The sequence below is a fragment of the Pseudomonas sp. Van50 genome, assembly GCF_055390755.1.
The window spans coordinates 4,301,821-4,359,050 of sequence record NZ_AP024343.1; the positions used below are offsets into that span (position 1 = coordinate 4,301,821).

The 57,230-nt window shown below is 60.5% G+C and carries 51 protein-coding genes and 2 pseudogenes (2 of these 53 only partly in view); 26 read left to right on the forward strand and 27 right to left on the reverse strand.

Translation table 11 applies throughout. The features are described from left to right. From ACZ5M5_RS18015 to ACZ5M5_RS18035, 5 genes and pseudogenes are all read left to right on the forward strand, one after another. A pseudogene (locus tag ACZ5M5_RS18015) lies at positions 1-409 on the forward strand (zinc-binding alcohol dehydrogenase family protein) (it extends 600 nt beyond the left edge of the window). A 17-nt stretch (positions 410-426) separates the two neighbouring features. After that, on the forward strand, positions 427-1,953 hold the full coding sequence (locus ACZ5M5_RS18020) for a UxaA family hydrolase (protein ID WP_464737728.1): 1,527 nt from the start codon (positions 427-429) through the stop codon (positions 1,951-1,953). Between the two features lie 166 nt (positions 1,954-2,119). Further along, a complete protein-coding gene (locus tag ACZ5M5_RS18025) occupies positions 2,120-2,833 on the forward strand; it encodes a FadR/GntR family transcriptional regulator (RefSeq protein WP_464737729.1) in 714 nt (237 codons plus the stop codon). A 273-nt stretch (positions 2,834-3,106) separates the two neighbouring features. After that, positions 3,107-3,427 (forward strand): isochorismate lyase, encoded by a 321-nt coding sequence (locus tag ACZ5M5_RS18030; protein WP_060741920.1) that lies wholly within the window; start codon positions 3,107-3,109, stop codon positions 3,425-3,427. Positions 3,428-3,762: 335 nt separating this feature from the next. Continuing rightward, a complete protein-coding gene (locus ACZ5M5_RS18035) occupies positions 3,763-4,293 on the forward strand; it encodes an AidA/PixA family protein (RefSeq protein ID WP_060741919.1) in 531 nt (176 codons plus the stop codon). An 89-nt stretch (positions 4,294-4,382) separates the two neighbouring features. On the opposite strand, the gene ACZ5M5_RS18040 is transcribed toward ACZ5M5_RS18035, so the two are convergent. From ACZ5M5_RS18040 to ACZ5M5_RS18060, 5 genes are all read right to left on the reverse strand, one after another. Then, positions 4,383-4,604, reverse strand: a complete 222-nt coding sequence (locus tag ACZ5M5_RS18040) for a formate dehydrogenase subunit delta (protein ID WP_060741918.1) — start codon at positions 4,602-4,604, stop codon at positions 4,383-4,385. Continuing rightward, complete coding sequence (fdhF, locus tag ACZ5M5_RS18045) at positions 4,601-7,477, reverse strand: formate dehydrogenase subunit alpha (RefSeq protein WP_060741917.1); 2,877 nt, start codon at positions 7,475-7,477, stop codon at positions 4,601-4,603. The genes ACZ5M5_RS18040 and fdhF overlap by 4 nt, the downstream gene beginning before the upstream one ends. Then, on the reverse strand, positions 7,474-9,033 hold the full coding sequence (locus ACZ5M5_RS18050; RefSeq protein WP_060741916.1) for a formate dehydrogenase beta subunit: 1,560 nt from the start codon (positions 9,031-9,033) through the stop codon (positions 7,474-7,476). Before ACZ5M5_RS18050 ends, fdhF begins: the two co-directional genes overlap by 4 nt. After that, on the reverse strand, positions 9,027-9,509 hold the full coding sequence (locus ACZ5M5_RS18055; RefSeq protein WP_060741915.1) for a formate dehydrogenase subunit gamma: 483 nt from the start codon (positions 9,507-9,509) through the stop codon (positions 9,027-9,029). Before ACZ5M5_RS18055 ends, ACZ5M5_RS18050 begins: the two co-directional genes overlap by 7 nt. Positions 9,510-9,817: 308 nt before the next feature. After that, positions 9,818-10,711: a LysR family transcriptional regulator gene (locus ACZ5M5_RS18060; protein WP_060741914.1), complete on the reverse strand. Its 894-nt coding sequence runs from the start codon at positions 10,709-10,711 to the stop codon at positions 9,818-9,820. Positions 10,712-10,836: 125 nt separating this feature from the next. Between ACZ5M5_RS18060 and ACZ5M5_RS18065 the strand changes: the two genes are divergently transcribed. From ACZ5M5_RS18065 to ACZ5M5_RS18100, 8 genes are all read left to right on the forward strand, one after another. Next, positions 10,837-11,283, forward strand: a complete 447-nt coding sequence (locus ACZ5M5_RS18065) for a cyclophilin-like fold protein (protein WP_103308531.1) — start codon at positions 10,837-10,839, stop codon at positions 11,281-11,283. A 25-nt stretch (positions 11,284-11,308) separates the two neighbouring features. Then, on the forward strand, positions 11,309-12,337 hold the full coding sequence (locus tag ACZ5M5_RS18070) for an alpha/beta hydrolase (RefSeq protein ID WP_060741912.1): 1,029 nt from the start codon (positions 11,309-11,311) through the stop codon (positions 12,335-12,337). Between the two features lie 399 nt (positions 12,338-12,736). Beyond that, positions 12,737-13,372 (forward strand): YopT-type cysteine protease domain-containing protein, encoded by a 636-nt coding sequence (locus ACZ5M5_RS18075; RefSeq protein ID WP_060741911.1) that lies wholly within the window; start codon positions 12,737-12,739, stop codon positions 13,370-13,372. A 130-nt stretch (positions 13,373-13,502) separates the two neighbouring features. Then, the gene (locus tag ACZ5M5_RS18080) at positions 13,503-14,465 is read left to right on the forward strand and encodes a hypothetical protein (protein ID WP_464737730.1); all 963 of its coding nucleotides are present in this window, start codon (positions 13,503-13,505) and stop codon (positions 14,463-14,465) included. Positions 14,466-14,500: 35 nt separating this feature from the next. Further along, on the forward strand, positions 14,501-14,662 hold the full coding sequence (locus ACZ5M5_RS18085) for a DUF2986 domain-containing protein (RefSeq protein WP_081015415.1): 162 nt from the start codon (positions 14,501-14,503) through the stop codon (positions 14,660-14,662). Positions 14,663-14,897: 235 nt separating this feature from the next. Further along, complete coding sequence (gene arsH, locus ACZ5M5_RS18090) at positions 14,898-15,632, forward strand: arsenical resistance protein ArsH (RefSeq protein WP_103308529.1); 735 nt, start codon at positions 14,898-14,900, stop codon at positions 15,630-15,632. A gap of 136 nt (positions 15,633-15,768) precedes the next feature. Continuing rightward, entirely contained in the window at positions 15,769-16,062 is a 294-nt protein-coding gene (locus ACZ5M5_RS18095) for a hypothetical protein (RefSeq protein ID WP_060741908.1), read from the forward strand. Positions 16,063-16,253: 191 nt separating this feature from the next. Continuing rightward, complete coding sequence (locus tag ACZ5M5_RS18100; RefSeq protein WP_464737731.1) at positions 16,254-18,020, forward strand: S8/S53 family peptidase; 1,767 nt, start codon at positions 16,254-16,256, stop codon at positions 18,018-18,020. Positions 18,021-18,110: 90 nt separating this feature from the next. On the opposite strand, the gene ACZ5M5_RS18105 is transcribed toward ACZ5M5_RS18100, so the two are convergent. After that, the gene (locus tag ACZ5M5_RS18105) at positions 18,111-19,505 is read right to left on the reverse strand and encodes an aminotransferase-like domain-containing protein (protein WP_060741906.1); all 1,395 of its coding nucleotides are present in this window, start codon (positions 19,503-19,505) and stop codon (positions 18,111-18,113) included. Between the two features lie 133 nt (positions 19,506-19,638). On the opposite strand from ACZ5M5_RS18105, the gene ACZ5M5_RS18110 reads away from it, so the two are divergent. The 5 genes from ACZ5M5_RS18110 to ACZ5M5_RS18130 all read left to right on the forward strand — a co-directional run bounded on the left by ACZ5M5_RS18110 (position 19,639) and on the right by ACZ5M5_RS18130 (position 24,822). Further along, a complete protein-coding gene (locus ACZ5M5_RS18110) occupies positions 19,639-20,925 on the forward strand; it encodes a hydroxymethylglutaryl-CoA reductase, degradative (protein WP_464737732.1) in 1,287 nt (428 codons plus the stop codon). After that, the gene (locus tag ACZ5M5_RS18115; protein WP_060741904.1) at positions 20,925-21,845 is read left to right on the forward strand and encodes a hydroxymethylglutaryl-CoA lyase; all 921 of its coding nucleotides are present in this window, start codon (positions 20,925-20,927) and stop codon (positions 21,843-21,845) included. Before ACZ5M5_RS18110 ends, ACZ5M5_RS18115 begins: the two co-directional genes overlap by 1 nt. A gap of 61 nt (positions 21,846-21,906) precedes the next feature. After that, positions 21,907-22,383, forward strand: a complete 477-nt coding sequence (locus ACZ5M5_RS18120; protein WP_060741903.1) for a hypothetical protein — start codon at positions 21,907-21,909, stop codon at positions 22,381-22,383. After that, complete coding sequence (locus ACZ5M5_RS18125) at positions 22,380-23,768, forward strand: tripartite tricarboxylate transporter permease (protein ID WP_203225763.1); 1,389 nt, start codon at positions 22,380-22,382, stop codon at positions 23,766-23,768. The genes ACZ5M5_RS18120 and ACZ5M5_RS18125 overlap by 4 nt, the downstream gene beginning before the upstream one ends. A gap of 34 nt (positions 23,769-23,802) precedes the next feature. Continuing rightward, positions 23,803-24,822 (forward strand): SMP-30/gluconolactonase/LRE family protein, encoded by a 1,020-nt coding sequence (locus ACZ5M5_RS18130; RefSeq protein ID WP_060741902.1) that lies wholly within the window; start codon positions 23,803-23,805, stop codon positions 24,820-24,822. A gap of 136 nt (positions 24,823-24,958) precedes the next feature. Here ACZ5M5_RS18130 and tssI read toward each other — a convergent pair whose 3' ends face one another. Beyond that, positions 24,959-26,287: a type VI secretion system tip protein TssI/VgrG gene (gene tssI / locus ACZ5M5_RS18135; protein ID WP_464737733.1), complete on the reverse strand. Its 1,329-nt coding sequence runs from the start codon at positions 26,285-26,287 to the stop codon at positions 24,959-24,961. Positions 26,288-26,429: 142 nt separating this feature from the next. Further along, a complete protein-coding gene (locus tag ACZ5M5_RS18140; RefSeq protein ID WP_060741900.1) occupies positions 26,430-27,533 on the reverse strand; it encodes a polyamine ABC transporter substrate-binding protein in 1,104 nt (367 codons plus the stop codon). A gap of 138 nt (positions 27,534-27,671) precedes the next feature. Between ACZ5M5_RS18140 and ACZ5M5_RS18145 the strand changes: the two genes are divergently transcribed. Beyond that, on the forward strand, positions 27,672-28,484 hold the full coding sequence (locus tag ACZ5M5_RS18145; protein ID WP_060741899.1) for a response regulator transcription factor: 813 nt from the start codon (positions 27,672-27,674) through the stop codon (positions 28,482-28,484). A 9-nt stretch (positions 28,485-28,493) separates the two neighbouring features. On the opposite strand, the gene argC is transcribed toward ACZ5M5_RS18145, so the two are convergent. Further along, positions 28,494-29,423 (reverse strand): N-acetyl-gamma-glutamyl-phosphate reductase, encoded by a 930-nt coding sequence (gene argC, locus ACZ5M5_RS18150; protein ID WP_464737734.1) that lies wholly within the window; start codon positions 29,421-29,423, stop codon positions 28,494-28,496. Between the two features lie 112 nt (positions 29,424-29,535). Here argC and ACZ5M5_RS18155 point away from each other — a divergent pair, with 112 nt between their 5' ends. From ACZ5M5_RS18155 to ACZ5M5_RS18165, 3 genes and pseudogenes are all read left to right on the forward strand, one after another. Next, positions 29,536-30,420 (forward strand): LysR family transcriptional regulator, encoded by an 885-nt coding sequence (locus ACZ5M5_RS18155; protein WP_060741897.1) that lies wholly within the window; start codon positions 29,536-29,538, stop codon positions 30,418-30,420. 140 nt (positions 30,421-30,560) lie between these two features. Next, a pseudogene (locus ACZ5M5_RS18160) lies at positions 30,561-32,419 on the forward strand (ABC transporter ATP-binding protein). Positions 32,420-32,521: 102 nt separating this feature from the next. After that, positions 32,522-33,415: a LysR family transcriptional regulator gene (locus ACZ5M5_RS18165; RefSeq protein ID WP_060741895.1), complete on the forward strand. Its 894-nt coding sequence runs from the start codon at positions 32,522-32,524 to the stop codon at positions 33,413-33,415. Here the strand turns inward: ACZ5M5_RS18165 and ACZ5M5_RS18170 are convergent. The 11 genes from ACZ5M5_RS18170 to ACZ5M5_RS18220 all read right to left on the reverse strand — a co-directional run bounded on the left by ACZ5M5_RS18170 (position 33,403) and on the right by ACZ5M5_RS18220 (position 46,215). After that, positions 33,403-34,608 (reverse strand): (R)-mandelonitrile lyase, encoded by a 1,206-nt coding sequence (locus ACZ5M5_RS18170; RefSeq protein ID WP_464737735.1) that lies wholly within the window; start codon positions 34,606-34,608, stop codon positions 33,403-33,405. The two genes, ACZ5M5_RS18165 and ACZ5M5_RS18170, sit on opposite strands and share 13 nt — an antisense overlap. Before the next feature lie 121 nt (positions 34,609-34,729). Then, positions 34,730-35,248 (reverse strand): hypothetical protein, encoded by a 519-nt coding sequence (locus ACZ5M5_RS18175; protein ID WP_060741891.1) that lies wholly within the window; start codon positions 35,246-35,248, stop codon positions 34,730-34,732. Between the two features lie 831 nt (positions 35,249-36,079). After that, entirely contained in the window at positions 36,080-38,845 is a 2,766-nt protein-coding gene (metC, locus tag ACZ5M5_RS18180) for a cystathionine beta-lyase (protein WP_464737736.1), read from the reverse strand. Positions 38,846-38,891: 46 nt separating this feature from the next. After that, positions 38,892-39,491: a cysteine dioxygenase family protein gene (locus ACZ5M5_RS18185; protein ID WP_103308518.1), complete on the reverse strand. Its 600-nt coding sequence runs from the start codon at positions 39,489-39,491 to the stop codon at positions 38,892-38,894. Positions 39,492-39,504: 13 nt separating this feature from the next. After that, a complete protein-coding gene (locus ACZ5M5_RS18190) occupies positions 39,505-40,341 on the reverse strand; it encodes an amino acid ABC transporter ATP-binding protein (protein WP_060741888.1) in 837 nt (278 codons plus the stop codon). Further along, positions 40,328-41,116 carry an amino acid ABC transporter permease gene (locus ACZ5M5_RS18195; protein ID WP_464737737.1) on the reverse strand — a complete coding sequence of 263 codons (789 nt, stop codon included), beginning with the start codon at positions 41,114-41,116 and terminating at the stop codon, positions 40,328-40,330. The genes ACZ5M5_RS18190 and ACZ5M5_RS18195 overlap by 14 nt, the downstream gene beginning before the upstream one ends. Next, positions 41,106-41,840: an amino acid ABC transporter permease gene (locus ACZ5M5_RS18200; RefSeq protein WP_464737738.1), complete on the reverse strand. Its 735-nt coding sequence runs from the start codon at positions 41,838-41,840 to the stop codon at positions 41,106-41,108. Before ACZ5M5_RS18200 ends, ACZ5M5_RS18195 begins: the two co-directional genes overlap by 11 nt. Beyond that, positions 41,837-43,048 (reverse strand): aminotransferase class I/II-fold pyridoxal phosphate-dependent enzyme, encoded by a 1,212-nt coding sequence (locus tag ACZ5M5_RS18205; RefSeq protein WP_060741885.1) that lies wholly within the window; start codon positions 43,046-43,048, stop codon positions 41,837-41,839. The genes ACZ5M5_RS18200 and ACZ5M5_RS18205 overlap by 4 nt, the downstream gene beginning before the upstream one ends. Next, positions 43,045-44,469, reverse strand: coding sequence for an FAD-binding oxidoreductase (locus tag ACZ5M5_RS18210; protein WP_464737739.1), 1,425 nt, complete (start codon positions 44,467-44,469; stop codon positions 43,045-43,047). The genes ACZ5M5_RS18205 and ACZ5M5_RS18210 overlap by 4 nt, the downstream gene beginning before the upstream one ends. Beyond that, positions 44,466-45,317: a transporter substrate-binding domain-containing protein gene (locus tag ACZ5M5_RS18215; protein ID WP_192262434.1), complete on the reverse strand. Its 852-nt coding sequence runs from the start codon at positions 45,315-45,317 to the stop codon at positions 44,466-44,468. The genes ACZ5M5_RS18210 and ACZ5M5_RS18215 overlap by 4 nt, the downstream gene beginning before the upstream one ends. A 55-nt stretch (positions 45,318-45,372) precedes the next feature. Continuing rightward, on the reverse strand, positions 45,373-46,215 hold the full coding sequence (locus tag ACZ5M5_RS18220; RefSeq protein WP_207283093.1) for a transporter substrate-binding domain-containing protein: 843 nt from the start codon (positions 46,213-46,215) through the stop codon (positions 45,373-45,375). Between the two features lie 242 nt (positions 46,216-46,457). Between ACZ5M5_RS18220 and ACZ5M5_RS18225 the strand changes: the two genes are divergently transcribed. Beyond that, positions 46,458-47,315 (forward strand): LysR substrate-binding domain-containing protein, encoded by an 858-nt coding sequence (locus ACZ5M5_RS18225; protein ID WP_060741881.1) that lies wholly within the window; start codon positions 46,458-46,460, stop codon positions 47,313-47,315. Positions 47,316-47,351: 36 nt separating this feature from the next. Here the strand turns inward: ACZ5M5_RS18225 and ACZ5M5_RS18230 are convergent, their stop codons facing one another. From ACZ5M5_RS18230 to ACZ5M5_RS18255, 6 genes are all read right to left on the reverse strand, one after another. After that, positions 47,352-47,795, reverse strand: coding sequence for an HIT family protein (locus tag ACZ5M5_RS18230; protein ID WP_103308511.1), 444 nt, complete (start codon positions 47,793-47,795; stop codon positions 47,352-47,354). Between the two features lie 256 nt (positions 47,796-48,051). Then, positions 48,052-48,453 carry a response regulator gene (locus ACZ5M5_RS18235; protein ID WP_464737740.1) on the reverse strand — a complete coding sequence of 134 codons (402 nt, stop codon included), beginning with the start codon at positions 48,451-48,453 and terminating at the stop codon, positions 48,052-48,054. Further along, complete coding sequence (locus ACZ5M5_RS18240; RefSeq protein WP_464737741.1) at positions 48,450-50,633, reverse strand: PAS domain-containing sensor histidine kinase; 2,184 nt, start codon at positions 50,631-50,633, stop codon at positions 48,450-48,452. Before ACZ5M5_RS18240 ends, ACZ5M5_RS18235 begins: the two co-directional genes overlap by 4 nt. A gap of 109 nt (positions 50,634-50,742) precedes the next feature. After that, positions 50,743-51,573 (reverse strand): amidohydrolase family protein, encoded by an 831-nt coding sequence (locus ACZ5M5_RS18245; protein ID WP_103308039.1) that lies wholly within the window; start codon positions 51,571-51,573, stop codon positions 50,743-50,745. Between the two features lie 28 nt (positions 51,574-51,601). Then, positions 51,602-52,891 carry an MFS transporter gene (locus tag ACZ5M5_RS18250; RefSeq protein ID WP_092165215.1) on the reverse strand — a complete coding sequence of 430 codons (1,290 nt, stop codon included), beginning with the start codon at positions 52,889-52,891 and terminating at the stop codon, positions 51,602-51,604. Between the two features lie 122 nt (positions 52,892-53,013). After that, complete coding sequence (locus ACZ5M5_RS18255; protein ID WP_060741875.1) at positions 53,014-53,745, reverse strand: GntR family transcriptional regulator; 732 nt, start codon at positions 53,743-53,745, stop codon at positions 53,014-53,016. Between the two features lie 308 nt (positions 53,746-54,053). Between ACZ5M5_RS18255 and ACZ5M5_RS18260 the strand changes: the two genes are divergently transcribed. Then, positions 54,054-55,397: an OprD family porin gene (locus ACZ5M5_RS18260; RefSeq protein ID WP_464737742.1), complete on the forward strand. Its 1,344-nt coding sequence runs from the start codon at positions 54,054-54,056 to the stop codon at positions 55,395-55,397. Positions 55,398-55,475: 78 nt separating this feature from the next. On the opposite strand, the gene ACZ5M5_RS18265 is transcribed toward ACZ5M5_RS18260, so the two are convergent. Continuing rightward, a complete protein-coding gene (locus ACZ5M5_RS18265) occupies positions 55,476-55,667 on the reverse strand; it encodes an Lpp/OprI family alanine-zipper lipoprotein (RefSeq protein ID WP_237140832.1) in 192 nt (63 codons plus the stop codon). A 192-nt stretch (positions 55,668-55,859) separates the two neighbouring features. Between ACZ5M5_RS18265 and fnr the strand changes: the two genes are divergently transcribed. Then, entirely contained in the window at positions 55,860-56,612 is a 753-nt protein-coding gene (gene fnr / locus ACZ5M5_RS18270) for a fumarate/nitrate reduction transcriptional regulator Fnr (RefSeq protein ID WP_464737743.1), read from the forward strand. 130 nt (positions 56,613-56,742) lie between these two features. Continuing rightward, positions 56,743-57,230, forward strand: partial view of an arginine-ornithine antiporter gene (arcD, locus tag ACZ5M5_RS18275; RefSeq protein ID WP_060741872.1) — the 5' portion only. It continues 1,006 nt past the right edge of the window; only the first 488 of its 1,494 coding nucleotides appear in the window; it begins with the start codon at positions 56,743-56,745; its stop codon lies beyond the right edge, outside the window.

The following is a 57,230-nucleotide window of genomic DNA, read 5'->3' on the forward strand; positions in this document are numbered from 1 at the left end:
CCTGAATATCCACGCCGCCGTGCAGATCGGCGAAGGCGACAAGCAAGCCCTGGCCGAGCTGACCGAGGGTGATTTTTTCGACGTGGTCTTCGACGCCACCGGCAATGCCCGGGCCATGGAGCGCGGGTTCGAGTTCATCGCCCATGGCGGCACCTATGTGATGATCTCGGTGGTTCGGGACTCCATCACCTTCTCCGACCCTGAGTTCCATAAGCGAGAAGCCACGCTGATGGGCAGCCGCAACGCCACCCAGGAAGACTTCCGGTACGTCGAGCAATGCTTGCGCGACGGCTTGATTCCGGATGCGGCCCTGAACACCCACCGACTGACGCTGGGCGACGTGCCCCACTCGTTCGCCACCTTGCTCGACCCCACGCAAGGTGTCGTCAAGGCGATCATCGAGTGCTAGGAATCGGAGGACGCCCCATGAACCCGCCTTCTTCTTTGCTTGTTCTGACACCCGGCGATGATGTCGCGGTGGCCCGAGGCGATATCGCCGAAGGTCAGTCGGTGAATGCCGACGGCATCCGCCTGGTCGCCCGGCAGGCGATTCCGTCCGGCCACAAGATCGCCCTGCGCCCGGTGTCGGCCGACCAGCGGGTGCTCAAGTACGGCCAAACCATCGGCCAGGCCACCCAGGCCATCGAGCCCGGCGATCACGTCCACGTACACAACCTGGACATGCCCGCCAACACGGCCGAACACAACGTACGGAACGTCTATGTCCCCACGTCGTTGAGCGAGAACCCCGCGACCTTCGAAGGTTACGTCCGCGAGGATGGACGCGTCGGCACACGCAATTACATCGGGGTCATTTCCAGCGTCAACTGCTCGGCAACCGTCTGCAAGCAGATCGCCAACGTCTTTTCCGCCGAGCGCTTGAAAGACTTCCCCAACGTCGATGGCGTCGTTGCAATCACCCATGGCAGCGGCTGTGGCATGGGTGCCCAGGGCGAAGGGATCGACATTCTCAAGCGAACCCTGAGGGGCTATGCCGATCACGCCAATTTCGCTGGTGTGCTGTTGATTGGGCTGGGTTGCGAGGTCAATCAACTCACCCCGTTGATGAATGAACTGGCGGATCGCTCCGCGGCGCTCAAGGCCAGCCTGGTCATCCAGGACGAAGGCGGCACTCGCGAAGCCGTGCGACGAGGCATCGCCCACATCGAAGCGATGCTGCCCCTCGTCGACCAATGCCAGCGCACAACCGTTACCGCCAGCCACTTGTGCGTCGGTTTGCAATGCGGCGGCTCGGATGGCTACTCCGGTATCACGGCCAATCCGGCACTCGGCGCGGCCGTAGACCTGCTGGTGCAACAGGGCGGCACGGCGATCCTTTCGGAAACCCCGGAAATCTATGGGGCCGAACACTTGCTGACGGCCCGCGCCGCGTCTGCCGACATCGCGGCAAAATTGATGGCGCGCATCCATTGGTGGGAAGCCTACGTCCGCCACAATGACGGTGACATGAACAACAACCCTTCGCCGGGCAACAAGACCGGGGGCATCACCACCATCCTGGAAAAATCCCTCGGTGCCGTGGCGAAAGCCGGTGCGACCGGGCTGATGGGCGTATACCAATATGCGGAAACGGTCGATGCCCGGGGCCTGGTGTTCATGGACACCCCCGGTTACGACCCGGTGTCGGCGACCGGCCAGGTGGCGGGTGGCGCCAACCTGATCTGCTTCACCACGGGCCGTGGCTCGACCTACGGGTGCAAGCCCACGCCCTCGTTGAAAATTGCCACCAACACCCGGCTGTTCCAACGCATGGAGCTGGACATGGACTTCAACGCGGGCGGCATTGTCGATGGCGTGGAATCGGTGGCCCAGGCCGGTGAGCGGTTGTTCCGACTGATGCTGGCGACCGCGTCCGGGCACCGCACCTGCAGCGAGGAAAACGGCTTGGGCGATAACGAGTTCCTGCCTTGGCAGATCGGTGCGGTGATGTGAATGGCGAAGTCATTGCCCCCCTCTCCCTGTGAGAGCGAGCTTGCTCGCCAAAGCGGTGGGTCAGTTTGCATCAATGCTGAATGTACCGCCGCCTTCGCGAGCAAGCTCGCTCCCACCATCAAGCGCCTATGGTAGCCTTTGCGGACTCTCCGATGGACGTCCACCCATGGTCTCACCGATCAACGCCGCCGAACGCAAGCCCTACCAGAAAATCGCCGATCAACTGCGCAACTACATCGCCCAGGGGGATTTCAAGGCAGGTTCCAGGCTTCCCCCCGAGCGCGACTTGACCCAACTGTTGGGGGTTTCCAGGCCGTCGCTTCGCGAGGCGCTGATCGCCTTGGAAATAGACGGCGACATCGAGATCAAGATGGGCTCCGGCGTGTATGTGCGAGCCCGGTCCAAGGACGGAAAAAACCCGAGCATGACCTTGGGTGAGAGCCCTTCGGAACTGATGCAGGCGCGTGCGTTGATCGAAGGCGAGTCGGTGATCCTGGCGTGCCTGCATGGCAAGAAAAGCGACTACCGCTATCTGCAGGACTGCATCGATGCCATGCGCGCGAGCATCGCCAACGGCCTGCCTCCACTGGAGGATGACCGTAAGTTCCATCAGCGCCTGGCCAAGATGAGCGGCAACTCCGCCCTGGTGCGGATCATCACCGCCCTTTTCGATGAACGACACAACCCGATTTCGGCTCACCTGAGCAAACACTCGGAGAATGCCCTGACATGGGAAGCCGCGGTCGCCGAACATGAAGCGATCCTGCGCGCCGTAGCCCACAAGGATGTACTGGGTGCCCAAACCTCGATGCGCCAACACCTGAGCCGTTCGGAGAACCGCTGGCTGCGAGCGCTGGAACCGGAAGACACCGGCGACTAGGCCTGCGGTTTTGAAATTTTGGTTGCCTGATCAAGTGCCATCGCGAGCAAGCTCGCTCCCACAGTTTGATCGGTGGTGCGCCTCGATTTCGCGGCCGATCCAAGCCTCCTGTGGGAGCGAGCTTGCTCGCGATGGCGGCAGCACAGCCACCATCGCTGTCACAAGCAAACGCCCCCGCTTGCCAAACCTGATGGCCTGGATTGGCATTTTTAACCTACATCAGCACATCGGCCCTGGCTGGGCCGAGCCTGCTCAAACAATGGAGCGATCTACATGGAAGTCTGCAATCGGCTGCAACCCTCGGAGTGCGTCAGCATGGAGGACATTCGTGGTGAAATCGATGCCCTCGATCAGGCGGTCATCAAATTGCTGGGCAAGCGTTTTCAATACGTACTCGCGGCCTCGAAGTTCAAGACCTCGGCCACGTCGGTGCGTGCGCCGGAGCGTTTCAAGGCGATGCTGGCGACACGACGGGAATGGGCCGAGGCCGAGGGCCTGAGCCCGGATGCCATCGAAAAAATGTACAGCGACCTGGTGAACCACTTCATCGCCGAAGAAATGAAGCACTGGGCGGCCGATCAAGCCCGGAGCTGATTTTTCCTGCTTCGCTGGCAAGGGCGTCCATCCCCTTGCCAGCGTCCTGTCCTCCGGCGAGATCGGGAGCAATCGCCGACAAAATTCGTACGCCTTTGGCCACTGACGCTACCCGCAAACCACCCAGAATCCAGTGGGTGATCGTCCACGCCAAAAGTAAATCAAAGCCTTGGTTGTGTTGCGCTTCGCTCTGCTTGGCCAGCGTCAAGCATTCGAAATTTGACACTACAACGCTATCACCTATCGTTCCTCTCGAGACCGCACCCAGGGACCGGGTGGCCCGGACGCCTTTGCAGGCGCGGTCGTCAATGTCATTCCCCTCAAGGAGCAACAAAATGTCTGGAACGACCCAAACCATTGATGTGCTGGTCAACGTTGACGCCGATTACCTGCTCGCCCACCCCAACGACGTAGGCGGCGCGATTGCCATGCTGGTGACCCGCAGTGCCATCGACAGCCATGCCAACGTCACCAGCGGCGAAGGCGAAGGCGGTAACGAATTGTGGTTCGACGTAAAACCCGGTGACATCATTCGCTGGCGCGCCACCACGCTGTCGCGCAACTTCGACCGCATCGCATTGATCAAGGACGTCGAGATCGGCGACCCCCACCAGGGCGGTGATTACAAGGGCACCATTTCGAAGCCGACACCGTTCAACATCCCCGGCATCCCCGTGCCTTATCTGGACAACGGCGCCCCCGGCGGTATCGCCAAAACCGATGTGACCTATACCTTCTGGCAGTCCACTGCGCTGAGCCCGGGCAAGCTCTGGTACCAAATCTATTTCGTTCTGCTGGACCGTAACCTGAACCAGATTGGCCCGACCAACACGTGGGACCCCTACATCACCGTCAATAACCAATAACTGAAAGGTACACAGCCCCGACCGACGCCCTCGTCAACGACGAAAGGCACCGGCCGGGGCTGTGTCCAGGCGCTACAGAACGTCCCTTCCTAGGCCGCTTTTTCAAACTCCATCAATGCCGCCAACACCAACGGGTGCAGGACGGCGTCGGGATGCTTCGTTTGCCAGGCCATCAAGTCGCGACACATGGTTGGCGTCCAGAAGCTCTTGATGTGCTGGTACACACCACGCACCGCCACCGCACGGTCCGGCTCACTGGCGAAATACTGACCGATCTGGTTGGCCATCTTGATCAAGCTGTCAGAGCTCATCGACGCACCTCGGCTTTTTCGGCATGGCGACGTTCCCTCAGCAGGCGGCCTTGTTCATCACTGAAGGCCTGGTAACGCTTCTGCCATTCCGAAGGCTGGCTGACCCGTACGATCTCCACCGCTGTCACCTTGTATTCCGGACAGTTGGTGGCCCAGTCCGAGTTGTCGGTGGTGATCACATTGGCGCCCGACTCCGGGAAGTGGAACGTGGTGTAGACCACGCCCGGCGCTACCCGCTCGGTCACCCTCGCGCGCAGTACCGTCTGCCCGGCACGGCTGCCGATACCGACCCAGTCTTCGTCGACGATCCCGCGGTTCTCGGCATCGGTCGGATGGATTTCCAGACGGTCCTCCTCGTGCCAGGCGACGTTTTCGGTGCGCCGGGTCTGGGCGCCGACGTTGTACTGGCTGAGGATGCGGCCGGTGGTCAGCAGCAGCGGGTAGCGGTTGTTGACCTTCTCTTCGGTGGGCACGTAGCCGGTGAGCATGAAACGGCCCTTGCCGCGCACGAACTGCTCGATGTGCATGGTCGGCGTGCCGTCCGGCGCGGCATCGTTGCAAGGCCATTGCAGGCTGCCGTGGCGCTCCAGTTCGGCGTAGCTGACGCGGGTGAAGGTCGGCGTCAGGCGGGCGATTTCATCCATGATTTCCGAAGGGTGGTTGTAGTGCATCTTGTAGCCCAGGGCATCGGCCAGAGCGATGGTGGCTTCCCAATCGGCCTTGCCGGCCAATGGGTCCATCACCTTGCGAACGCGGGAGATACGGCGTTCGGCGTTGGTAAAGGTGCCGTCCTTCTCCAGGAACGAGCTGCCCGGCAGGAACACGTGGGCGAACTTGGCCGTCTCGTTGAGGAAGATGTCCTGGACGATCACGCATTCCAGCGCGGACAGCGCGGCCGTCACATGCTGGGTATTGGGGTCGCTCTGGGCGATGTCCTCACCTTGGCAATAAAGCGCCTTGAAGGTGCCGTCCAGGGCCGCTTCGAACATGTTCGGGATACGCAGGCCCGGGTCGGGTTGCAGGGTGACGTTCCAGGCTTGCTCGAACTCGGCGCGGACCGCTTCGTTGGAGATGTGCCGATAGCCTGGCAACTCGTGGGGGAACGAGCCCATGTCGCAGGAACCCTGGACATTGTTCTGTCCACGCAGCGGGTTCACCCCGACACCTTCGCGACCGATATTGCCGGTCGCCATGGCCAGGTTGGCGATGCCCATGACCGAGGTGCTGCCTTGGCTGTGCTCGGTGACGCCGAGACCGTAGTAGATGGCCGCGTTACCGCCAGTGGCGTAGAGCCGTGCCGCGGCGCGGATCTGCTCGGCAGGTACGCCGCAAACCGGGCCCAGAACCTCAGGCGAGTTTTCCGGCAGGCTGACGAAGTCGCGCCAGCGGGCGAAGTCCGTCGCCTCGCAGCGGGCTTCGACAAAGGGCTGGTCAATCAAGCCCTCGGTGGCAATGACATGGGCCAGCGCATTGAGCATCGCCACGTTGGTGCCGGGACGCAGTTGCAAATGCAGCTCGGCGCGGGCGTGGGGCGAATCCACCAGATCGATGCGCCGTGGGTCGATGACAATCAGTCGCGCGCCCTGGCGCAGGCGGCGCTTGAGCTGGGAGCCGAACACCGGGTGCGCATCGGTGGGGTTGGCGCCCATCACCAGGATCACGTCGGCCTTCATCACCGAGTCGAAATTCTGGGTCCCGGCGGATTCGCCCAGGGTCTGCTTGAGGCCGTAACCGGTAGGCGAATGGCAGACACGGGCACAGGTGTCGACGTTGTTGTTGCCGAACGCGGTGCGCACCAGTTTCTGCACCAGGTAGGTTTCTTCGTTGGTGCAGCGGCTGGACGTGATGCCGCCGATGGAGTCGCGCCCGTACTTGAGCTGGATCCGGCGCAGTTCGCTGGCGGCGTAGGTGACCGCCTCGTCCCAGCTGACTTCCTGCCACGGGTCGTTGATGTGCTTGCGGATCATCGGCTTGGTGATGCGATCCGGGTGCGTGGCGTAGCCCCAGGCGAAACGGCCCTTGACGCAGGAATGGCCATGGTTGGCCTGGCCGTTCTTGTCCGGGACCATGCGCACCAGTTGTTCGCCTTTCATCTCGGCGCGGAACGAGCAACCCACGCCGCAGTAGGCGCATGTGGTGATGACGCTGCGCTCCGGCTGGCCGATTTCCACAACACTCTTGTCGATCAGGGTCGCCGTCGGGCACGCCTGTACGCAGGCGCCGCAGGACACGCATTCGGAATCGAGGAAGTTGTCCCCCCCGGCCGCTTCCACCCGGGAATCGAAGCCGCGACCGCTGATGGTCAGGGCGAAGGTGCCCTGGATTTCCTCACAGGCACGCACGCAACGGCTGCAGACGATGCACTTGCTCGGGTCGTAGTCGAAATACGGGTTGGAAACGTCCTTGGCCTCGTCCAGGTGGTTGGCACCTTCGTAGCCATAGCGCACTTCGCGCAGGCCCACCTGCCCCGCCACGGTCTGCAATTCGCAGTTGCCATTGGCCGAGCAGGTCAGGCAGTCCAGCGGGTGGTCGGAAATGTACAGCTCCATCACATTGCGTCGCAGCGTCGCGAGCTTGGAGGTTTGCGTGCGCACCACCATGCCCTCGGTCACCGGCGTGGTGCAGGACGCGGGATAGCCGCGCATGCCGTCGATTTCCACCAGGCACATGCGGCAGGAGCCGAAGGCTTCAAGGCTGTCGGTGGCGCAGAGCTTGGGAATGGTGGTGCCGAGCAAGGCCGCGGCACGCATGACCGAGGTGCCGGAGGCGACGCTGATTTCGCGCCCGTCGATGGTCAGGCTGACCTGCACGGCGCTTTCACGCGCCGGGGTGCCCAGGTCGATGTCGGTGCTGGGATCGAAGATGGTAATCATTGGTCGGCCTCCGTGGTCGCCAGACCGAAGTCGGCGGGGAAATGCTTGAGGGCGCTGGCGACAGGGTAGGACGTCATCCCACCGAGGGCACAGAGCGAACCGTATTGCAGGGTGTCGCACAGGTCCTGCAGCAACAGGGCCTGTTCCTGACGGGCACCGGCTTCAGTGCTGGCGATCAAGCGATCCACCACTTCCACCCCACGGGTGGAGCCGATCCGGCATGGCGTGCACTTGCCGCAGGATTCCTCGGCGCAGAACTGCAAGGCGAACCGGGCCATCTGGGCCATGTCCAGGCTGTCGTCAGCGACCACCACACCACCGTGGCCGAGCATCGCGCCCATGGCGGCGAACGCTTCGTAGTCCAGCGGCGTATCGAACTGCGAAGGCGGCACCCAGGCACCCAACGGCCCGCCCACTTGCGCGGCCTTCAGCGGGCGACCGCTGGCGGTACCGCCGCCGTAACCTTCCACCAATTCTCGCAGGCTCAGGCCGAAGGCGCGTTCCACCAGGCCACCGTGACGGACATTGCCGGCCAGTTGGAACGGCATCGTGCCCAGGGAGCGGCCCATGCCGAAGTCGCGATAGAACTGTGCGCCCTTCTCCAGGATGATCGGCACCGAGGTCAAGGTCAGCACGTTATGCACCAGTGTCGGCAATCCGAACAGGCCTTGCAGTGCCGGCAGCGGCGGCTTGGCGCGCACCGTGCCGCGCTTGCCCTCGAGGGATTCCAGCAGCGCCGTTTCCTCGCCGCAGATATAAGCGCCGGCACCGACCCGCACTTCCAGCTCGAACACGCGGCCACTGCCGTCGACGTTCGCGCCCAGGTAACCGGCCTCACGGGCGATGTGCAGCGCGTCGTTCAGGGTACTGACGGCGTCCGGGTACTCCGAGCGCACGTAGATATAGCCCATCGTCGCGCCTACGGCGATGCCGGCGATGATCATGCCTTCGATCAGCAGGAAGGGGTCGCCTTCCATCAACATACGGTCGGCGAACGTGCCGGAATCGCCTTCGTCGGCGTTGCAGACCACGTACTTCTGCGGCCCCTGGGCATCACGCACCGTGCGCCACTTGATGCCCGCCGGAAACGCCGCGCCCCCCCGGCCACGCAGGCCGGAGTCCAGCACGCTGGCGACGACATCCGCGCCGTCCATCTGGATGGACCGGGCCAGGCCCAGGAAGCCGCCCCGGGCACGGTAGTCGTCCAGGGACAGCGGTTGCGTGATGCCGGCGCGCGCGAACAGCAGGCGCTGCTGACTCTTGAGATAGGGAATCTCCTCCACCGGTCCCAGAGCCAGCGGATGGCTACCAGGATCGCCGGCCAAGGCATCCAGCAGGCCCGGCACATCGGCCGGCGTGACAGGGCCGAAGCCCAGCCGGACGCCGGCGCTGTCCAGCTCCACCAATGGTTCCAGCCAATAGAGGCCACGGGAACTGGTGCGCAACACCGTCAGCGGCAGCTGGCGACGTTCAGCCTCACGGACCAACGCATCGGCCACCTTGTCCGCGCCCACGGCACGGGCTACCGAATCACGAGGGATACAGAGCGTCAGCATGCGCCCTCCTCCATGCAATCATTCACCAACTGACGCAGACGCTCGGGCGTGATCCGGGCATGCAGCTCCCCGTCCAGCTCCAGGGCCGGCGAGCAGACGCAGGCACCCAGGCAATAGACCGGACGCAGGCTGATACTGCCGTCGGCGCTGGTGCCGTGATCGTCCAGCGCCAATTGCTCGCGCAACTGCGCAGCCAGGGCTTCGGCGCCCATGCTCTTGCAGGACTCGGCCCGGCACAGGCGAAGCGTATGGCGCGCCGGCGGCGTGGTGCGGAAATCGTGGTAGAAACTGATGACCCCGCGCACTTCAGCCAGGCTGAGGTTCAGGGCGTGGGCGATCTCCGGGACGGCGCTGTCGGGGACATACCCGCAGCCTGCCTGGATGGCATGGAGAATAGGCAGCAAGGCACCGGGGGTGTCCTTTTCGCGCGCAAGCACGCTATGGATCAAAGGCAGGTGAAGCGTCTCATCGGGCATAAACGTACCTCGGCATCTCGAACGACACCGCCGCATGGCGGCAGCCGTCCGGAGTCTTGGCTGCGGCGTCCGGCCCACGTCACGGTAGCGTGGCACATCCGATCGCCATTCTCGCTCTCCGGCCAGGTGTCTTTGGCGCACCTGGTCCGGGGCATCCTCACAGCTTGCCACTCCCGGGGGTTGGCGATTGCACATGGACGACGAAACGTGTTCTGAAAGCGACTCCTTGAAAGCCGTCCCCGTGAATCAGCGTGCCTGAACAAGTATAGACACACGCCGTATCCGCTTATTCGAACCGTCACTTCCCCTTAATGGGTTTGGCGCAATGCATTGGCAACCAGCGTGAATGCAGGCGAAGGTTGCCGTCGGCTGGGATAGTACAAATAGTAGCCAGAAAACGGCGGGCACCAATCTTCCAGCACGCGCACCAGCCGCCCCTCTTGAAGATGGGGTTCAAACTCCTCCTCAGGCAGGTAGGCAATGCCCAGCCCGGCCACCGCCGCCTGTACGATATGGGTCGACGTGTTGAAAATGAGCTGGCCGTCTACTCGCACGTTGACCTGTTTGCCTCGCCGTTCGAAATCCCAGACATAGAGCCCACCCGATGTCGGCATACGCTGGTTGATGCAACGATGGTTCATCAAGTCGCGTGGATGCCCGGGAACCGCGCGAGTGGCGAAATACGCTGGCGCAGCCACGGCCGCCATCCGCAACGGCGGGCCGATCGGGACTGCAACCATGTCCTTGTCGATGGTATCGCCCAGACGCACGCCCGCATCGAAACGATCCGCCACGATGTCTCGAAATCCGTAGCTGACGTCGAACTCGACATTGATATCCGGGTAGTCGTGTAGCAACCCGATCAGTTTGGGCAGCAAGGTCGTGCGCAAGACATGGTCACCGCAGGTGATGCGTACAGTGCCTGCAGGCTTGTCGCGCATGTCCGTGAGCATATCCAGCTCGGCTTCTATCTCATCGAAGCGATTACCGATGGCCTGCAACAGCCGATCGCCGGCAATGGTCGGCGAAACGCTGCGGGTGGTCCGCGTCAGCAACCGGATCTGCAAGCGTGCCTCCAGGCCACTGATCGCCTGGCTCAGCGCGGATTGTGTGACACCCAGCACCCCCGCAGCTCGCGTGAAGCTGCCTTCGCGCGCCACGGTGACGAAAGACAGCAGATCGTTGAGATTTCTTTTGACCATGGCAGCAGCACTTCAAGCCGATTGATTAGCCATGCTTATAGCCTTGTTAAGCACTCATTAGCTAGTCGCATAACTGCTCCCAGGTCACCATGAACCCTATGAACAGAAATACATGCACCGTTGCGATGAGATGGGCCCGGCTTGGTTTGCTGACCGTGATGCTCGTGCCTGGCAGCTACGCAACGCTCAAGGGTGCCGCGTCGGCATCTTCAAAAAGGGAGAACACGGCTATGTGGATGACCGTCGGCGAACACCGCTTCGCCATCGCCTTGGCCGACAACGCTGCCGCCCGCGCGTTTGTCACGTTGTTGCCGCTGACGTTGCAGATGAGCGATCTCAACCGTAACGAGAAATACGCCCCCCTCCCCCAAGCGCTGCCTGCCGAAGCAAACAAGCCGGGAACGATCCGCAATGGCGACCTGATGCTGTACGGCACGGACACCCTGGTCATCTTTTATACGAACTTCAACTCGACCTACGCCTACACACGCCTGGGACAAGTGGACGACACCGCGAAACTGGCTCAAGCGCTGGGCCGGCGGAATGTGCAAGTGACGTTTTCCCAACATTGATTACTCCGCATCAACAGGATTCCCAATGAAGAAGATCATCGTTTTACTCACCCTTCTTGTCTGTTCACTCTCAGCAACAGGAGCCGATATGTCCAACGGCGCAGATAACTTTTATACCAGCGACGACGTGACCGTACAGAAGGTCAATTTCAAGAACCAATATCAAATGAACGTGGCAGGCAACCTGTTCATCCCGAAAAAACTCAATGGCAAGGCAAGAAGTCCGGCGATTGTCGTAGGCCACCCGATGGGCGCAGTCAAGGAGCAGAGCGCCAACCTCTATGCCACGAAAATGGCGGAAAGAGGCTTCGTGACCCTCTCCCTGGACTTGTCATTCTGGGGCGAAAGCGAGGGGCGACCGCGCAATGCAGTCTCACCGGATATCTATGCCGAGGACTTCAGCGCCGCGGTGGACTTTCTCAGCGCCCAGCCTTTCGTCGACAAGGAGCGCATTGGTGCCATCGGTATCTGTGGCAGTGGCAGCTTCGTGATCAGCGCAGCCAAGATCGACCCGCGCATGAAAGCCATCGCAACGGTGAGCATGTATGACATGGGTGGCGTCAATCGCAACGGATTGAAGCACTCCCAAACCCTCGAACAACGCCGGGCGATCATCGCCCAAGCCACACAGCAGCGTAATGTGGAGTTCGCGGGTGGTGAAACGCTTTACACCAGCGGTACGGTGCACCAGTTGGACGACAATACTCATCCTATCCAACGTGAGTTCTATGACTTCTACCGCACCCCGCGCGGTGAGTTCACGCCCTCCGGCTCGTCCAGAGACCTGACCACGCACCCTACGCTGACCAGCAACGTCAAGTTCATGAATTTCTACCCGCTCAACGACATCGAGACCATTTCGCCTCATCCGATGTTGTTCATTGCCGGAGCCGATGCACATTCCAGGGAGTTCAGCGAGCAAGCGTATGAACTCGCCGGCCAGCCGAAGGAACTTGTCATTATCCCCGGCGCCGGGCATGTCGATCTTTACGACAGGGTCAACCTCATTCCTTTCGATAAATTGACGAGCTTCTTCCAAAGCAACCTGAAGTAATACCTGGCCCAGTCGATTTATCTATAAGTGACCTATCGATCTACCCCCGCCTAATCTGCCTGGACGCCTGCGGCTCCCAATCTCGCATCGCCGGCAACAGCGCAGTCCCTCGTTTTCGAACAGCGGCGCAATTGCGCCATCGTCAGGCCCAGCAACCCACAGAGCTGGGCCAGGCGGTCGACCGTCAGCCGACAGTTGCAAATGGAAAATGTTTGCTCGGCGCTGATGGCAGAATGCCGTTGGCTTGGCTACCATTTTTCAACGACGCATCCCCTTTTCGGGGTTGGAATTGTTTCTGGTGTACATCAACGAGCCAGTCAGAGCGTTCCTGTTGATGGTAGGAAAAGTATATTTCAACGTTAACCTTCAAATTTTCATAGCGTTACAAGGAGAGTAAGCATGAACGCAGACTGGCCAGCGTTGGGCTTGAATAACGTAGAACACTCTTTTGGGACCAAGTTTGGCGCCAGCAATAATCCTTTTCTTCAAAAAGCACTGAAAGATCAGAAGAAAAACGGCAACTGCTTCGCTTACTCAATGCTCTGGTGCCGTCAAGGCATAAAATTGAATCGCAAGCTTCAGAGCAAGAGTGAATTAATCACGCACATGCCACTCATGGTCGCCGCACAAGCGATGCAGTCGCAGCAGGTACGACAGAACAAAAAGGGCGCTTATGGGGCAGAGGGAATGTTGGGCGAGGCCTATTACCAAGCGATGGCAGCTGCATTCTGCGTTTGCGCAACGGAAGTTGGCAAAGATGTTGGATCTATTTTGAGCGACCACAAGGGCTGGCTTGACTTGGTGACCAAGTCAGAAGGGTATTATGTCATTGCCTTTATCTTCTCTGGTGGAGGGGCGCACGCTGTAGCGGCGTCGAATAAAGGTAGGGATCTGGTGTTTTTTGATCCCAACTATGGTCAGTATTCAGTCGATAATTACGCGCCATGGGAAATGTTGCAGTACTACGCTGACGTCAAGAAAGGCTGCGACAGCTATGGTTTTATAACGAATTGGATCGCGGTCAGGGTGACCTGAGGCAGCCTCGTGATAGACGCTGAAATCACGTCGCGTCTACGGCCCCTATAGTCATGGCCACTGTCTCACCACAAGGATGCAAATCATCGCTATGCCCCCATAGAGAGATGAGTCAGGTAACGACCATCGTATGCGCAATATCAAGGAGGATTTGATGATGCGGGAAGCAACCACTGGACTGGAAAAACAGATTGAGATCGCTGCAAAACTACTCTCCCTGTCAGCAAAAATTGGATTACTGATTGGCGGTACGTGCATCGTCAGTTATCTATTGAGCAACGGCCATTACCCGCAAGGCGTATCCGTTGGAGACAGTTTGTTATTCTTGGTCACGGCGTTTTGCTTTGGCCTGGTCTGCATTTATTTCTCTGCAGCCGTTACAGCCACCGGGATATTGCTTTCTCCGATCTTCATCCCCGTGCTTAGGGGCTTCGTCTGGCTACATGGACAATTCTCCGATAAAAAAAACATATTGGAATTCAAACGCCCCAAAATAACGTTCTTCTCAGTATTTTTTGGAATATGCGGCACGCTGACGATTTACTTCCTGACCCATAAAAGCCCCTGGGAACACATTCAACTCATCCTCCTGCCCATCTTTCAGTACATCGTTTATTCAGCCTATCTGGAACAGAACAATAAAATAAAAGCGGCGCAGCCATCGGCACCGGCAATCGTCGATTCCGAACATCCTGAGCAGAATCCCCCCGCCGAAATGAAACCCTTGAAAAGAACCAGGGCAATGATCGCGGGGGTCATGCTCCTGACACCCCTTCTCATGGGCGGCGTGACTTCCGACTTGCTGCAAGCGGCCATGAGCTTCGCGCAGATACGTATAGAAAGGGCAACGATTCTGGTGAAACCGCCTTACGCCAACCTGTTGCCAGCCCCCAAGGAATCCCCGCTGGAAAATTACAAGAGATTTGAAAATGCGACGGTGATTTTCCGAGGGGTTGGCAACTCGACGCTCATTGAAATGCACACCGAGGAAACGGCGATCCGGTTGGAGATCCCCAATGACTCGATCATTGTCGAGCGCCGTGTGAAGCCCATTGCCAAAATCAGGAAAAATCCTGAGAAAACGGAAAGCTGATACCATCCGAACATTGACACGCTGAGCAGAACGACATGAATCGCCGCAAGAAAATAAACCAGTTATTGAAGGCTAACGCCAAAAAAGCCAGTGCCAAGCTGGCACCCAAAAGCAAGAATCAATACATCAGCAAAGCCGACCGCCTGAAACTGGCAGCTGAAGCCAGTGAAACACCCATCACACCTACGCAAAGCTGATCCACGTCACCGCCCCCTTAAGCGCTGCGCCAAAATCGTCGCGCCTGGCTGCTGATCTCAAGCTTGCGCTTCAGTCCTGCCGGGAAGGCTCCAAGCTGCCGCCCCTCCTCTTGAAATCATCTGCCCTCGGCGAAATTTCGGACAGTCAGCGAAATTGCGTCTTGCGCTAAATATATGGAAATACGAATATGCACTTTTCCATATGTTAGGTCTTCGACCAGACGGGAGAGGTGCAATGACTGAGTTTTCCAGCGAACCCCCAAATGACTTTCCAAATCTGGACCTGTCGCTTTTCGATGTACCAACGCCGGAAAAGCTCGCGCAGAGCGCAGAACCACAGCACAAGCCGCGCATACTTCTACTGTACGGATCAACCCGCGAGCGCTCCTTCAGTCAGTTGCTGACCCGCGAAGCGGCACGCCTGTTGGAGCTCATGGGCGCCGAAACCGCAATCTTCGATCCTTCCGGGCTGCCGCTGCCGGACGATGCGCCCGTCGATCACCCCAAGGTACAGGAACTGCGCGACCTGGTGATGTGGTCGGAAGGCCAGGTTTGGTGCTCGCCAGAACGCCATGGTTCGATGTCGGCGGTGTTCAAGGCCCAGATCGACTGGATCCCGCTCGCCCTGGGCGCGGTTCGTCCCTCACAGGGCAAGACGTTGGCGGTGATGCAAGTGTGCGGCGGCTCGCAATCCTTCAACACGGTGAACCAACTTCGCGTGTTGGGTCGTTGGATGCGCATGGTCACGATCCCCAATCAATCCTCCGTCCCCAAAGCCTTCCTTGAGTTCGACGAAGCCGGACGCATGAAGCCATCGTCCTATTACGACCGGGTTGTCGATGTCATGGAGGAACTGATGAAGTTCACCTTGCTGGTGCGTGGCAGAGAAGCCTATTTGGTCGACCGCTACTCCGAGCGCAAGGAAAGCGCCGAAGCACTTTCCAAACGTGTCAACCAGAGGTCCATCTAGGCGCAGCGGCAGAATCAGGATGTGCTGCGTTTGGCTTTTCGAGGCAAAATACGCCCTTGAACCGCAAGGAACGCATGGGTGAGCGCTATTACATCCAAACCCTCCAGCCCAACCCCGAGTTAGGGATCGAAACACCATGGATGAACGCCAAGCAGCCATCAAGAACAAGATCCGCGCCGTGGTGACGAGTAGCGAATCCGACGAGATCACCTATCGATCAGAGTGGCTCGGTTACCTGCCCTTCCCAGTGTTTCAATGGGTTGAATATCAAGGCGAGAGCTTTTCCAGCGACTTCCCCTTCGATTGGACCCTTGAGGATTTGACGAGTCTTGAGCGGACAGGGTTCTTGGAAACACTAGAAGCTTATGAGAACCCGGAAGACCACTTTGATCGGGATATCAGGTATCGCGTTCATGTGGGATGCGTGTAACGCCAGCGGGGTGAAAGAAACTTACCCCTACCGCCATGAGGGCACGCTGTCGATGTCGCAGACGCTGGCCAATTTCGACCACCTCGAGAGTTTCTGAAGAAGATGTATTCGCCGAGCATCGTTATCCCGCTGAACGAAGCGAACACCATAACAGTCGGAGCAACAGGACCCTCGACAAAGAAACCTGGCCCATGCTCCTACGACCCACTGCCCTCGCGACCTTGTTCACCCTGGCTGCCGGCACGGCAACCGCTGCGCCGGAACCTCTGCGCCTGGAAAGCCTGAAACGCTGTGGCGACCTGCTGCAAAGCCAGCATCAGGACTGGTGCCTGACAGCGCGCGGGCTGGGCGACGCAACGCCACAACTCAAGTTGGGCGCAAAGGCACTACCCGCAGACACGGTCCAGCGTGAAGGGGCAAACCTGCGCTTGCGCCTGGACAGCGCCGATTACCAGAGTGGCCCGCTCTGGCTGGAAGACGGCCCCCGCACCAGCAATGCCGCCTGGCTGACCTTGCGCAACAGTCATGTGCTGGCCGCCGGGCCGGACGAAGTGGCGAAGAACATGGACGGCCTGACCACCTACGTCGACCTGGTCAGCGTGCTGATCGAGGAAGACCGTGATGGTCGTCAGGAAGCCGAGCGGCTGGCCCAGAAATACGGAGCGAAAGTGGTCGGTAGCATCGCGCCGCTGAACCTGTACCAACTTCGCCTGCCGGCCAAGGATCTGGTGCAGCGTGACGCCTTGGTCCTGCGTCTGGGCAGCGAGACCAGCGTGGATGCCGTGGTCACCGAGGAGTCCTCGGCCGAAGAAAGCGAGCAGGCCCCTGCCCAGCCTGAAGAGCCGAAGAAACCGGCCCTGGACTCTGACGAATGGGCCGCGAATCGCTTTCTCGACGCGGTGAATTATTACCAACGACGCATCCCCGGGCGACAGCCGCCCATCCAGCCGCAACCGGTGCGCATCGGCCTGATCGAGCGCGATGTGGATTTCGACACGACGGATTTCGCGGACTACCTCGGTGCTTGCTCACCACCGCGCACCTGCGTCTACGCCCGTGATGCGGACAAACCGGACAACCACGGCACAACCGTCGCCGGCATCCTCGCCGCACGCTGGGACGACAGTGGCAACACCGGTTTGCTCCGAGGCCTGGACAAGGCCAGCGGTGGCTTCGAGGTCATCGTCGAACGTAATTCCGATGCCGGGATCACCGCCAACATCGCCGCCTCAGTCAACCTCGTGGAAGATGGCGTGCGCGTGCTCAATTGGAGTTGGGGCATCCATCGCGTCGGCGCCAAAGACATCAAAGGCGATGACGTCGACTCGCTGCTGCGCTCGGGCCTGGCCATGGGCGGCTACGAAGAACTGCTGGAAGAGTTCTTCCTCTGGCTGCGCAAGGAACATCCCGACGTGATCGTAGTGAACTCCGCCGGCAATGGCTCCTCGTTCTCGGGCAGTGACGAATACCGCCTGCCCTCCTCCTTCATCACCGAGCAATTGCTGGTGGTCGGCGGGCACCAGCGCAGCGAACGCACCGGCGTCGCCGTCGACGACCCGGCCTATGCGGTCAAGCGCAGCTCCTCGAACATCGACATGCGCGTCGACATCACCGCCGCCGCTTGCGCCCACGCCTCGACAACCAACGCCGGCCAGCAAGGCGCAGTGCATTGCGGCACGTCCTACGCCACGCCCATGGTCGCGGGCCTGCTGGCGGCGATGCTGTCCATCAACCCGCAACTGCAACCCGAGCAGTTGCGCATGCTGCTACGCCGCAGCGCCATGACCATCGGCGACAACCACGACTTCGAACAGATGGACGCCGAAGACCTCACCGCGCCCATCCTGCCGTCGGAGCGTCGCTACCAACTCAATGACAAAGACGTCGGCCGCTCGGCGCGGCTGGACATGCAAAAGGCCCTGGACCTGGCCGCGCAAAGCCGTGATCGCGTGCGCTGAACCGGTGGGTCATGGGGTCAGTCGGTGGATGGATTGCACCGCGCTCGCCGGGGCTTGGCTTCGCGGGTCCGGCAGGCTTTGGAGCACTCATCAACGCCCCCCGCCATCCACCGCCCATTGTTGCAACGTGGACTTGAAGACCGGGTCGTTCAGATAAGCCACATTGAGTCTCGTCCATGGATTGATACGCGATTGCTCAGGCGAAAAAATGTGCCCGGGAGCGATCATGAAACCCTTCGGCAACAGCAGCCGGGTCAACTCCCTGGCATCGTCGAAATGAGCAAACCTGGCCCATAAATACAGGCTCTGCTCAGGACGACAGAACACCTCGGCCCCCATCTCATCCAGCATTTGCAACGCTGCGGCGGTAGCCGATTTGACCCGCTCCTGAAGCCGAATCAAGTGCCTGAGGAAATGCCCCTCCATCAACACCACGTCGACCGTTCGCTCGCAAAGCTCAGAAGAACTGGTGTGCAGCAACATTTTCAGGTCGCCCAACTCATCGATAACCTCCTTGCTGCCCGCGATGAACCCCACTCTCAGGGCTGCGGAAACGGATTTCGAAAAGCTCCCCACGTACAGCGAACGCTTCAGTTGGTCCAATGCCGACACTCTGATGGCTGCGGCGGGCTTGAAATCAGCCAACGCGTCATCGTCCACCAAAATGAAATCATGCTCCTGTGCCAATTGAACCAGTCGATGCGCCTTACCCGGCGAAATGTCAGACCCTGTCGGGTTATGGCCAACGGACTGTATGAAAAACAGTTTCGGTTTATGCAGGCGCAGGTGTGCTTCTAGCGCATCAAGATCCGGGCCATCGGGCAGACGCGGCACGGACAGCATTCGAGCCCCCTGCAATTGCAGCTTGCCAAACAAAGGGTAATAGCCTGGATCCTCGACAAGTACCGTGTCCCCCGACGCAAGGAAGCGTCGGATGATCAGGTCCAGCCCATGATTTGCACCGTGAGTCGTGACGATTTGCCGAGGATTCGCGCTAATGGCGTAAGACGCCAATTTTTGCACCAGATGCTGGCGCAGGCTGGCATTGCCCAGCCGATTTCCGTACCTGAACAGCGTGGTAACGCCCATCCGCATGATTTGCCGGGTGAACTTGTCCAGGCGCATGTCCATTAACCACTCTACGGGAGGGAATCCTTCCCCAAGAGGCGAATGCCCAGGCTCACGGACGAATTGCTGGCGCATTAGCCAAATGGTATCCATCGCCCTGGCATAGGGCGGCGGTTCCTCGGGTTCGTAGTGACCGCAGGTGCCTTGTTTGACGAAAAACCCCTGCCCATGCCTGGCTTCAACCAAGCCTTGAGAGGCCAGCGCTTCATACGCCGTGATGACCGTATTTTTTGAATGGCCCAACAAACGCATGCATTCACGAAGTGACGGCAAACGGTCGCCCACGCGATAAGTGCCGTCGTCAATCTGGGCTGCCAACGAAGCGGTGAGCTGCTGAGCCAAGGTCATTCTGCTCATGCTGAGAATCCCTCCAGTGCCAGCAACAAGGGTACAGCTTAGGTACTGTCTGTCCAAACTGTACCTTCTTTACAGGCACAGAGCGGAATAGTGTGGCTGCAACTTAAAACAACAACCGCGACAGGATTTCCAGATGAGCATCGACTCTCGCCTTCCCAATTTTCGCAGCCTGACGCCTGCCGAGCGCCTCAATCACCTTCAAGACCTGCTCAACCTCCCGGCCGCTGACGTGGCCCTGCTTAGCGACGAAGGCGCGCTCCCGCTCGAAATGGCTGATGGCATGATCGAAAACGTGATAGGCAAGTTCGAATTACCGTACGCCGTCGCCAGCAATTTCCAGATCAATGGCCGAGACGTCATTGTCCCGCTGGTCGTGGAAGAGCCTTCAGTCGTTGCCGCTGCCTCTTTCATGGCCAAGCTTGCCCGGGACGCGGGTGGATTCCTGACGTCCAGTTCTCAACCGCTGATGCGCGCACAAGTTCAGATCGTAGACATTGAAGACCCCTTCAATGCCCGGCTCAGCCTCCTGCGTCACAAAGACGACATCATTGAATTGGCAAACCGCAAGGATCAATTGCTCAATAAGCTAGGGGGCGGTTGCCGGGATATCGAAGTCCACACCTTTGCTCAAAGCCCGAGAGGCCCCATGCTCGTGGCTCACTTGATCGTGGACGTGCGTGACGCGATGGGTGCCAATACCGTGAACACGATGGCAGAAGCCGTCGCCCCGTTGATGGAGGAAATCACCGGCGGGAAGGTACGCCTGCGCATTCTCTCGAACCTCGCCGACTTGCGCCTGGCCCGTGCCCAGGTCCGTATTGCCCCAGCGTTGCTCACCACTGGCGCTTATAAAGGTGAGGACGTGATCGAAGGCATTCTCGACGCCTACAACTTTGCCGTCATCGACCCCTACCGTGCCGCGACCCACAACAAGGGCATCATGAATGGGATTGACCCGCTGATCGTCGCCACAGGTAACGACTGGCGCGCAGTGGAAGCGGGGGCTCACGCCTACGCTTGCCGCGATGGACACTACGGCTCGCTGACAACGTGGGAAAAAGACAGCAAAGGGAATCTGGTGGGCACTCTCGAAGTGCCGATGCCTGTCGGACTGGTCGGCGGTGCCACGAAAACCCACCCACTGGCGCAACTTTCCTTGCGCATTCTGGGGGTGAAAACCGCTCAGGAACTCGCTGAAATCGCCGTCGCCGTCGGCTTGGCACAAAACCTCGGAGCTTTGAGAGCCCTTTCTACGGAAGGCATCCAGCGTGGCCACATGGCGCTGCATGCACGAAATATTGCACTGTCAGCCGGCGCGAAAGGCGATGAAGTGACTTGGCTGGTCAAAGAGATGGTCGATGCACGCGACGTTCGCTCCGACAAAGCGGCGGAGCTTCTCAAGCAAAAGCGGGCCGAGTGATGAATAGCCATCTCGACCTGTCCGTTCGATTGGTGGAAGTCGGTGCCCGCGACGGCTTGCAAAACGAGAACCGGACGCTCGCCCCCGCCATACGAGTCGAGTTGCTTAAAAAACTCGCCAATGCGGGCCTGCGGACACTCGAAGCCGGTGCATTTGTCTCAGAACGATGGGTGCCGCACATGGCAGGATCAGGTGACGTCTTTAAAGCGTTGCCGGACCTGCCGGATGTCACCTGGACCGCGCTCGTCCCGAACGCTCGCGGACTGGAGGAAGCGCTGGCAGCGGGTTGCCGCGAGGTGGCGGTATTCGCCGCCGCTTCCGAGGCGTTCTCTCAAAAGAACATCAATTGCTCCATAGCCGAGAGCCTCGAGCGCTTTGAGGCAGTCATGGTGCGCGCCCGGGATGCCGACGTCAGGGTGCGAGGCTATGTCTCGTGCGTGATGGGTTGCCCGTTCACAGGTCACGTTAAACCTGAAACGGTGGCTGCCGTGAGTGCCGCTCTCTATGGGATGGGCTGCTACGAAATCAGCTTGGGCGACACCATTGGAACAGGAACGCCCGCGGCCACCAAAGCGTTGCTGGACGCCTGTACCCGGGTGGTTCCAGTGAACGCCTTGGCAGGTCATTTCCATGACACTTATGGAATGGCGATTGCCAACATCCATACCGCTCTGGGGATGGGTGTTCGTGTGTTCGACAGTTCCGTGGCCGGGCTGGGTGGTTGCCCCTACTCCCCTGGCGCGACCGGAAACGTGGCCACTGAAGATGTGCTTTATCTGCTGGATGGCCTGGGGATCAAACACGGCGTCGACCTGGATGCCGTCGTTGACGCCGGGGAGTTCATTGACGCTCATCTGGGTCGAGAAACGGCGTCCAGAGTTGCACGGGCGCTCTTGGCGAAACGACGACGAGAGGCCTGACTCCGCTACATTCCTTGATGTTCATAACAATAAAAGCTCGCTAGGGCAGCAGGAGGAATCCTTGAAATCCGATCTCTATGAGTTATGGGGTGACACCGTAAACGGTCGTCACCTGATTTACGCCATTGCCATAGGCGCATCCGTTAGCCTGGGTGCTTTTTTCTTGGCCAAACACCTGCTCGTGGGGTGGGTAGACAATGTCCAAATGGCCAAGGCCTACGCCATGCTGGTGGGCATCGTCGGCTGCCTGGTGGGGGGAACCATCAGTGCAAAGCTCTTCAAACCCAACCGCAATGTGGTAGAGCACCAGGCAGATCCTGCGTGGCGAGCAAAGGTTTTATCGGAATTGCAGGACGAGTTCGGAGACCTTGGAAGCCTGTCGGATCTACCCGCAGAAACACTCGCTGAACTGCGTGAAATGGATCTTTATGAGGTGTTTGCAGAGTACGAGACAAACCTCACCCGCCCCGCTAACGCTCAAAAGGACGCAACGGTAGCCCCGGTCGCTCCGATCCGGGCCAACGGTGGCCGGTCATGATGACACCCCTGTTGGAGCAGATTCTCATTGCGTTCGGGATGGGCATATTAGGTGCAGTGATCTTCGCCGGGATTGGCCTCATTTCGGGCAGCGATGAAACCACCACCCTCGCCCCACTCACATTGCTCGTGGTGCTGTTGGGTGTACCTGCGCCCGGTGTCCTGACGTTCTTTCTCGCAGGTGCAGTGGCCAAACACATGACTCACGCCGTGCCCACGGCATTACTCGGCATCCCCGGCGACACCCTGGCAACGCCCCTGATGCGCGAGGCCAACTTCCTGCGCAATCTGGGTGTACCGCACGTCGCCCTGCGCAAGATGATTTCAGGCGCGGTTATCGCGGCGCTGATCGCAGTCCCCACGGCGGTGCTTTTCGCCGTGATGCTTGCGCCTTTTGGCGACACGATCAAACGCGCCGCCCCATGGGTTTTCCTGCTCGCTGCGATCGCCATTGCATGGTTTTCCAAGGGGCGACTTGCGGCGGTGCTCGCGCTTGTCCCCTTCGTGATGGTCATCGTCGGTCTGCAAAGCATCACCGGACAATACGGCGTCAAGCTGAGCGTCAGCTATTTCCTCGGTATCGCCATTGGCCCGCTGATTGCCGCGCTATTTTCAATGCTCGCCCCCGCTGAACGGGAGACGATGAGACGCCAGCAGGTGCGCACCTTCTCGCTGTCTGCGGATGTTAAAAGCTGGGGCGGTTTTTTCCCCAACCCGCTCAAGGTGCTGGACAGCAAACAAAGCCTGTGGACTGCGATCACAGCCATTATCTCCAGTGCAACGTTCGTCTTCAGCCCCGTTGCGATGACCGTGATCATGGGCGAACTCGTCGGGTCACGGGTCAAGCATGTCTACCATCGGCTGACAACGGTGATCACGGCCCGTAACGGCGTCACTGAAGCGACATACATCGCTGAAGCCTTGATCCCGTTGATCGCGTTTGGCTTGCCGTTGAGTCCGGTCGCCGCAGGGCCGGCCGCACCGCTGTTCAACGCCCCACCTCGCTTCAGCGTTGACACCGCCACCGGGCAGGTCAACAACCTCCATACCCTGCTCAGCACGTGGGAGTTTCTGGGTTATGGGATGCTGGCGGTGATCGTGGCGATCCTCATTGCCTATCCCTTCACGATGAATTACGCCCACCGGGCAGCGTCCTTCGTCTCACGCAAAATCAGTCACGAAGCGGTGATCTCGACGTTTGTCGGCCTGATTCTGGTGATCGGCATCTGGGAGGGCGGAGCACTCGGCTTACTGGTCATTGTCACCGTCGGCCTGCTGGGTGGTTTTCTATCGCGCTTCCTTGGCTTCAACATCGGCGTGCAATTCATGGGGTATTACACCGCTGTACTGACGGTGCCCGCCATCGTCGCCCTATTGAACGCATGAGCCAATCCAACATAACAACAAGAAGGTCACCCACATGCGCAAAAAACTCTTGGCTTCCCTGTGCCTGGCCTTCAGCGCTGGCATCCTACAAGCCCACGCGGACGCTATCCCCACCCTGAACTACTCGGCGGAGGGCCAGCAACTCCAGGCCATTGGATCACCCGAAAAAGAGTTGCCGACGGTGACAGCCGATCTGTGGCTGAAGGTGTCCGACGGCCCCCTGCAACTGGAAGGTCCATCGTTCGACAGGGCCGGCAATTTGCTGTTTGTCGAGGTGTTCGGGGGGCAGGTTCTAAAGGTCGATCCCGACAAGAAACTCAGTGTCGTTGTGCCGAAAAACGCGCTGGGAAGTGCGGGACTGGCTATTCATAAAGACGGCAGATTGTTTGTGGCAGGGCTGGGTAATTTCAAAAATACCGGCAACCTGACAGCCTACAAACCGGACGGCTCAGGAAAGCAAGTCATCATCCCGGCAAGCAAAAACCATCTGGTGGATGACCTCGTTTTCGACAGCACAGGGGGATTTTATTTCACCGATTTCAAGGGTACATCGACTCAGCCCACCGGCGGCGTCTATTACGTCCCAGCTGGCGGCAAGACAATCGTCTCGATCCTGCCCAATCTCGCGATCGCCAACGGCATTGCGCTCTCTCCCGACGGCAAGACCCTTTGGGTCACTGAGTTCGCGACGGGGCTGCTGCACCGAATCGAACTGAAAGATGCCAAGACAATCGCTCCCTTCGGGGAAGCCGTTGTTTACCGGTTTAGCGGCCCATCACCTGACTCAATGCGTGTCGATCAAGATGGCAATCTGTACGTGGCCCTGTACAGCCAAGGCCGCGTGCTGGTACTCAATCCTAACGGCTTGCCCATCGGCCAGATCTTGATTCCGGGGCGCGAAAAGGGCCACTTTCTTCGCTCGACGAGCATGGCGCTCAAGCCCGACACCAACGAGGTTTATCTCGTGAGCAATGACGGCAGCCTCGGCGAAGGCAGCGCTATTTTCAGAGCCAAAGGCTTTGCCAATGCTGCGAAACTGTACTCCCATCAATAGCAAAATCCCGGCGCATTCCATCATGGTAGCGGTGTCGATTCTTCGATACCGAAAACTTGAATACAGAGCGCCGCACCAATCGAAAGGGTACGTCCGTGGAGCACTGAACAATGGCGAAGGTAGCGGCAAGCCCGCCTTAGCGACAACACAAGCAACCACTGATCAGCGGCTGATCGGGGTCGTTTTCAAGAAATGTAACCATGACTTCCATGCCCGTCCGCAGGGGCCCGACTTCACACCCCCAATCGGAGGGTCCCATCAGCCAACACCGACTCTTGTCATCAAATCTGTCGTCGCGGTCCCAAGGGAACTTGACCTTGATCCTTGCCAAGCACCCATCACTCTGGATCTCTTCGTCTTGCAGGGCGATGACAACAGCCGTCTGGTCGCTTGGCACCCGAGGCTTCTTGTGGGCCAACGACGGACGATAGGACACATTCCATGGAAGAACGATAAAGCGGTTGCGGTAACCCTGATGGAAGTCACCTTCATGCGCAGCGTTGCCACCGGCGACATCCTCATTCAATACCTGTGGTTGCCGACCTTCGTGGATGACCTGGGTCAGTAGCCATAGGGCGTTCCACTCCTGGCGCGGATGACCCGAGATTTCCAGCACATGGCCGCTGGCTAAGCGAGTCTGGTCACTCTGCCCTTCGGCTTGACGATAAGCCGCATGGCGACGCTCCATAGTGCGAAGACGTCTCTGCTCGCCGTGCTCATGACCGGTGAAACGCTCCAGCCTGTGATCGTCTTCAATGTCCAGGTGTTGCTCGACATCATCGTTGCGGTACGAGTCACGACGGGGGAGCTGCCCCAGACGCAGGTTGATGCGCTTGATCAGCGGCTCGTTGGTCACCGTATCGCGCGCTTGCCCATAAGCAGTGGGCTGTCCGATCCCGGGGAAAATCGCCTGGTCATCGCCAAACACCAGCACGTGGCCTTGAACGCTGTGTTGGAAGTGAAAGTGGATACCCTCCTCTTCGCACAAGCGCTGGATAAAGTGCAAATCCGTTTCGCCGTACTGGGTACAGTACTCACGCTCTGGGTAGGTCGCCCCCAGGCGAAACCGATAGGCATCGCCCAGAATGCCGTGCTCTTCCAGGATCAAGGCGACGATTCTCGGCACCGAGAACTGTTGATAGATCCTCTGGTTGATGCGGTGCCGCAAGTAGGACAGGTGCGGTACGAGGGCCAGGCTGTAATGTGTCAAACCCGGGCCATGACCGCTTTGTGCGATGTGGTAGACCCGTCCATGAATGCCGTTGCCCGTAGCGCCCAACGTCAGAAAAGCCTCTTTGTCGAAAAGGCTTGCAAGATCCAGGTCAGACCGTTCGCTAACACACTCCACGTTGAAGAGGTAAGGCCTGCTGATTCCCTCTTCTCCAGTGAATGCGAGCACTTGAACATCGTGCTCAAAACCGTTGATGGTCAAACTGAACTGCGTTTGATTGGCTGGGCTGAACATCCACTGTTCTCTTTTTACATAGGGCGGCGCAATGGACCGGAAGACACCGGACTGATGAGTTGACAGGTATTGGCTAACCAGCCCTGCGCCCTGTATATCGGCGTTTACGTCTTACTTTCCAGACATGCAAATCAAAGCCGGATCACACGCCACTCTTCACTTTGGTCCAGATCCGCGTGCGGATGCGCTCCAGCTTCAATGGCAGGGGTTCAAGTGGAATAAGTGTCGCGATCGTCTTTTTGTCTGGATAAATCCAGGGATTGTCTCGCAGCTTCTGCTCGACAAACTCGGCGGCATCCTTATTTGCGTTAGGGTATAGCGTGTGGTTTGAGGTCTTGGCGATAATTTCCGGTCGCAACATATAATTGATGAACGCCATGCCTTCCTTGGGATGAGGCGCATCTTTTAGCAAAACCAGATTCTCCGACCAGGACAACGCGCCTTCGCGGGGAAGACTGTAGGTAATCTTGCGTCCCGTATTGGCCTTCTCGTTGATGGCCTGTGCCGCCAGGGCACCATTGGCCCATCCCACCACTGCACAAATATTGCCGTCAGCCAGGTCGGCGTCGATTCTGGACGAGTCGAAATAAAGGACATAAGGCCGGATCTTCAACAGCAGCGCTTGAGCTTTCTGGTAATCATCCGGGTTCTTGCTGTTGCTGGGGAGTCCAAGGTAATTCAAGGCAATCGAAATGATCTCGCTTGGCGAATCAAGCATTGCCACGCCACACGACTGTAGCTTACTGATATTTTCTTCTTTGAAGATCAGATCCCAGCTATTTACCGGAGCATTATCACCCAATGCCGCTCTGACTTTGTCAACGTCATAACCAATGCCGGTAGTGCCCCACAAATAGGGTACCGCATAGCGGTTACCAGGATCATTGACCGCGAGTTGGGCCAGGATGTCAGGGTCGATATGTGAAAAGTTACTCAGCTGATGACGATCCAAAGGCTGGAGAACGCCCGCCTGGATCAGGCTTGGCAACACATTGGAAGTCGCCACGACCACGTCATATCCGGTGCGCCCGGCCATGACCTTACTCTGCATGATTTCAGCGCTGTCGAACGCATCCATATGCACGCTCGTACCAGTTTCCTGCTCAAACTCCTTTGGCGTCTCCGGCGCAAGCAACCCGAACCAGTTATACAGATAGATCCCGGGCTCTACAGCCGCCACTGAAGTGCTTATCCCTGCACAGAGAAGCGAGGCCGAAAAAATGGTTCGCAAATGTGACTTTCTCATGCAACATCCTTGTCAAGACGATATGCCCTCATGGCCATCGTAAACCCTGGCAGCGAATATACCGGGTGTTACCGAATAGTAAATACCTACGAATACTTACCTTTGACCTGATAATTCCTAACCCTAAAGGGGTAGAAAATGCCGTTTGACCTCCATAGCCTGGCTTGGCATCGATCGATTGGGAAGCTGATCATGCAGCTGAATCGCCCAGATTTCTGGAGTTCACTGGTTCGCACATTAAATGAATATGTACAGATCGATAATTGGGTTGTATTGATTTTCAGCAATCAACACGTGCAGGTCGTCAGCCTTCCTGAGGTCGCCGATGCGGAAGAAGTCGACGCATTCACTCATCGCTATGTGAAAGGTCTTTACTTGCTGGATCCGTTTTATATAGCCAATCGGGAAAACCCACAAAGTGGCTTCTTCCACCTATTGGACATTGCACCGGAATACTTTCTTGAAACCGAGTATTACCATCAATATTTTGCCCAATACATCTCCATGGATGAGGCCCAGTACAATGTCCAACTCGACCCCGACCGAACGTTATGCATGTCCATCGGCAGCAAAGTCCGCTTTAGCCAAGAGCAAATAACCATCCTTGATGTTATCAAGCCGTGGGTGATTGCATTGATGCATCAGCGCATGGGTTTTGAAATTGATGTAGAGAAGACACTGAGCGAGCCGCCGCTGTGGCCAGAAACGGTCAATCAACTTGGCACACAAATTACCGCACGCGAAAGTGACGTACTCCGTTTATTACTCAGCGGTTTCTCCAACAAAGAAATAGCTGGAAAGCTGTCCCTCTCGGCGGAGACCATAAAAGTTCACCGCCGCAACATCTACGCAAAGTTAAACATCAAGTCACAATCTGAACTCTTTGCTCGATTTTTCATGCCAAAACAGAATATTTCTCTCCCCATTGAAGAAGGCAGGCCAGCACGCTGAGTGGCGCGGTCATGCGCCTGCAAGCATCAGGTCCAGATTCTGCACCGCCGCGCCAGCGGCGCCCTTCCCAAGGTTGTCAAACACCGCAGCCAGCAAAACCTGCCCGGTCTCATCGTTCTCGAACACCGACAAGCGCAAATCATCTGTGCCGTTAAGCGCTTGGGGATCGAGGAACGTCAACTCCTTAGCTTCCTGCATCGACATCACGTGTACATGGCCCGCATCGGCGTAGTGCCGGGCCAGACACGCATGCAACTGCACCGCGCTCACGCCAGGCGCCAACAAGCGGGTCTGCACAGGTATGGTCAGCGCGATTCCCTGCCGAAAAGCGCCATAGGCCGGCACAAACATCGGCCGCTCCGTCAGCCCGCTTTGCTGCTGAATCTCCGGAACATGCTTGTGCGCCAGCCCCAGCCCATAGACCTGAAACGCCGGCGCCGGCAATGCGCCCTCCCCCTCATACTCTTGTACGCCGGCACGCCCTTTTCCGGAATAGCCCGACACGGCGTAAATATTCATCGGGTAGTCCGTGGGCAGTAGCCCAGCCTCCAGCAGTGGGCGTAGCAGCCCTATCGCTCCCGTGGGATAGCAACCGGGGTTGCTGACCCGCCGCGCCGTGGCGATTCGTCTGGCCTGCTGCGAGTTCATCTGCGCGAAACCGTAGACCCAGTCTGGATGGGTACGGTGCGCGGAACTTGCATCGATCACGCGGACAGCTGGGTTTTTGATGCTCGCTACCGCATCGCGCGCGGCCGGGTCGGGCAGGCAAAGCATTGCGATGTCGCAGTCGTTGATGGCTTCAGCGCGGCGTTGCGGATCCTTGCGATAGTCGGCGCTGAGGGTGAGCAGCCGCAGATCGCTCCGGTCGCGCAGACGTTGATGGATTTGCAACCCGGTGGTGCCTTGGTCGCCATCGATGAATACAAGGGAACTTGCCATGGCATGCTCTCGAACATTGAAAATCAGGAGTTCCAATGTTCAGCGACGCGCTAAGATAGGAAAAGTTGAATTTATTAACGCTGGAATTCAGTTTTTCTGAACAAGGGCTCCTATGCGGGAAATCAGTCTGGACCGACTGCGTACGTTGGTGGCGATTGCCGACCTGGGATCGTTTGCCGAAGCCGCGCGTGTGCTGCATCTTGCGCCACCCACTGTCAGCCTGCATATCGCCGACCTGGAGTCGCGGGTGGGTGGCAAGCTCTTGTCGCGCACACGTGGGCGCGTTCAGCCTTCAGCAATAGGGAACACCCTGGTGGAGCGCGCGCGGCGCCTGTTGGCGGATGCGGAACAGGCGCTAGAGGACGTGGAGCGTCAGGTACAGGGCTTGGCCGGACGTGTGCGGCTTGGCGCCTCCACCGGGGCCATCGCACAGTTGCTGCCGAACGCTTTGGACACGTTGAGCCAACGCCACCCCGCGATCGATGTGCAGGTCGCGGTGCTCACCTCCCAGGAAACCTTGAAGAAGCTTGCCGAGGGCTCCTTGGAGATCGGTCTGGTCGCGCTGCCGCAGTCGCCGGTGAAGGGCTTGCGGATCGAGCCGTGGCGACGGGACCCGGTCATGGCCTTCTTGCCGGCTCGCTGGGAATGCCCGGATACCGTGACACCCGGTTGGCTGTCCGCTCAGCCGTTGATTTTGAATGACACCACCACTCGCCTTTCGCGCTTGACGTCGGAGTGGTTCGCCAGTGACGGCCGACAGCCTGTGCCGCGCATTCAACTGAACTACAACGATGCGATCAAAAGCCTGGTGGCGGCGGGATATGGTGCGACGTTGTTGCCCCATGAGGCCTCCACGCCATTGCCCGATACCCGGATCGTCATGCGGCCATTAAAGCCCTTGTTGTGGCGTCAACTGGGTATCGCCCACCGCAGTCTGGACATCGAGCGGCCTACGCAACATGTACTGGATGTGTTGTGGGAGTTGAGCGCGCAGTGATGCCCCCCAAATGCTTCGAACTTTGCCGTCGCCAAAGAGACTACCTGAGAGTGCCAGTACCACCGGTGGTCGTGGTGCCACATAACCCTCAAAGCAGCCTTTAGTGACAGAATCCCCAATCGACCGTTTCGGAGACCCCCATGCTTCGCGTATTTGAACAAAGGCTCGACCCTTTCCCGCCCGACGAGGTACCGCCACCGCCCGAAGGCCTGGCTCGGTTTCTCTGGGCCTGCACACGGGGGCCCGCGGTTACATCCTCGCGTTTGCGCTGCTCAGCGCCGGTGTGTCGATCTATGAAGCCTGGCTGTTTTCCTTCCTCGGCCAGGTCGTGGACCTGCTCTCGACCTGGCAGGCCGGCGGTGAGGCGGCGGCGCAGGAAAGTCGCGTGCTGTGGGGCATGGGCCTGGTCATGCTGGCCAGCATCGGGCTGGTAGCGTTGCGAACCATGGTGCAGCACCAGGTATTGGCGATCAATCTGCCGTTGCGGCTGCGTTGGGACTTTCACCGCCTGATGCTGCGGCAAAGCCTGTCGTTTTTTTCCGACGAGTTCTCTGGCCGGGTCACCACCAAGGTGATGCAGACTGCGCTGGCCGTGCGTGACGTGCTGTTCACCCTGATCGAGATCGCCCCCGGAATCGGCGTGTATTTCATTGCCATCATCGCATTGGCCGGTGGCTTCGCCCTGAAACTGATGCTGCCTTTCGTGGCCTGGATCGTGCTGTTCGGGCTGGCCATGCTCTACTTCGTGCCCCGCCTGGGGAAAGTCGGACAGGAACAGGCCAATGCGCGCTCTTCGATGACCGGACGTATCTCGGACGCCTACACCAACATCACGACCGTGAAACTGTTCTCCCACTCCAATCGTGAAGCGCACTTCGCGCGCGCGGCCATGGAGGATTTCAAACAGACCGGCTTTCGCCAGATGCGTCTGGTCAGCCAATTCGAGATCGTCAACCAGGCGTTGGTGGTGGGGTTGATCATGGCGGCAGGCGGTTATGCCCTCTGGCTGTGGCACCAGGGCGACGTCGGCGCCGGTGCCGTGGCGGCGATCACCGCCATGGCGTTGCGTATCAACGGCATGTCGCACTGGATCATGTGGCAAATGACCTCGCTGTTCGAGAGCATCGGCACCGTGCAGGATGGCATGGCCACCCTTACCCGCGGCCCCAAGGTGCAGGATGCGCCGGACGCGGGGGTGCTGGTGACTTCCGGCGGAGCGGTCACCTTCGACAATGTGAGCTTCAACTACAATGGCGAACGCCAGGTGCTCAATGGCTTGAGCCTGAACATTCGCCCGGGCGAGAAAATCGGCCTGGTGGGCCGCTCCGGCGCGGGCAAATCCACGCTCATCAACTTGCTGCTGCGCTTCTATGATGTCGACAGCGGACAGATCCGCATTGACGGGCAAGACATTGCGCACGTGACGCAGGACAGCCTGCGCAGCGCCATCGGCATGGTCACCCAGGATACGTCCCTGCTGCACCGCTCCATTCGCGACAACATCGCCTATGGTCGACCCGATGCGAGCGACGCACAAATCCGCCGTGCCGCGGCCAATGCCCAGGCCGATGAGTTCATCAGCCAACTGAGCGACCGCCAGGGCCACACCGGCTACGACACCTTGGTCGGCGAGCGCGGCATCAAGCTGTCGGGCGGCCAGCGCCAGCGCGTCGCGATTGCCCGAGTGATGCTCAAGAACGCCCCGATCCTGCTCCTCGACGAGGCGACCAGCGCGCTGGATTCGGAAGTCGAAGTGGCCATCCAGGAAAGCCTCGATGAAATGATGCAGGGTAAAACCGTCATCGCCATCGCCCATCGGCTGTCCACGATTGCGGCGATGGATCGACTGATTGTCATGGACGATGGACGCATCATCGAACAGGGCACCCACAGCGAATTGCTCGCCAAGAACGGCATCTATGCGCGGCTGTGGCACCATCAGAGTGGCGGGTTCCTGGGTGAGGACCGGTGGGTGGGCGAGGCGATGGATCAGGTATGAGCGTGGATGGCCCGGGGGCAACGCTCCCTTCACCCCGATGGTCCCAGCCGATGACTGGCACCAGTGCCATAATCCCTCCCCGCTCATGCCAGAGACGGATCAATGACCACCGAACGCTACGACCAGCTCGCCATCTTCGCCGCCGTCGCCCAGGAGCGCAGCTTCACCCGCGCAGCGGCCAAGCTGGGCATGTCGCAACCGGCGCTGAGCCGGGCGATGCGTCAGTTGGAGGAGCGGCTGGGGGTCAGGCTGCTCTCGCGCACCACGCGAAGTGTCGCCCCGACCGAAGCCGGTGAACACCTGCTGCGGGTGGTCGCGCCGCGATTCGAAGAGATCGATAACGAGATGGCGATGCTCAGTGAGTTTCGCGATAAGCCAGCGGGTAAGTTGCGCATCACTGCCGGTGAACACTCTGCGATCACGATCTTGCAATCCGTTCTCGCCAGGCTGCTGCCAAACAATCCCGATCTCAATATCGAAATCATCGTCGACTACGGTTTCACCGATATCGTCGCGGAGGGTTTCGACGCCGGTGTCCGGCTGGGCCCACAGGTCGCCAAGGACATGATCGCCATGCGTATCGGCCCTGATATGCGCATGGCGGTTGTGGGCTCGCCAGCGTATTTCGCCCGATACCCCAAGCCAGTCATCCCTGACGACCTCACGGCGCACAATTGCATCAACCTGCGCATGCCGACCCATGGCGGCCTTTACATCTGGGAGTTCGAGAAAAACGGACAGGAAGTGAACGTCCGAGTGGAAGGCCAGTTGGTGTTCAATACCATCGCGATGCGCCTGGAGGCGGCCCTCCAAGGGTTGGGGCTGGCCTACATGCCGGAGGACCAGGTGCAAGACGCTGTCGCGCAAGGCCGGTTGATTCGGGTGCTGGAAGATTGGTGCGAGCCGTTTTCCGGCTACCACCTCTACTATCCCAGTCGCCGCCAAAGTTCACCGGCCTTTACGCTGCTGCGCGAAGCCTTGCGCTACGTGGGTTGATTGGCCTGGACGGTGTCCAACGCTTCACTGGCACGCTTGGCCGCGGCGGCGTCGCCCTGCTCGTCCAGTAGCTGGATCAGTTGCCGCAGCTGTGCAGCGCTCAAGCCGACTCGCAGGCTGGCGGCCAGGTGCGAGCGCAGTTGCGACTCCACGCCGGGAGTGACCGCCAGCGCGGCGACTGTCGCCAGCTCGCGGCTTTGCCAGTCCAGGTTGTCACGCTCGAAAATGTCGCCAAACAGGTGCGTCTGCAAGTACTGGTTGATGACCGGGACGAAGTCGAACAACGGGCCCTGGACGGGCGCACCGGCAATACGCGTCTGATTGGCCGTGCCCGCCGCCAGCAGCGCGTCGCCGGTAGGAATCAGGCGAGCGGGCTCGCGCCCCGGGTCGTCCTGGACGCCGCGTTGCTTGCGCGCCTCCACCACTTTCATCAATTCGCCGAGGGCGTTGAGGCTGCGGGGAAAGCCACTGTAGGCGTAAAGCTGCACCAGGATTTCCTTCGCCTCGCTGACGGTAAGGCCGGCATCCAGCCCTCGATTCAAAGCAGTGTTGAGACCAGGCATATTGCTCGTCGCCATGGCGGCGGCAATCAGCGGGATGGCTTGCTGCTTGGCCGACAGGGTTTGCGAAACCGCCACCGTATCCGGCCTGGCCGTAGACGTTCCAGCGGCGCCGTACTGTTCTTCGCTGACCTTCTCCATCCACTCCACGCTCTTGCCCTCCACCGTCCCAGTGACGGCCAGGTGAGTCATGGCGCTCGTCGGCGCAGCACCATGCCAATGCTTGACGCCTGGCGGGCAAACGATCACATCGCCCGGACGGATCTGCTGCACGGGCTTGCCCCACTCCTGCGTCAGGCCGACACCGGAAATCACCACCAAGCGTTGACCGGCGGGATGGGTATGCCAAGCCGAGCGCGCACCCGGTTCGAAGCTGACGTAGGCGCCGGAGGCGCTCACTTCATCGGTAGCCGGGAACAACGGATCGACCCGCACTCGCCCGGTGAAATAGTCCGCCGGGCCTGCGACCGAAGCCTGGCTGCCGGCCCGGCTGATCTGCTGCGAAGTCCGGGATTCACTGGAGCTTTCCGTACTGGCGGCGTCGGCAAAAGGCACCGCCGCGCATAGCGCAAAACAAAGGCTACCCGCCTTGGCTGCGGCGGGTACTTTCGGTGGGGTCGAACGCAGTGTCATCTGGCTTCCTCTCGATTGATATCGCAGAGAAGCAAATTACCCTTGCCGCATTAATCGATAAACCATGCCAGTTACATAGCACTCATATCGCAATCGCATAAATACAACTGGATAACGCGACTTACCTTTTCTCAACCAATCGCAGTGACTGTGCACCCTCCAGTGATAGGTGAATCACAGCAGCCCTGCTCGGGAAGTTCGGCGCGTCGTCATCAGTGTTCTCCATCACAGGAATGTCGATCAGGGTCTGCTCACCCGTCGGGTCGCTGACCAGCTTTGCATCCAGTTTGTCGATGGCACGCCAGCTGTCGCCCCCGATGCGCATCACGTCCAACAGGCTGTAGTGCGGCACGCCTTCTTCGTTCTCTTCGGGCGTAAAGGCCGCCAGGTATTGGCTGTAGTTGTTGCCCATACCGAAACCCTCGATGGTGAAGACCGCGAGGGTGACCTGGCTGTCCTCGCCAGTGTCCAGCGTCTGCACCAGCGTTGCTTCCGGGTAGCCGGTGGCATAGCTGTCCTTGATGAGCGCCACCAAGTGCCCGATCTGAGCCTCCAGGGCTTTCGGAACGGGTTTCGATTCAGCGGCGTGAGTCAGGGTGCAGGTGAAAAACAAGGCAGCGGTCAGCAGGCGCAATTTCATGAAAGTGAATGTCCAGGGGCGTCGGGAGGTCTGCGCGCAATGGTAGCGGTTGGCAAGGGATTTGGTAGCCCAGTGTCGATAGGTTTTGTGGTGGGGTGCACAACCTTGCTCGCCAAAGCGGTGGATCAGTACGCATTGAGATTGGATGCACTGCCGCCATCGCGAGCAAGCTCGCTCCCACAGTGGGTTTGTGGTGCTGCACGGGACTTGAAACCTATGCAGGCCCCTTGTGGGAGCGGGCTTGCTCGCGATAGCGGAATGTCAGGCGACATTGATGTTGAATGGGCTGGCCTCATCGCGAGCAAGCTCGCTCCCACAGTGGATTTGGGGTGCTGCACGGTACTTGAAACCTATGCAGGCCCCTTGTGGGAGCGAGCTTGCTCGCGAGAGCGGAATGTCAGGCGACATGGATGTTGAATGGGCTGGCCTGATCGCGAGCAAGCTCGCTCCCACAGTGGATTTGGGGTGCTGCACGGTACTTGAAACCTATGCAGGCCCCTTGTGGGAGCGAGCTTGCTCGCGAGAGCGGAATGTCAGGCGACATGGATGTTGAATGGGCTGGCCTCATCGCGAGCAGGCTCGCTCCGACAGTGGATTTGCGGTGCTGCACGGGACTTGAAACCTATGCAGGACCCTTGTGGGAGCGAGCTTGCTCGCGATAGCGGAATGTCAGGCGACATGGATGTTTAATGGGCTGGCCTCATCGCGAGCAGGCTCGCTCCCACAGTGGATTTGCGGTGGTGCACAGTATTTGAAACCTATGCAGGACCCTTGTGGGAGCGGGCTTGCTCGCGAAAGCGGTGGGTCAGTTCGCAACCGATGCTGGATGCTTCAAGTCATCGATGCACTGACGGCAGCCTGCGCAAATCCCCGCCGCAAGTCCTCGATCAACACCTCGACATCCTCCAACCCCACATGCAAGCGCACCACCGGGTTCAATGCCCGATCCTCGGCACGTTGCCGATCCTGGGTATCGGCAACGGTCACCAGGCTCTCGAATCCCCCCCAGGACGCGCCCAACCCAAACACCTGCAACGCGTCGATGAATCGCTCCAGGTAAGCGTCGTCGTGTTCGCGAAGTTCAAAGGACAGCAACCCATTGCTGCCGTTGAAATCCCGCTGCCACAACCCGTGGCCGGGATGCTCGGGCAGCGCGGGATGGAAGACCCGCTTCACCTGCGGTTGCGCCTGCAGCCAATGGGCGATTTCCAGGGCCTGGCGCTCATGGGTGTCCAGGCGTGGCACGAGGGTGCGCGCGCCACGCAGGACCAGGTAGGCGTCGTCGGGGCTGACGGTGTTGCCGAAGCTGTCGCTCATGGCCGCCAGTGCCGGCCAAGCCTCCTGACGCGTGCACACGCTGCCCATGACCACGTCGCTGTGGCCGCTCAGGTATTTGGTCAGGGCCATGATCGAGATGTCGGCGCCTAATGCCAGTGGCCGGTACAACACGCCCGAACCCCAAGTATTGTCCACCGCCAGCAAGATGCCGCGCGGCTTGCAGAGTGCGGCGATGGCCGGCAAGTCGCAGAGCTCGTACAGCAATGAACCGGGCACTTCGGTGTAGACCATTTTGGTGTTGGCCTGCAACCGTCCGGGCAGGTCGCTGCCGTCGGGGGCGAAGTAGTCGACTTCTATGCCGAAGGCCTCGAGGAAGTCCCGGGCCACACGCCGTACCGGGGCATACACCGCATCGGTGATCAGCACATGATCGCCAGGCCGCAGGTAGGCCAGGAAGGTTTGCGCCACGGCAGCCAACCCGGTGCCAAACAGCCGCGTGCGGTAGCCACCCTCCAATTCAGTGACGAGGTCTTCCAGGGCGAAGGCCGTCGGATTGCCCCGGGCGCCATAACTCAGGACACGCTCGCTGTCGCGCCGGGCACGGGCGTCACGCATCTGGGCCAGGTTGTCGAACAGCACCGTGCTCAGGCGGCTGACCGGTACGTTGACGGGCCTGGCACCGACGCCCTTTGCGGTGCGCGCGCCATGGACCAGACGGGTCCGCAACCGCTCAGCGACAGTGCTTTGAGGCTGTCCCTGCAATGGCTTGAGGCTGGCGATCTCCTCCTCGCTCATTTGCGCCAGCAGACCGATTTCCCACGCCAGGTATTGGCGCGCCGCATCCTTGTTGCCAGCGTGACGGTCGTGGGTGAAAAACAGGAAATCGATGCACTGTGTATCCGGCAATGTATCGGCGCCTTCTTGCAGCGCCAGGCCCGCCGAGCGCCAGGCATCCGGACCGCCGTCCAGCAAACGGACCTCAACTTGAGGCAGTTCCAGTGCCGCCAGGGCGGCGAGTCGGGCGTCATCGGCCACCAGCACCAGCGGCCGCTGCTCACCCGCCAGTGCACGGGCCAATAACGGCCGGATCGACCAACGCGCCCCGGCGATATGACCTTTGCGATAGGCCCGGCTCGAACGCAGGTCGATCAAGACCACTGCGTCATCCTTCAGGGCGTCGGCCAAGGCCTGCACACTGATCAGCGGCAGCTTTTCCGGCGCGACGCCGGCTCGAGCCGGTAATGCCAGGCCACTGCTCAACCCACCGGACAACACAAAGGCCTCGTGCCCCAGCTGCCGCAACCAACTGGCAATAATCGGTGCGCGTACGCCGTCGTTGTCGAACAGCACCACCCGCGCCTGGCGCACGCCCACGTACAGATCGGTGGATTGAATCAACTGCCCGCCCGGCGTGTGTTGCGCACCCGACAACGTGCCAGCGGCAAACTCCTCGGCGGTGCGCACGTCGCAGAGGAACAGACTGCGCCCGACGTCCGCGGCCCACTGCTCGACCTGGGCAACCCCAACGACAGGCGCTCCGGCCCGCTCGGCCAGTTGTGTCGCCGCCAAGCGCTGCCCCGGCAACGTGCTGCTCGACACCTCATCGGCATAACGACGCTCGCTGCCGTGTTCCAGTTGAAGATCTTCCAGGTGCCAGCCTTGCGTACCGTTTTCCAGGGCATAGATCGGGTTTTTCAAACCCAGGTCGATCAACGTCTGGGCGCCAATGATGCTGCGGGTCCGGCCGGCGCAATTGACCACGATGGGGGTCTGCTCGTCCGGCACCAGGTCGTGCACGCGGTAGCCCAGTTCGCCGTTGGGGCAACAGATCGAACCGGGAATGGTCATCTTGCGATACTCCTCCAACGGTCGGCCGTCGAGGATCACCAGCGGCTCACCCCGGGCCTGCCACTGCGCCAGTTGGCGGGCGCTGACGTGAGGCGTGTGACGGACCGCCTCCACCTGCTCGCCAAAGGCCTTGGACGGCACGTGCACACCAGCAAATAGCTGATAGCCGGCGGCCTGCCAGCCATCGGCGCCGCCCTCCAGGATGTGCACATCGACATAGCCCAACGCTTGCAGGCGTTGCGCCGCACGGGCCGCCAGATCCCCGCCATCCTGATCATGGAGCACCAACCGCACCTGGAGGTTCGGCGCCAGCCGCCGCACTTCCAACTCCAAACGGCTATAGGGCAGGTTCACCCCGAAAAACAGATGGGCTTCGCCATATTGGCCGTGCTCACGCACATCAAACAGGGCGATTTCCTGCCCGTCGAACAACCACCGCTGCAGTTGCTGGGGAGTTAGGGTCTGGCTCATGGGAGTCCCGCTGGAAAAATGGAGTGACTGGAACGCAAGGTTGGCGTCAGTGGGCATAGGCCTTGATCGACGGGGCCATTTGCGAGGCGTTGTAATTGAGGATGCGCCCGTCGGCTTCGACGCCGTAACGGCCATTGAGTGACTCCAGCGGCAAGCCATAGAGATGGAAATGCAGGGTCGGTTGCTCGCCTGCGACCCGAATGCCATGCAGGTCTTCCCCCAGGAACGCGATGGATGTACCGGGCTGCACGATCACCTCCTTTTCCAGGCGCAAGGTGGTGTATCCCGGTTCGCGACCCTCGTCATCGCGTTGATAGACGTAGTTGATTTCCTGGCCTTCAATGGCGCTGATGATGGCCCAGGTCTCGTGGTTGTGGGGGATGGTGCTTTTGCCCGGTAGCAGCGAGTTCAGGTACAGCGTCGGGGTGTCGCCGTCGTCATTGAGGCGATAGCGAAACGCGGTGCTGCCCTGCCCCGGCTCCGGTGCCGGAAAGGCCTCGAAGTTGAACAGGTCGCGGCGCTCGGCCAGGGCTTCCAGCAGCACGACAATCTGCTTGAGCGCGGCTCGGTCGACGCCTCGCTGGTGAATGACGCGCACTTCCTTGAGGAAGTCCTCGATGATATCGGCACGGTCAGGGGTGGTCATGGCAGGCTCCTTTTTAGACAGACAGGCTGTAGCGACTCAGGTTGGTCAACAGGTAAGGATCATCGGCGATGGGCGGCCGCCGCCCCGGGTCACCCAAGGCATGGCGCAGAAACTCCCGGGTGCGCTCGCTGGTGGGGTGCTGGAAAATCCGCGCGGCGCTACCGTGCTCGACGATCACGCCGTTCTCGGTGAAATAGACGACATCGCTGATCTCCTCGGCGAAACGCATTTCGTGGGTCACCAGCACACAGGTCATGCCCTCTTCGGTCAGCTCGCGAATCACCGTCAACACCTCGCCGACGGTTTCCGGATCCAGGGCCGAGGTCACTTCATCGAACAGAATCAGCTCCGGCCGCATCGCCAGGGCGCGGGCAATCGCCACCCGTTGTTGCTGGCCGCCCGAGAGTTGTCCCGGATAGGCATCGGCCTTGTGCTCCATGCGCACCTTGGCGAGCAAGGCGCGGGCATCTTTCTCGGCGTCGGCCCGATTGCGGCCCAGGACCTTGCGCGGCGCAATCACCAGGTTCTCCAGCACCGACAGATGCGGGAACAGGTTGTACTGCTGGAACACAAACCCCACGCGCTTGCGCAACTCGATGCGCTGGGCTTCCTGGGCCAGGGTGTGGACCTCGGTGGCACCGACACGGATGCTGCCCCGCTGGGGTTGCAACAGGCCAGTGATGCAACGCAGGATCGTCGACTTGCCCGAGCCGGAAGGGCCGATGATCGACACCGCTTCGCCACGGCGCACGTCCAGGTCAATGCCCTTGAGCACCGGGTTGCTGCCGAACGACAAGTGCAAGTCGCGCAGGCTGACCAGGGGTTCGGCGACGGTTTCAGTAGAAGGCATAACGTCGCTCCAGGTATTGGGTAAGGCGGGAAATCGGGTAGCAATAAGCAAAGAACAGCACCAGCAGGCTCAGGTAGATCACCACGGTGAAGCCGGTCAGGTTCACGGTGTTGCTGGCGATCTGCGCGGTGTCGATCACGTCGTGCACGCCCACCAGGGAAGCCAGTGCGGTGCCCATGGTGATCACCGCGTAGAGATTCATCCACGGCGGCAACATGCGCTTGAAGCACTGCGGCAGGATGATCGAGCGGAAAATCTGCCCACGGGTGAACGCCAGGGAACGCGCCGCCTCCCATTGGGTGCTGGGAATCGAGGCGATGGCGCCACGGAAGATTTCCGCGACATTGGCGCTGGCGGGCAAAGCCAGGCCGAGGGTGACCTTGACCCAGTCGGGGAACGCGACATAGGCACTGCCGATACGAACCTCGAACGGGAACACATACGTAGTGAAATAGATCAGCACCAGCCAGGGCGCATTGCGGAAAACTTGCACCCAGATCCGCGCCGGCCAGTGCAGCAAGCGCAGGGGCGACAGGACCATGGCGCCGACCAACAGCCCCGCCGCAGAACCCAGCCCAATGGCCAGCAGGCTGATGAGAATGTTCTGCCCAAACCCTGCGACCAGGGCCGGCGACCATTGCAACAAAGCCTTGAACACCGGACTGTGCGGGGCCACATACACCAGCCAGGACAACGTCGCCAACCCCAGCAGCACTTTGCCAAAATGTCGCCGCGGCCAGGCCGGTGGCGCGATGACGGACGAATCAATGGCCATAGCCGGGCATCCTCAGGCGCGCTTCGAGGTAGCGCCCCACGCAGTTGACGGTGAAACTCAGCAGGCCGAAAAAGCCCAGGATCAGGATCATCAGCTCCAGCACGTTATCGCTCTGGGTCCAGATCATGATGGCCGCATAGGTGATGTCGCCCACGGCGATGGCCGAAGCCACGGCGGTCATTTTCACCAGGTCGATCAGGTTGTTGATCAGCGACGGCAAGGCAAAACGCAGGGCCAGGGGCAGTTGCACGCTCCATAACAGCTGGCGGCTGTTGAAGGCCAGCGAACTGGCCGCCTCCAGGGTCACCGTGGGCACGGCCTCGATGCCGGCCCGCAGCGCCTCGGCATGGAACGCGCCCTTGTGCAGCGAGATCACGATCACCACCCAGGCGAAGGGGGTCAGCGGGTTGGCCGCACCAACGGCCTCGGTCAGCAGCATGTTCAGCACCAGGAAGGCGCAATACAGCTGCACCAGGGTCGGCGTGTTGCGCGTGACTTCGACAAACACCCGCGCAGGCCGTGCAAGCCAGGCCTTGCCCGAGGTCAACAGCGCCGCCAGGCCGACGCCCGCCAACAGGCTGCCGACGATGGTCAGCAGGCACAGCAATACCGTGGTCAACGCGCCCTGCTCCAGCGTGCCGCGCTGATAGGCATCGAGCAGAAAGTTGTAGTTGAGGCCGAGCCCGGCGCTCCAGTGGACGAATTGCTCCAGCCAATGGGTCATGGTTCGCCCCTCAATTGGCCGCAGGCGTGGGCAATACGGCGGCCCGCTTCGGCGACGGTTTCGGTCGCCGTGGCGATGGACAGGCGAAACCACGGCGACAAGCCATAGGCACTGCCCGCGACGCCAGCCACGCCCTCGTCCAGCAGGTACGCAACGACATCGGCATCGTGCTCCAGCCGCTGACCGTCCGGGCGATAGCGCCCCAACAACCCGGCGCAGCACACAAAGACGAAAAAACCACCGTGAGGCTCGAGGACTTCAAGGCCCTCGACATTGCGCAAGGTGCTCACCAGCACATCACGGCGCTGACGATAGGCCGCGACCTGTTCCGGCAAGAAATCCAGCCCGCCCTCGAACGCCGCCAAGGCCGCCGCCTGGCCGACCGAGGACGCCCCGGAGGTCGATTGCGATTGCACCACGGTCATGGCATCGGTCAGCGCTTGCGGCCCGGCACCGAAACCGATGCGCCAACCGGTCATGGCATAGGTTTTCGACACCCCGCCCACCAGCAGGCAGCGCGATTGCAAATCCGGCGCGACGTTGAGCAGGTTCTGGGACGGGCGCCCGTCGAAACGAATATGTTCGTAGAGTTCATCCAGCAGAATCAACACGTGGGCATGTCGGCGCAGCACCTGGGCCAAACCTTGCAGTTCTGCCTCGCTGTACACCGCGCCACTGGGGTTGCCGGGGCTGTTGAGGATCAGCCAGCGCGTGCGCTCGCCGATGTGTTGCTCCAGTTGTCGAGGGGTGAGCTTGCAGCCTTGGTCCAGCCCACATTCGATGAACACCGGCTCACCACCGTTGAAGCGCACGCTGTCCGGAAAGGACGGCCAGTATGGCGTCGGTACCAGCACTTCGTCGCCGTCATCGAGGGTCGCGGCGAAGGCATTGAAGATGATCTGTTTCGCGCCGTTGGCAATCACAATGGATGCCAGCGGATAGTCCAGTTGGTTTTCCGTGCGCAGCTTGCGTTGCACCGCCACCCGCAAGGCCTTCACACCCGGCGTCGGCGTGTACTTGGTGGCGCCGGCGGCAATGGCGGCATAGGCGGCCTGCTTGATGTGCGCCGGCGTATCGAAATCCGGCTCACCGGTGGTCAGGTCGAGAATGTCGCGACCGGCGTCACGCAGGGCCGTGGCCCGGGACTTGGCGGCGGCATTGGCGGACAGCGAGACACGCTGCACGCGCTTGGACAGGTAAAGCGTCATGGCTGGATTTGCTCCAGGACCTTGCCCGGATTGAGCAGATTGCGCGGATCCAGGGCCTGCTTGATCCGGTGCATCAGGTCCAGTTCCACGGTACTTTTGTAGCGCCCCAGCTCGTTCACCTTGCGCTGGCCGATCCCGTGTTCGGCACTGATCGAGCCGCCATGGGCGTGGGCGCTGTCGTGAACCAGTCGGCTGAGGGCGGCGTAATGGCCCATGTGCGCGTCGACCGTGGAGTCCAGCGGATGGGCGACGTTGTAATGCAGGTTGCCGTCCCCCAAGTGACCGAAGGTGTAATGCCGCACGCCGGGAAACTGCTCCTGCAACAGCGCGTCGGTATGGGCAACGAACGCCACGACCTGGGAAATCGGCACCGAGATATCATGCTTCATGTTGCGACCGGCACGCTTTTGCGCATCGCTCATGTTTTCCCGCAGCTGCCAGAACGCCTGGCTCTGGACGAGGTTTTCGGCGATCAGCGCATCGGCCAGCAGGTGCTGCTCGAAGGCTTCACCCAGTACCTGCTCGAAAACTTCCCGTGCATGGGATTCACTGTGGTTATCGGACAGTTCCAACAGCGCGAACCAAGGCTGGCGAGCACTGGCGAAGGGACGCGGACCGTCGGGAAACTGCTCGCGCAATAGCGCAAGGCACTCGGCACTGAGCAACTCGAAGGCCGTCAGGCTGGCACCAAAGCCGGCGCGGGCATGGGACAACAAGGCCACGGCCTGCTCCAGGGAGTCGAACGCCAGAAGCGCGGTGGCCTGGGCCTTGGGCAGCGGAAACAGCTTCAGGGTCGCGGCGGTGATAATGCCGAGCGTGCCTTCGCTGCCGATAAACAGGTCCCGCAAATCGTAGCCGGTATTGTCCTTGCGCAAGCCGCGCAGGCCATCCCAGACTTCACCCCGGGCGGTCACGACTTCCAGGCCCAGGGTCAATTCACGGGTATTGCCGTAGCGCAGCACCGCGGTGCCGCCGGCATTGGTGCCCAGGTTGCCGCCGAGGGTGCAACTGCCTTCGGCACCGAGGCTCAAGGGGAACAAGCGACCGGCTTCGCGTGCAACGTCCTGGACAGTTTGCAGGATGCAGCCCGCCTCGACGGTCAGGGTGTCGTTGTCGGTGTCCACGGCGCGTACCCGATTCATTCGGTCGAGCAACAGCAACACGGCACGGCCGCTGGCGTCCGGGGTGGCGCCACCCATCAGTCCGGTGTTGCCACCCTGCACCACCACCGGTGTGTCAGTCGCGGCGCAAGCCCGGACCACCGCCGCGACCTCTTCGGTACTGGCCGGGTGTACTGCGGCAATCACCTGGCCGACGTAACGGCCCTGCTTGTCGGTCAGGTACGGCGCGGCGTCTTCGCTGCCCTGCACATGCTTGGCGCCGACCAGTGCCTGCAACGTCAAAAACAACGACTGGCTCATGGTTGCGCGGCCAGGGGGGCCGCCTGACTGTACTTGGCATGCAGATCACGCAGGGCCTGGGACGGCGCCATGCCGGTGCGCTCGCCTAGCTCGATCAGCCAGCCGCTGCGGTGCCAGTCGCGCACGATGGCATCGAGTTTAGCCTGGGTGTCGTGCTCGCCCTTGCGCAGCCAGATCACCGAATTCGATGGGATCAGATCCCCCGGCAGCGGGATTTCATAACCGGCCCATTCGGCTTCGCTCAACAGCGCATGCAGGGTCGGGCTCACATGGACCGCTGCCACGCAGCCATTGCCGCGCAACGACAGCAGCGACTCGGACTGGCTGCGAAAAGCCTTGATCTGTGCGCCGTAGGTTTCTTGCAGGGGCTTGATGAAGTTGCTGCCCTGGGACACGCATACCGGTTTGCCTTTGAGGTCGGCCCACTGGCGGATGCCGGAACCCTTGCGAATCAGCGCCGCCCCACCGACCTCCTCATAGGGCGTCGGCACGTAGTCGAGAATCTCGCCACGCTCTTCGGTGAACTGCATGTTGGCGATCAGGATGTCGACTTTGCCCTGTTGCAGGAATTGCACACGGTTTGGCGCCAGCACCGACACGGTCTGGGTCTCCACGCCCAGCGCCTTGCCGATGCCCTGGGCCAACTCGACGTTGTAGCCCAGGTGCTCGCCTGTCTTGGGGTCGATGGTGCCGAACGGCGCACCACTGAGCATCACCCCGACGCTGATGGCATGCCGTTGCTCGATCCGGTCCAGCGTGGCATCGGCCTGGGCCAGGCTGGCCGCGCAGCCGACGGACCACGCCAGGCACAGGCTGACCAGGGTTCGTGGAGCGAAAAATGAAATCATGGGCAATGACCTTGAACGTCGGTTGGTTGAAAGGCGAAAACAGGCGCGACGATCCTCAGGCGCCGTTGGCCTGGAACTGTTTCTGCAATTCCACCAAGGCGGGTGACGCCGGGGTGATTCGGTTACGGGTCTGGGCCTCGATCAGCCAGCCGCTGCGGTGCAATTGCTTGATGATCGGGTCGAGTTTGGCCTGGGTATCGCTTTCACCCTTGCGCGTCCAGATCACCGAGGGCGCCGGGTTCAGCTCCGGGCTCAGGGCGCGGTAACCCTGCCATTCGGCGTTTTCGGCAATCAGTGGATTGATCAGCGTGGCGTCGTGCACCGCCGCGACGCAGTTGTTGCCACGCAGTGCCAGGAGTGATTCCGAGGAGCTCTTGAAAGCCTTGATCTGGACGCCCAACTCGGTGAGCGGCTTGATGTAGCTGCTGCCCTGGGAGGTGCACACCGGTTGATTCTTCAGGTCTTCCCAGCGGCTGATCGTGCTGTCCTTGAGCACCGCCGCGGTGCCACCGACGCGGTAGAACGGCGTGGGTACGAACCCGAGGATTTCACCGCGCTCGGCGGTCCATTCCATGTTGGCGATCAGCACATCGACTTTGCCCTGCTGCAGGAACTGCACGCGGTTGGCGGGCAATACCGGCACCAGTTGCACCTCGGCGCCCAGTTGCCGGCCCAATTCCTGAGCGAGCTCGACGTTCAAGCCGCGCGGTTTCTGGGTGGCGGGGTCGATGCTGCCGAACGGGCCACCGGACAGCAGCACACCCACCGCCAGTTCGTGGCGCTGTTCGATCTTGTCCAGAGTGGCATCGGCCTGGGCGATGTTGACGGCTGACAATGAAATCAAGGCGCCCAGCATGACAGGCAGCAATCGTTTTACAGGTGAGCGCTCGAGCAACATGGATTTCCCCTCATGGATGGCCGGCGTCCCCCGACCTGATGAGTGGGCATCCTAGGGAGCGCCTTGAGGCAAAGGAAATTCAAATATCTAATATCGTTATAACTCTCAGGGTTTGGTTTCCAGGCGAAAAACTTATAACCGCTGTTTTACTGGCTTGCAGTCAAGCCCCCGTCGCAAGACTCCCCTCAACCCATAAAAATCTGTAATGTTTAGGTTTGCACCCTTGATGTGAAGCAACCGCCATGTCGACCCTCGATCTCGAGTTACTGCGCACCTTCATCGCCGTGGTCGATCACCACAGCTTCGCCGAAGCTGGCGCCCAGTTGTCTCGCACACAATCTTCAGTGACCCAGCACATGCAACGCCTGGAACAGCAGGTCGGGGTAAGCCTGTTCGAAAAACGCGGACGGCAAAAACAGCTCACGGAAGCCGGCCAGCAATTGCTGCGGCATGCGCGACAGATGCTATCGCTCAATGACGACGTCCTCAGCTCCCTGCGTGAGAGCAGCCTCAGCGGCGTGCTGCGCATCGGTTCGCCCCACGACATCGCCGACACCATCCTGCCTCCGATCCTCAGTCACATCGCCCGCTCGGCCCCGCGCTTGCGCCTGGAAATCGATGTCGGACGCAGTCCGTTCCTGATGGACGATTTGCATCGCGGCAAGGTCGACATGATCATTTCCACCCGCCAGGATCCGAGCCTTGAAGGCTTCGCCTTGCGCACCTCACCGGTGTGGTGGATCTGCTCGGCCCAGTACCTGCACAACCCCGGCGAACCGTTGCCGCTGATTCTGGTGGATGAGCCCAGCATCTATCGCCGCTATGCCCTCGAGGCGCTCGAACGCGCCAAGATTCCCTGGCGCCAGGCCTACCTGGCCTCGAACCTGATCGGCATCAAGGCCGCGACCCGCGCGGGCCTAGGGGTTACCCCACGCAGTATGGAAATGCTCGGCCCGGACATGCGGGTATTGGGGGAAAACGATGGTTTACCGCGACTCCCGGACGTGACTTATCACCTGTGGATTCGACCCAATACCGTCAATCCATTGGTGCGCCGGGCTTACGAGTTGATCCGCAGCAACCAGGGACACGGGAACTGATACGGCCCGCGCCCCTTCGCAGGACCTTGCCCGGCGTCAGGCCATTGAGCGAATGCGCTCGACCAGGCGAGCCTGGAGTTTTTCCAGCTCCTCGGGATCGGCCTTGCCCCGGCCATGCACACCCGGCTCCTCACCTTCCCAGCGCGGAATGATGTGCACGTGAATGTGAAAGACCGTCTGCCCGGCCACAGCGCCATTGAACTGCGCAACCTGGACCCCGTCCGGCTGCAACTCGTCCACGATGATGCGCGTCAGGCGCTGCACGGCAGACATCATCGCGCCCAGGACAGCGGGCTCGACTTCGAGGATGTTGCGCGCCTGGGAGGCTTTGGGGATGACCAGGACATGGCCGCGCGATTGCGGAAAGATATCCAGGAAGGCCAGCACATCGGCGTCTTCGTAAATCTTGTAGCACGGCGCATCGCCGCGAAGGATCAGCGCAAAGATGTTCTGCGGATCGTAGTGACCGTGGAGACTCATGTTCACTCCTTGAATGGGTGTGGAGAGGTGGGTTGCCGGTAAGAGATTTAGCACAGTCCAGTGGCAACGTCTCGTAAAGGCCTGCTTGAACGTCAGGGCTGGGCTTGCTGGGGAGGGTGTCGTATCCGTTGGTACGGTGCTGGAGGCCGGATCGCTATCGCGAGCAAGCTCGCTCCCACAGGGGATTTGTGGGGGCACTCAATCACGGTCCACCGCCGGCCATTGTGGGAGCGAGCTTGCTCGCGATGGCGGTGAGTCAGTTGGCATCAGGGCTGAAGGTCGGGGTGCTTTCGCGGGCCTCCTTCAGCGCAACGGCCATTTTCTGCCGCAATTCACTTTCCGAAAACGGCTTGTGCAGAACCGGCCGCGCGGCGTACTCGGCCGGCAGCCCGCTGGCGCCGTATCCGGTGCTGAACAGAAAGGGGATTTGGCGCTCGCGAAGAATGTCGGCCACTGGGAACACACGCTCGCCGGCCAGGTTGACGTCCAGGATCGCCAGGTCCACCTGCACCGAGCCGGCGATTTCACACGCAGCAGCGAGCCGGGCGACCGAGGCCACCACTTCGCATCCGAACTCTTCCAGCATCTCCTCGATCAACAGGGCAATCGCGCCTTCGTCTTCGACGACCAGCACCCGGGTTCCAGCCAATGGGCTCATGCCCCGTCCGCTCCAATCAGGAACGAAAAACGACAGCAAACGCCCTGCGGGGCATAGGTGAGGTCAAACGTGCCGCCCAGGTCGCGCTCGATGCAGCGCTTCATCAGGCGCGACCCCAACCCTTCCCGTTCCGGCGGGGATACCAGCGGCCCTCCACGCTCCTGCCAGTCGAGGGTCAGCCACGTTCCGTCCGCTTGGCTCTGCAGGTACCACGTGACGGCAAGCGTCCCCGTCTCGACGGACATGGCCCCGTACTTGAGCGCGTTGATCGCCAATTCATTGAGGGTCATCGTGAGGTTGAGCGCCACGCGGGTGCCGATGTCCACGCAAGCACCCTCGATCACGACACGGCCAGGCTCATGCCCAAAGACCGGCAGCAGCACTTCATGGGCCAGGGTGTCGAGTGGCGTCTGCCCCCAATGGCGCTTGGTCAACAGATCGTGTGCACGGGACAATGCCAACAGCCTGGCCTCGAAACGCCTGTAGCCGTCCTTCGCATCCTCGGCATTGCGCGCGGTCTGGGCCGCCAGCGATTGCACCGTGGCCAGGGTGTTCTTGACCCGGTGATTGAGCTCATCGATCAGCGTTTTCTGGCGGTTCTCCGCCTGTTTTCGTTCGGAAATATCGACCAGCATGTTGATGGCGCCCACCAGGTTTCCATCGGCGTCATGCAAAGGCGTGGGAAACGGCGTGAACGGTACATGGCTGCCATCCGGCCGCTCCGCGATGGCCTCGACGCCGCGTATCGGCCGGTTTTCCTTCAGCGCCACCGCCATCGGGCATTGATCGTGGGGAAGCGCGGTTCCGTCCGTGTTGAACAGCTTCCAGGTCACACACCACATGTCGCCCAACTGCGGGGTGCGCCCCGACAGTTCGACAGCGGCGCGATTGAAGAACGTGATGCGCCCTTCGGCATCGGTGGTATACACCGCCGCAGGCAATGCCTCGAGCAGATTGCGCATGTGCCGTTCGCTTTCGCGGACCTGGTTTTCCATCCGCCGCGCCAGCGTGACGTCCTGCAGCACCCGCACGCCATAACGAAACGTACCGTTGGCGTCCCTCACCGACGAGCTGTGGATGTCGAGGTAGACCACCTCGCCATCGGGCTTCAGGGCGCGCTTGCGCAGCACGTAGTTATCCAGTTCACCGGCCACCTGGCGGGCGTACAACCCCGCATCCTGGGCGATGCAGTCCGGGTGGGTGTAGTCCAGGAATGTCATCGACAGGAGTTCCTCCCGCGACCGGCCCAACATGTTGCAAAGGGCGTCGTTCACCCGGAGCAAGCGACCGTCGATATCGACCTCGGAAATCCCGATGGTCACCGCCTCATAGGTCGCTGAAAGCCGGTCATCGCTGTCCTGGCGTGCCGCCTCGGCCGCGTGGACGCAGCTCCTGTCGATGGTGAAGCAACGGGTGTTGAAAAGCTTTCCGTCCTCGAAGCGCCCGTTCGAAGTGATGGTGACATGCTTGATCGAGCCGTCTTTCGCCCTCAGCCGCGCCGGATAACTCTCCAGGCAGTCGCCACTGCCCAGCTTGGTGAGGATATCGTCGATAACCGGTTCATCGACATGAAACTCGGTGATGTGCCGCCCGATGTATTCCTCTGCCGGATAACCCAGCAGCGCCAGCTCCGCCTTGTTGGCGCGCAGGATGATGCCCTCGCCACTGACGATATGCAGGCCCACGGCACTGTTTTCGAAAAAGTCCTCCAGGTCGGCACTCTTGCGCCGAAGCTCCTCGGCCATGGCATGGTGCGCCGACACATCCTGGAAGCAGTTGATCACCCCTTGAATGTCGCCCCACCGATCCCTGAGGACACGGATGTTCATCAGCGCCACGAACCGCGAGCCATCCGGGCGTTGAACGATCACTTCCTGGTTGCGCGGCGCAATGCCTGTATTGAGCGCCGAGGCCGTCGGGCAGTGTTCGAATGCCAGCGGCGTGCCATCGGCCAGGAACAATCGATAGGCACCGCAAAAACGGTCGCCGTTCTCTCCGAGTGCTGGTGCCCGTCCCCACAGCTCGGCCGCCTCGCTGTTGTACCGGACGAGCCACCCCTGGTGATCGCAGAGGTACACCGCACCGGGAATGGCATCGAGCGCGCCCGTCCCCATCGCGATCAAGCTTTCGTATTCGCTCGGCGCAGGTGTTTGCGTGGGCAGCTCTTCAATGTTCGACATCAGTCATCCTCAAACCGCCAGGCTGAAACCTTTCACAGGGGCATCAATGGAGTCTAGATCCCTATTCATCGGGCGAGTTCAGGAAAACTCGACGTCACAGCCTCGTGCCTCAAAACTTGAAGAGCGCCTGGGGTGCCTGGACCATTAACGCATGAATCAGCGACGCCGAACATTCCAATGCGCGCAGCTGCGCCATGACCGTCTCGAAGCCGACATGCGCCTCATGCTGAGTGTGCGGCCAATCGCTGCCCCACACCAGGCGTTCGGGGCCGAAACTGCGTTCCAGCAGCGCCAACGAGGCGCGGGCGAATTCAAGGTTGCGCGGGGCCGTTGCGCCCAATCGATAGATACCGGACACCTTCATCCACACCTGCCCGCCCTGCCCCAGCGCCATCAATTGGGCAAAGCCAGGTTGATCCAGCCCCGAACACGCATCCGGGCGGCCGAAATGATCGACCACCACCTTGATGCCCCATGGCAACAGCTGAGCCATCAACCCCGGCAAGTCCACCAGGTTGGCGTGCAACTCGACATGCCAGTCCAGTTCGGCGATGTGGCCCAACAAGCCGTGCCAGGCGGCGTCACGAAAATCAGGCAAGGCTTTGCCCATCAGGTTCAAGCGCACACCGACCACCCCCAACCGGGCCATGTCGTCCAGCTCGGCTCGGCTGATGTCTCGCTCCACCACCACGACCCCGCGCAACTGCTCCGGCGCTTGCCGTAGGGCGGCCAGCAGGTAGCGGTTATCGGTGCCGAGAAAGCTCGGCTGCACCAACACGCCATGGCTCAAGCCATGGGCGTGCAAGTGGCCCAGGTATTGAGCGAGCGTGGCATCATAGTCGGGTGTGTAGCGCCGGACAGCGGCCAGTTCCAGCTCACGACTGAACACGTGGGCGTGGCAGTCAATGCCGGTCATCGGTTTGGTACAGGTATCAACCATGGGTCTCATCTATCGACAATAAGGGAAATCAGGCCCGGGCGCTCTGGCTGTCACGCTCAACCACAGGCGCCGATGCCGCAGTGGCTTCCAGGCTGCGGCCGCGGGTTTCCGGCAGGCACAGCGCCGCGATCACCGCCACGCCGTAGGCGATCCCGGCGTCGATGCCAATGGCCGAGCCCAAGGACATGGAATCGCTCATGTGGCCGACCAGGAACGGGAACATCGCCGAGAGCACCCGACCGAAGTTGTAGCAGAACCCCACGCCGGCGCCGCGCACATCCGCCGGGTACAACTCGTTGAAAAACGCCCCGAGGCTCGCCGGAATACCAGCCGCGAAGAAGCCGAGCGGGAACCCCAGGAACAGCATCTGGGTGTTGGTCAACGGCAGGAACACATAACACTGCACGGTGACCACGCAGCACAGCGCGAACAACACGATGTTTTTCCGACGGCCAATGCGATCGATCAACAGGCCACTGACTACGCAGCCGCACCAGAAGGCGAAGATGATCACCGCCAGATAGCCGCCGGAGTTGAGTACCGACAGGTTGCGCTCGGTCTTGAGGAAGGTCGGCAGCCAGGTCATCACGGCATGGTAACCACCGTGCGCCCCTAGCCCCAGCAACCCGCCAAACAAGGTCACGCGGATCAACTCGGGGCGAAAGATACCGGCCAGGGATTTGAAGAAACTCTGCGGGATGACATTGTCTTTTTTCAGGCGCTGGAAACTGTCGGGCTCTTCAACGTTGCGCCGTACCCAGATGATCAGGAACGACGGCAGCAGGCCCACGACGAACATCACCCGCCAGGCCATGTCCTGCGGCACGAGGGAGTAGATCAGTGTGAAGACGCCGACCGCCAGCCCCCAACCCACCGCCCAGGCGCTTTGCACCGTGCCCATGACCTTGCCGCGGTACTTGGGGTTGATGGTCTCGGCCATCAATACCGCGCCGGCGGCCCATTCCCCGCCAATTCCGAAGCCTTGCAGCGCCTTGACGATCAGCAGCTGGTGGAAGCCAGTGACGAACGCCGACAGGAAGGTGAAGAACGAAAACCACAAGATCATCCATTGCAGCGTGCGCACCCGACCGTAGCGATCCGACAGCGTCCCGCCGACCCAGCCGCCAATGGCCGAAGTGACCAGGGTCACGCCGCTGACCAGCCCGGCATCGCCCTTGGTCAGGGCGAACGCGGCGATCAATGCCGGTATCGCCAGGCCGAACATCTGTACTTCCAAGGCGTCGAGCGACCATCCGCCGAAACAGGCCCAAAACGTTTTGCGCTCCCGCGCAGTGACTTGGCGATACCAACTGAACATAATTCTTATCCTTGTAAGTGGAACGAAAGGCAGCCGAGAGCGAACCGCGCCGCTACAGGGCCAGTCATGGCAAACAAAACGATAAGGACAGCGGCGATCGACTCGCCGCCAGCCGGGTCGGGTCAGCGAATTTCCACGCGGTAGCGGAAGTGCTCGGCATGCCCGCGAGAGCGTCGCCACTCCAGGGGATTGCCAGCGTAGTCCCGTGCCAGGCGCTCGATCACCACCACCGGGCTGTTGACCGGCACCTGCAGCAATCTTGCGTGCACCTCATTCACCGATTCGGCGGTGAGGGTTTCTTCGGCATAGGCGACAACCTGGCCGCACACCTCTTCATAGATGGGGTAAAGCAACGGGCCCTTTTGACTCAGGTCGATTTCGAGCAAGGCTTGGAAGCGGCTACGGGGCAACCAGATTTCTTCGGCGAGCACCGGCTCCACTTCCAGCAGACGCACCCGCACCAGGCGAATCACCGGCGCATCCACCGGCAACCCCAGCGCCTGGGCCACCGCCGACGGCGCGGCCACCGGTTCCACGGACAAGATCCGGCTCTCGGGAACCCGGCGTTCGCCAGAAGCGCTTTGAAAACGGAAGAAACGGAACAACGACGATTGAAACTGCGGCCGGCGAATGAAAGTACCGCGCCCCTGCTGGCGCTCCAGGATGCCCTCGCTGACCAGCGCATCGATGGCCTTGCGCACTGTGCCGGTCGACAACTGGTACTCCGCTGAAAGGGCGGCCTCGGTCGGAATCGCCTCCCCCGGGCGCCAGCGGTTATTGGCGATCTGTTCAGCCAATTGGTCGCGCAAACGTTGATACAGCGGCAGGCGGGCATCACTGGAGAGAGATTTCATCGACATTATTCACCTTGTTATCTAGTCATATATATGAATATGCACAGCGAGTATTTACCCAGGCTCGGTGGCTGTCAAGAAGTGCCAGGGTGTCTCGTTGACGAATGGTGAATCAAATGACGCAGCCGCCCGCAATTAACAACGTTTAACTCGCACGCTCGCGCCCCACGCCCAAGAATGAAGCCCTCTGCCCAGACGTGTTTGCTCAAGCGCAAAGCTGTCCGCCCACCCTGCGGTGCGCCGGGCATTTCCCACTGGCTGCGCGTAGTACCGCCCCTTCGCCGCCCAATTTCACATGGAAATGAAGCATGTTGCCTGCACCCCACCACTCAACCGCCGCCCTGAAGCCACTCTGGCTGCTTGCCCTGCTCACAAGCGGCACCGCACCGGCGATGGCAGCGGAACTCGCGCAAAGCACGCCTGGCTTTCTCGACGGGGCGACGCTGCAAGTCCTCAGCCGTAACTTCTACCTCAACAACGACTATCGCGCCCCGACCCCGGCAGGCAAAAGCTACAAACAGGAGTGGGCCCAGGGCTTCATCGCCTCGTTCGAGTCCGGCTTCACCCCCGGCACGATCGGCGTAGGCATCGATGCCCACGGGTTTCTGGGGTTGAAACTGGACGGCGGCAAGGGGCATTCCGGAACGGGATTATTGCCGCTGGATGAGAATGGGCGAAGCGAGGAGCATTACTCCAGTGCGGGCGGCGCGCTGAAATTCAACGCCTCACGCACCACCCTGGCGCTCGGCGAAATGACTGTGCAGAGCCCGGTATTCGACACCGCAGACAAGCGCCTGCAACCCGAATACGCCAGCGGCCTGCTGCTCTCCAGCCGCGAGTTCGAAGGGGTCGACCTGCAGGCGGGTCACTTCAGTGCGTTCAAGAATCAGGACGCCTCGACCGGCAAGGGTGATTTTTCCGGGTATGGGGCGACGACGCGCCACGGCGTCATCGACTTCATCGGCGCCGACCTGTTCACCGGCCAAGCCCTGGGCGGTGCACTCTACGCCTCCGAACTGAGCGATACCTGGCGCCAGTACTATGCCAACCTGCATGCCACCGTTGGCGAACTGTTCCTCGACGGCAACCTGTATCACACCCGCGACGATGGCAAGGCCAACGCCGGGGCCATCGACACCACGGCCTATAGCCTGAGCGGCAAGTACCGGTTCAATGCCCAGGCGTTCACCCTGGCCTACCAGAAAATCAACGGCGACACGCCCTTCGATTTCGTCGGAGGCGACTCCATCTACCTGGCCAACTCGATCAAATATGCCGACTTCAACGGCCCCGGCGAGCGCTCGTGGCAAGCGCGCTACGACCTCGACCTGGGCACCTTGGGCATCCCCGGCCTGAGCTTCATGGCCCGCTATGTGACTGGACGCGGGATCGACGGCAGCCATGCCCCCCAAGGCGGTGCCTACAACCCGTTCGATAGCGACACCGGCACTTACAGTCCGCAACAAGGCGCTGGCGGACGCCATTGGGAGCGCGACCTGGACCTGCACTACATCGTGCAGTCAGGCCCGGCCAAGGACCTGTCGTTGCAACTGTCCCATGTCACCCATCGCGCCAACAGCAGCCAGGGCGGCGATGACATCGACCGGCTGTACCTCGTCATTGAGTACCCGCTCAAGCTCGGGCCGTTCTGACCCTCGCGTGTCAGGAAACCGAAGGTGGACGAACACGCGCAGCGCCCGCCTGTTGCCCATGCCCCATATATCCGCTGATTACTTGCGCGAGGCCTTATCGGTCATCCGAGTGGCCCGGATGCTTGCCTCCTCGGCGGTACGTTGGGCCTGCTCGGACATTGTCTCGGCCTGCTCAGCTTTCCTGAAGGCCTCATCCGCCCTGAGCCTTGCCGTTGCGGCGTTATTTTCCGCCGACCCCAGCGACTGGTTTGACAGCGCCAGGCCGTTGATCGATCTGTCACTGCCCCTTTGTACGCCCGCCCACGATGCAGCAGCGTCGTCCTGCAGACCGACAGTGAAGGTTTGCAACCCATCGTTCGCGCCCCACTGCGCCAATCGACAATCGGTATCGCTTTAGGCGACAAAAAACAGGCGTGGATGAGTTGTTCTTCTATGCTTGCTCCAACTATAGGAATTTTCCCCATGGCCGAGTCCGAACCGCGACTTCTGCGGGTGCATGCCCTCAAGACCGCCTGCTCGAACTGCAGCGTGCTTGAGCTGTGCCTGCCCATTGGCCTGACGGGCGGTGAAGTCGAGCGCCTCGACACCCTGATCGCCCAGCGAGTGAAGGTCAAGAAAGGCGCAGCGCTGTATCGCACTGGCGACCCGCTGCGCTCGTTGTATGCGGTGCGATTGGGTTTCTTCAAGACCAGCGTCCTCTCGGTAGACGGTCGCGAACAGGTCACCGGTTTCCAGATGCAAGGCGAAATGCTTGGCCTGGACGCCATCAGCACCGATCACTACGCCTGTAATGCCATTGCCCTGGAAGACAGCGAAGTCTGCCCGCTGCCTTTCAACCTCCTGGAAAAACTGGCCCACGACTTGCCGTCGTTGCAGCACAACCTGAACAAACTCCTGAGCCAGGAAATCGTGCGCGACCACGACATGCTGTTGATGCTCGGCAACATGAACGCCGACGAACGCCTGGCGGCGTTTCTATTGAACCTGTCCCAGCGGCTTAACATGCGAGGTTATTCCTCCAGGGAGTTCGTGCTGCGCATGAGCCGCGAAGCCATCGGCTCCTACCTGGGCCTGCGCCTGGAAACCATCTGCCGGGGCATCGCCCACCTGCGCCAGGAGGAACTGGTGGACATGCATGGGCGCAATGTCACTATTCTGGACTTGCCCGGCCTCAAGCAAAAAGTCGCCGGTTGTCATCGTCATGCGGAACTGTGATGCCTGCTCTGCATGACATCTGATCTACGTCAATACCCGTCAACGCCTCCAAGCCGAGATTAAGACTCAGCGTTCGAACCTTTGCATCGACGAAGGTTACCGAACCTCCCGTCTCATGGAGGCTTAGATCATGGCAACGCACCTGCAAGGTACAGAACCGGTCATCCCAACCGTCACACCTCACCCTTTGGCCGGCAGTTTGCGAAAGGTCGAGCCCAGACGCCTGTCGCTGAGTTTGCTGATCGCTCTGGTCGTCGGTTCGATGATCGGCAGCGGCATCTTCAGCCTGCCCCAGAACATGGCAGCCAGCGCCGGTGCCGGGGCGATCCTGATCGGCTGGCTCATCACCGGGGTGGGCATGCTCTCGCTGGCCTTGGTCTACCAGACCCTCTCCAACCGCCAACCGGAGCTGGACAACGGTGTGTTTGCCTATGCCCGTGCCCTGGGCGGCGAATTCCTCGGTTTCAATTCGGCGTGGGGCTATTGGATCAGCGCCTGGATCGGCAATGTCAGTTACCTGGTGATTCTGTTCGCTGCGCTCAGCTACTTTTTCCCCCTGTTTGGCGAAGGCAATAACAAGGCCGCGATCATCGGCGCTTCTGTGGTGCTGTGGGCATT

Bases quoted from the DNA above. Each gene is read 5' to 3' on its own strand.
- ACZ5M5_RS18020 (WP_464737728.1), top strand. From the start codon at position 427: ATGAACCCGCCTTCTTCTTTGCTTGTTCTGACACCCGGCGATGATGTC.
- ACZ5M5_RS18025 (WP_464737729.1), top strand. From the start codon at position 2,120: ATGGTCTCACCGATCAACGCCGCCGAACGCAAGCCCTACCAGAAAATC.
- ACZ5M5_RS18030 (WP_060741920.1), top strand. From the start codon at position 3,107: ATGGAAGTCTGCAATCGGCTGCAACCCTCGGAGTGCGTCAGCATGGAG.
- ACZ5M5_RS18035 (WP_060741919.1), top strand. From the start codon at position 3,763: ATGTCTGGAACGACCCAAACCATTGATGTGCTGGTCAACGTTGACGCC.
- ACZ5M5_RS18040 (WP_060741918.1), bottom strand. From the start codon at position 4,604: ATGAGCTCTGACAGCTTGATCAAGATGGCCAACCAGATCGGTCAGTAT.
- fdhF (WP_060741917.1), bottom strand. From the start codon at position 7,477: ATGATTACCATCTTCGATCCCAGCACCGACATCGACCTGGGCACCCCG.
- ACZ5M5_RS18050 (WP_060741916.1), bottom strand. From the start codon at position 9,033: ATGCTGACGCTCTGTATCCCTCGTGATTCGGTAGCCCGTGCCGTGGGC.
- ACZ5M5_RS18055 (WP_060741915.1), bottom strand. From the start codon at position 9,509: ATGCCCGATGAGACGCTTCACCTGCCTTTGATCCATAGCGTGCTTGCG.
- ACZ5M5_RS18060 (WP_060741914.1), bottom strand. From the start codon at position 10,711: ATGGTCAAAAGAAATCTCAACGATCTGCTGTCTTTCGTCACCGTGGCG.
- ACZ5M5_RS18065 (WP_103308531.1), top strand. From the start codon at position 10,837: ATGAGATGGGCCCGGCTTGGTTTGCTGACCGTGATGCTCGTGCCTGGC.
- ACZ5M5_RS18070 (WP_060741912.1), top strand. From the start codon at position 11,309: ATGAAGAAGATCATCGTTTTACTCACCCTTCTTGTCTGTTCACTCTCA.
- ACZ5M5_RS18075 (WP_060741911.1), top strand. From the start codon at position 12,737: ATGAACGCAGACTGGCCAGCGTTGGGCTTGAATAACGTAGAACACTCT.
- ACZ5M5_RS18080 (WP_464737730.1), top strand. From the start codon at position 13,503: ATGCGCAATATCAAGGAGGATTTGATGATGCGGGAAGCAACCACTGGA.
- ACZ5M5_RS18085 (WP_081015415.1), top strand. From the start codon at position 14,501: ATGAATCGCCGCAAGAAAATAAACCAGTTATTGAAGGCTAACGCCAAA.
- arsH (WP_103308529.1), top strand. From the start codon at position 14,898: ATGACTGAGTTTTCCAGCGAACCCCCAAATGACTTTCCAAATCTGGAC.
- ACZ5M5_RS18095 (WP_060741908.1), top strand. From the start codon at position 15,769: ATGGATGAACGCCAAGCAGCCATCAAGAACAAGATCCGCGCCGTGGTG.
- ACZ5M5_RS18100 (WP_464737731.1), top strand. From the start codon at position 16,254: ATGCTCCTACGACCCACTGCCCTCGCGACCTTGTTCACCCTGGCTGCC.
- ACZ5M5_RS18105 (WP_060741906.1), bottom strand. From the start codon at position 19,505: ATGAGCAGAATGACCTTGGCTCAGCAGCTCACCGCTTCGTTGGCAGCC.
- ACZ5M5_RS18110 (WP_464737732.1), top strand. From the start codon at position 19,639: ATGAGCATCGACTCTCGCCTTCCCAATTTTCGCAGCCTGACGCCTGCC.
- ACZ5M5_RS18115 (WP_060741904.1), top strand. From the start codon at position 20,925: ATGAATAGCCATCTCGACCTGTCCGTTCGATTGGTGGAAGTCGGTGCC.
- ACZ5M5_RS18125 (WP_203225763.1), top strand. From the start codon at position 22,380: ATGATGACACCCCTGTTGGAGCAGATTCTCATTGCGTTCGGGATGGGC.
- ACZ5M5_RS18130 (WP_060741902.1), top strand. From the start codon at position 23,803: ATGCGCAAAAAACTCTTGGCTTCCCTGTGCCTGGCCTTCAGCGCTGGC.
- tssI (WP_464737733.1), bottom strand. From the start codon at position 26,287: ATGTTCAGCCCAGCCAATCAAACGCAGTTCAGTTTGACCATCAACGGT.
- ACZ5M5_RS18140 (WP_060741900.1), bottom strand. From the start codon at position 27,533: ATGAGAAAGTCACATTTGCGAACCATTTTTTCGGCCTCGCTTCTCTGT.
- ACZ5M5_RS18145 (WP_060741899.1), top strand. From the start codon at position 27,672: ATGCCGTTTGACCTCCATAGCCTGGCTTGGCATCGATCGATTGGGAAG.
- argC (WP_464737734.1), bottom strand. From the start codon at position 29,423: ATGGCAAGTTCCCTTGTATTCATCGATGGCGACCAAGGCACCACCGGG.
- ACZ5M5_RS18155 (WP_060741897.1), top strand. From the start codon at position 29,536: ATGCGGGAAATCAGTCTGGACCGACTGCGTACGTTGGTGGCGATTGCC.
- ACZ5M5_RS18165 (WP_060741895.1), top strand. From the start codon at position 32,522: ATGACCACCGAACGCTACGACCAGCTCGCCATCTTCGCCGCCGTCGCC.
- ACZ5M5_RS18170 (WP_464737735.1), bottom strand. From the start codon at position 34,608: ATGACACTGCGTTCGACCCCACCGAAAGTACCCGCCGCAGCCAAGGCG.
- ACZ5M5_RS18175 (WP_060741891.1), bottom strand. From the start codon at position 35,248: ATGAAATTGCGCCTGCTGACCGCTGCCTTGTTTTTCACCTGCACCCTG.
- metC (WP_464737736.1), bottom strand. From the start codon at position 38,845: ATGAGCCAGACCCTAACTCCCCAGCAACTGCAGCGGTGGTTGTTCGAC.
- ACZ5M5_RS18185 (WP_103308518.1), bottom strand. From the start codon at position 39,491: ATGACCACCCCTGACCGTGCCGATATCATCGAGGACTTCCTCAAGGAA.
- ACZ5M5_RS18190 (WP_060741888.1), bottom strand. From the start codon at position 40,341: ATGCCTTCTACTGAAACCGTCGCCGAACCCCTGGTCAGCCTGCGCGAC.
- ACZ5M5_RS18195 (WP_464737737.1), bottom strand. From the start codon at position 41,116: ATGGCCATTGATTCGTCCGTCATCGCGCCACCGGCCTGGCCGCGGCGA.
- ACZ5M5_RS18200 (WP_464737738.1), bottom strand. From the start codon at position 41,840: ATGACCCATTGGCTGGAGCAATTCGTCCACTGGAGCGCCGGGCTCGGC.
- ACZ5M5_RS18205 (WP_060741885.1), bottom strand. From the start codon at position 43,048: ATGACGCTTTACCTGTCCAAGCGCGTGCAGCGTGTCTCGCTGTCCGCC.
- ACZ5M5_RS18210 (WP_464737739.1), bottom strand. From the start codon at position 44,469: ATGAGCCAGTCGTTGTTTTTGACGTTGCAGGCACTGGTCGGCGCCAAG.
- ACZ5M5_RS18215 (WP_192262434.1), bottom strand. From the start codon at position 45,317: ATGATTTCATTTTTCGCTCCACGAACCCTGGTCAGCCTGTGCCTGGCG.
- ACZ5M5_RS18220 (WP_207283093.1), bottom strand. From the start codon at position 46,215: ATGTTGCTCGAGCGCTCACCTGTAAAACGATTGCTGCCTGTCATGCTG.
- ACZ5M5_RS18225 (WP_060741881.1), top strand. From the start codon at position 46,458: ATGTCGACCCTCGATCTCGAGTTACTGCGCACCTTCATCGCCGTGGTC.
- ACZ5M5_RS18230 (WP_103308511.1), bottom strand. From the start codon at position 47,795: ATGAGTCTCCACGGTCACTACGATCCGCAGAACATCTTTGCGCTGATC.
- ACZ5M5_RS18235 (WP_464737740.1), bottom strand. From the start codon at position 48,453: ATGAGCCCATTGGCTGGAACCCGGGTGCTGGTCGTCGAAGACGAAGGC.
- ACZ5M5_RS18240 (WP_464737741.1), bottom strand. From the start codon at position 50,633: ATGTCGAACATTGAAGAGCTGCCCACGCAAACACCTGCGCCGAGCGAA.
- ACZ5M5_RS18245 (WP_103308039.1), bottom strand. From the start codon at position 51,573: ATGGTTGATACCTGTACCAAACCGATGACCGGCATTGACTGCCACGCC.
- ACZ5M5_RS18250 (WP_092165215.1), bottom strand. From the start codon at position 52,891: ATGTTCAGTTGGTATCGCCAAGTCACTGCGCGGGAGCGCAAAACGTTT.
- ACZ5M5_RS18255 (WP_060741875.1), bottom strand. From the start codon at position 53,745: ATGAAATCTCTCTCCAGTGATGCCCGCCTGCCGCTGTATCAACGTTTG.
- ACZ5M5_RS18260 (WP_464737742.1), top strand. From the start codon at position 54,054: ATGTTGCCTGCACCCCACCACTCAACCGCCGCCCTGAAGCCACTCTGG.
- fnr (WP_464737743.1), top strand. From the start codon at position 55,860: ATGGCCGAGTCCGAACCGCGACTTCTGCGGGTGCATGCCCTCAAGACC.